The organism is Allobosea sp. 10L417 (assembly GCF_056395485.1).
Genome location: NZ_JBFTJP010000005.1, coordinates 112,262 through 166,976 on the forward strand (window position 1 = coordinate 112,262; position 54,715 = coordinate 166,976).

The following is a 54,715-nucleotide window of genomic DNA, read 5'->3' on the forward strand; positions in this document are numbered from 1 at the left end:
TCCGTGGGACCGGTAGGCGCCAAACGCGTACATTTTTCCGATTGAAATGTTGAGGGCGCGCGCTGCGATGAGGCGCCGGCTGAGGGCTAAACGCTACACCGCTCCCAGCCGGCACATTCTCGCGGAATGCGGAATTATCCTGCCCGCATTTAGGTAAATAAAGCGATAAGCGGCGCGGATCAGGCCGAAGCCTTAGCGCGGCCACGCTTAGCCGGGGCAGGCGCCGGTACGGCCTTACGTCGCCGCTGGCCTAGGCCCATGGTCTTCGCCAGGTTCGATCGTGCCTCAGCATAAGCGGGCGCGACCATCGGGTAATCGTTCGGAAGGCCCCATTTCGCACGGTACTGTTCCGGCGACATATCGTACGCGGTGCGTAGATGACGCTTCAACGACTTGAACTTCTTCCCGTCTTCCAAGCAAATGAGGAAATCTGGTGTTATCGATTTCTTGATCGACACCGCCGGGACAGCCTTTTCCTCAACGGCAGGCACCGGTTCTTTACCAAGACCCGTCAACGCAGCGTGCGTGCTAGCAATTAATGCCGGCAATTCGGATGGCGGCACGCTGTTGTGCGACACGAAAGCAGATACGATGTCTGCGACCAAGTCGACAATGGCCTCGTTATTTTCTGACATTTTTAGAACTCGCGAAATTTTGGATCAGACTCGCCACTTCATCGGCGCATCAAAGCAGCAAAGCAAGCTATTTCTATGGCAGTAGAAGCTGAAAACTCCTCGGCTTCGCAGGATTACGAGACGGAGCATGGGTAGCACAGGCCAAAAATCCGCCGCATCAATTGCTCGCCTCAAGAGGCGCCTCGCCAAAGTTCCAATCGAAGTCAGATCGGCCGCCGCAGCGCAAGCCCTTATCGAGGGCAACAACCTCGTCGTGGCTCTGCGAGGCAGCTCCCCGAAGGACGATGGCACGCTGCGAGACAGCATCCGTCTGGAGCAAGGGAAGTACGGCGATAAATTCTACGTCAAAGCCGGCGGCCCGCAGACGACGAAGCCTGTGCGCGAAGGCGCATCGGCAACTTACGACTACGTTTTTGCCAGCGAATACGGCACGGCAAACCAGCCGGCCCGCGCTTGGTTTTTTCCTACCTATCGGGTGCGCCGGAAGGCGATCCGCAAACGCATTGAAGACGCAGCGCGCGCAGCGGCTGCCAAATTATCGGATTGATACTAATGACCGAGAAGACAACCTCCGCACTCATTCGCCTGTTCTTCGGAGACGGTGATCACGACTTTTGTATGCAGTTCGATCAGATCGTCGAACTGGAGGATAAGCTCAATCAAGGCCCGATGCGGACTTTGCTGAACTTCCAGTCCGGTGACTGGAGCCCGGAATCGGTTTTCCAAATTATCCGGCTGGGACTGATCGGCGGCGGAAAGACACCGCAGGAAGCCTTTACGCTTGCAACGCGATACTGCCGTGACCGCCCGATTGGGGAGACCGCCCCCACGGCCGCCTCTGTGTTGTCCGCTGGCCTGATGGGCGTCCCGATGGTGGACCTGCTGGAAAAGGCCGAAGTCATTGGCTAATCCCGGCGAAGGACTTCAGATTGCCGTTGGCGCGAACATCAAGGCGCTCGAACGCCAGATGAAGGCTGCCGGCGCGGTTGCTGAGAAAGCCGCTAGCGACATTGAAGCTCGCTTCAACAGGCTGAACCCCTCGATTAGCACCAGTGCGCTTACGGGCGCGCTGAAGGGCCTCGGCGCCGCTGTTGCAGGCGTTGGGCTCGAGCGGATCGCCCGGGGCGTGCTGGACGCCAATCGAGAGATTGCGAGCTTCGCGACGACAAGCCGACAGGCCGGCCTCGAACTTCAGCGCTTCCAAGAGCTTCGTTATGCCGCCGGCAACAAGGGCATCTCCGGCAAGGAATTTGATGGCGGCCTCACCGGTCTCGCGAAGGCGCTGAACGATGCGCGGACCGAGGAGACGGAGCTTTCGAAGCTGTTCGACGCGAACGGATTGAAGCTAAAGGATCGAAACGGCACCGTCATCAGCACCAATGAGGCCCTGGCCACCGCTGCGGACCTGATTAGCCGCGCCGCCACGGAAGCCGACAAGGTCGCAATCGCCGAGAAGTTCGGAATCCCGAAGGATTTCTTGCCGCTGCTGGAAGGTGGCGCAGCAGCGCTCGACCAACTCGCTAAGAACGCGCGCGAAGCTGGTGCTGTTCTTTCGGACGATGTCATTGCCAAATCCAAGCAGTTTGATGAGGCATGGACCGGCGCTTGGAATTCGTTCATCGGCGCGGCGAAGGCTGCGACCGTCAATGCCGCCACCAGCCTCGCCGACCTGATCAAACAGGCGCAGGAATTCAACCTGCAGATGGAGCGTGCCCGATCGGGCGGCGCCAAGCTTGGCAAAATGATTGGCGATCTGGCGGCGGGTGGCCAGCCTATAACGGCGCCAATACCACCGGCCCGTGAAGGCGTGCCGTGGTCCGCCCCTCTCCCGCCCAGCCGCCCCGGGCGCGGCTACATCGGATCCGACGTCACGAAGATCCCCGATAAATCCTCCAGCGGTGGTGGTGGCGGCAAATCGGAAGCGGAGCAGCGGCAAGAGCAGGTCGACAACTATATCAAGAGCCTCGAGCGCGTTAACCGCGTCCTCGAAGCCGAGCAGGCGACGCTGGGCAAGTCGAAAGCCGAACGTGCCGCAGCTATTGAGCTTGCTCGCATTGGAGCAGTCGAAGACGACGGGCAGCGTCAGAAAATCGAGCAAATCGTCAAGGCCAATGAGGCGCTGCGCGAGTCCATCGATAAGGTCAAGAAAGCTCAGAAGGACGCCAACGAAGCGCAGCGCTTCTTCGGAGATGCACTAACGGACAGCCTCGGCGACCTAATCGTAGATGGCGAGAAGGCGACCGACGTACTCCGCAATTTAGTGAAGCAACTTGCGCGCGCCGCCCTGCAAGCCGCCATCATGGGCAACGGCCCGTTGGGCGGCTTCTTCGGCACGTCGGGTACGAATGGTGCGCCAGGCGGCTTGTTCGGGATGGCGGCGGGCCTGTTCAAGGGCTTCGACGGCGGTGGCTACACAGGCGCCGGCGGCACGTACGAGCCGAAGGGCGTTGTCCATGGCGGTGAGTACGTGTTCTCGAAAAGGGCGGTCCAAAAGATCGGGCTCGGCAATCTCGAGGCGATGCATCGCGGGTTCGCAAGCGGTGGCTTCGTGGGCGTGCCGAGGAGCCTGCCGTCAGTTCCGGCGGGGTTGGGTGCCGGCGGCAGCGGCAAGCCTCAGGTGGCGGTGAACATCACCAACCAATCGGGCGCCCAGGTTGAGACCCGCCAAGAATCGAACGGCGACATTTCGGTGCTGATCAGCGCTGTTGAGGCGCGCATTGCAGACAACATGCTGCGGGGCCGCGGCCCGATGTCAGCGGCAAATAATGCGCTGCGCACCAATAGGCACATGAGAGGCTAGCCGAAACCCAGCCCGGCTGCGGCTGCGCGGCCGGGGAACTTTCGCGCCTGATCCGCGTTAATATAGCGAGACCCAAAAAAAACTGGCCGCTAGCGCCCGCTGGCGGCCTTTTCTCTGGAAACCGGCTGCGGATGTGCGGTCAGGCCTGCTAGAATGGAAATTCCTCGGCTTCGGCGTCGATATTGAAGTTCTCGGAGAACTTCCCTTCCGAAGTGGCGGCAAGCACATTGATGACGCCCTTCAACGGGTATTTTTCGAGAATTTCGTCGCCGTCGAACTTGCTCCAGACACGTTTCTTCCCGTTTACCTTTAGCTGAGCCCAGCCGCCGGGCAGCAATTTGCTTACCGGTGGCCTTATGAAGTGCCTTTTTCTGTATTTGGGAACGTCTGACGAGGTTGAAGGACAAACCTCATCACCTTGTCGGAATTCCCACCCTGGCCCGGTATAAATATAAATCGCACCAATCTCAGGCGAAGAGATAATCGTCGTGTTATGTAGGTCAAAAACAGCGTCTATAACCGCATGCGCGTAGTAATCGCTCTTTGAAAGATAAATGAATGGATCTTTCATGGTTATATTAACTGCTTTTGACTTCCTATTTTTTGATTCTTCTTTTAGCCACCCGACTTCCGATTGAAGCAGCTTTTTTAGCTTCTGGATAGAATTTCCGTAAACCAGATGCCGATGTTGCTTTAGATCAAATGGTATGTCGGACGCATCCTGCGTCAGCAAAGTGCAAAGTTTATCCTTTGCATGCGCGTAGCCAACTTCATAAAATACATTAGGATTCTGACCCGTCATGTCGGCGATAATGAAATCAGCTGCGTCTATTTGACGATAAATGCGATCAAGCATGCCTTCTGAGTAGAATTGCTCGTCTACACGTTGGGCCACTACTCCTTGCTCTGATGCCGCAGCCTGGATGCCCAACTTGTAGATATCGTCGAACGCGGAATCGAAAGGCATCAGGACAAATGCAAAAGGCTTCTCCGCGCTCATCAACTGCATCCCACCGTGGCGATTCTCGACACTAAGGCAGGCACGCGCGGAGCACCATTCCGACCCCGCGTCCCGGATGATCTGTTGCGCGTATCCACAATCAGCTTGACCCCGCACCGGCTCTTGTTCCTATTTTGTTCTAATCATAGGAATGGAGGCCGCCATGGTGAGCAGGTCAGTTCGCTCATTGCATCCCCACACAGCCGCGGAGATGCGCCAGGAAACGCTCGCATTCCAAAACAAGGTCCGCAGCTGGTGCTCGTCTATCCCCCTCGACACGCCCTCCATGGTCGCCATGGAGACGCTCAACGACGTCGCCGGCCTAACCGCGCGATGCCTGCAGACCGTCATCGACGGCAAGAGGCAGAGCACGGGTCGCGCCGGGATTGATGATTTCGAGTGAGCCAGAAAAATCGATGGAACCTGCGGGAGAGACGCGCGTTAGCGCCTCCAAAATGGAGGCGGAAATGTGGCGCGTTTCGTTTCTAGCGGCGTTGTTCTCGGTGGCGGGGATCACTTCGGTCGTGGCTTCTCCGTCGATTCCGACCACGTGGTTTGGCGACGCAATCTGGCTCGTCATCGCAGGGTCGTCCGCTCTTGCCGTAATGGCGTTTGAGGGCGAAAACGGGTGACCATCCATGACCCCGCAAGATTCAATTGCGGTCACGACCAGAGTGGGACCGGAAGGGCATTTTCGCGTCGATATTCCGTTGGATCCCGCCACATTGAACGAGCAGCTATTCGAAGTCGGCACCTGGCTAGTCGAATGGAAAATCCCGCACCAAGCGCGGATCACGATGGACCCGCCGTCTCGCCGCGTCCGGATCAGCTTTCAGGACGAGCGTCACGCCCGGGCCTTTCAAGCCCAGTTTGGCGGCGAGCGGCATGATTGGTAGCGAGGCGCGGGGGCGGTAAGCGCGGATGTACCGCGACCGGGCCGGTCTATTTAGGCTTGAGGCCCTTCCGGATTTCCTCAATAGCCCACGCCTTCACCTGCTTTTTGGTTCCGGTGACCTTCTTGCCGTCATCCGTGTTCTCGACCGTCACCATCTTGGCTAGCGCCTTCCGCGTAGGCGAAGCCTTGCTTTTGATTACGAGCTTTGCCATTTACCGCCTCCCACTCGCCGCAGCGTCACCTACCTGTCTGGGCGTGGTCAAGGGGGGGCTGCCGCAGCAACTGCGCAACTACTCCGCCCGCTTACGCGCTATTGCGGCCAAGGTGCCGAGAGTAACCGCGAAAAGGAAGGTGTAGAGTCCCTGATCAATCGCCTGCCCAGTCGTCTTACTGCCGATATAGGCGGCGCGCGCTGCTTCACGAGCCTCCAAAGGCTCGATCGATGCGACATATATGCCAATGCCCGCGCGCCATAGTCCAAAAATCAGGGCCAGAACTGCGGTTACATGGGCCAATTTGACGAACATTGAGCGTCCCCTTCCGTTGACGTGCCTCCCATACGCGCCGCAGTGCGGTCAAGGGGTGGGTTTGCGGCGGCCCTTGCCTCGCGCTCGCCCGATCACTGCAGGTTCGTCCGTGAGCGCTCCACGGCGCTCGGCCTTTTGCTGCGTAGTCGCGCCCGAGCCGCTTAGAGCCTCGTCCACGGCATTCGCGGCCTGTGATCTCACCTTCGCCGCACTGGCCTGCATTTCCGCCTCTGTTGCGGCTTGGCGCGCAGGTAGGCGGAGCGCTACCCCGGCGCCGCTGGCGGTGTCGCCGTTATCCACGAACTGAACGCCCGCCGCTTCAAGGGTGCGCCGAAGCGCCGTCGCGGTCGTCAGGCGCGGATCGGTGACGCCGCGCTCAATGTTCTTGATGGATTGCGCCGCGACGCCTGACGCCTCGGCCAGTTGATTCTGTGACCAGTTGAGGAGCGCGCGCGCCGCGCGTATCTGCTGGGGTGTTAACATACCCAATTAGTGCGACATCATGGCGCGCAGGTCAATATGTATGATCCAAATGCTCATAATTGTGCTTGACGGTGATCCGCGCCTCGGCTTTTAATGTGACCCGTTAGATCACTTTAGGCGCCCGAAGGAGCATGCAAATTGGCTAGCATTGGTGGAAGCTACAACCCCGACGCCGAACCGAGCAGCGGCTATACGCCGCTTCCGGCCGGGGAATACCAGATGGAGATCGTCGAGTCGGAATATGTCGCGACTGCCAAGGGCACCGGCATGGTGTTGAAAACGAAGTGCCAGATCGTCGGCGGCGACTTCGATCAGCGCCCGTTCTACATCAACTACGACCTCGAGAATGATAACCCAGACGCGGAGAAAATCGGCCAGCGCGAATTTGCCAGGCTCCGCCGGGCCGTTGGAGTGCTCGCTCCCGAGAACAGCGCGGAACTGCACTGGAAGCCGTTCCGGGTGAAGCTCCATGCCGACGGGCCGGTGCAATACCTGTTTGACGAGCCCGCTGATCTGCGGAGGGCCGCCTGAGAATCGCCGCCTGCGACGCGATGGGAATCGCAGCAGCAGCGCCGGGATTCCCGTCGTCAGACGCTTTCGATCACTCGTCCGGCAAAAGTCATATAGTCCGCGCCGACCGACGTGATCCTTATATGGCACCGTCCCCCCTCGTCTGTCTCGAGCAGTAGATCGCCCTGAAGGTCTGCGAGCGCCAATACGCTGGGGTCGCAGAGCAGCTTACCCGATCTCTCATTCGACATGTCGCACACGATCTCGGCACGTTGTCCTGTCTTCGTGATCAAGCGAGCCATGGGTTCGATCCTTCTGCGCGAGGGCGGCGATACTGCTGGCGCTCGGAATGACGGACTGCCGGCCCATCAAATCTTTGCCTGCAAGCGAGGCCGGATCCTTGATATGGGTAATCGTCTGCAAATCGCTAGGGGTAGCTTGATATTAATAAGTCACAGTCGGAGAAAACTGAATGTTACCCAAATGATATCAGCGCTTTGAAGACTTTTTTATTAAGCTGAAAATTTGATAATTACAGACTTACTTGGCGTGCGATGCTTGCCTCACGTCTTGTTTTGGCCGGTTCGACCAGGATCGAACGGGCCAAGCGCGCGACCGGAGTGCTTAGTCCGCAGGACAGCGCCGAGCTGCATTGGAAGCCGGTCCAGTTCCCGTTCAGCATTGAGCGTGTGGAACTCCTGAGGGCTGCCTAGACGCCGGGCTGCGGGGCATGGGGGGCATGCGCAGCCCGGCGTCCGCCGCCCCAGGTCTCGACTGCAGCAGCGCCTCACTTTCGATTCGCGATTCGGGCTGAATTGCGGCGCCACAGAATCGTAGACGGCAACGCGACTGCCGACATTCTCGGCATTTCCGGCAGGGAGATCATAGGGAAAGCGTTATGGACTGAAATTCCCGATTTGGGAATTCGCCATTCATTTCAACGCTTTAAGGAGTTTTCGTGGCTCCCGGAGCAGGATTCGAACCTGCGACCAATCGATTAACAGTCGATTGCTCTACCGCTGAGCTATCCGGGAACAACGTGGCGGGGTCATAGCGGGGCGCCCCCGGCAGCGCAAGCCCCTTGCGAGCCAACGAAGCAGATTTGTCATCAACGCTGTGGACGGTGCGATGCCGGCTTGCGGCGAACTGCGGCTTGTGGTTATAGCGCTTTCGCTGAAGCGGCAGACGCCGCTTTCGCCGGAAGGCCTCGTGGCGGAGTGGTTACGCAGAGGACTGCAAATCCTTGCACCCCGGTTCGATTCCGGGCGAGGCCTCCAACAGATTTTCAAGCGCTGGTTTCCTTGCGCTTTTCCCCGATTTGTCCCGGTTTTCGACCACCCCGCTTTCCGGCGGGACAATTTTGTCCGCGCTTTTGCCCGTGGAGAGCGTGATTCTCGCCGCGCCGAATCCGGCCAGGCGGCGGCGGCTCGTCTTCTTCGCGTAGAGCGCCGCCTGCTTCGGTGATTTGCCTTCAACATCGCCGAGAACGCTATTGGGCCGATTGCCTGGCCAAATATCCGATGCCTCGTGCGGACTGCGACAGCAGTCGCCACTTGCTTATCGCCATGTCGCGAACTGTCATATATCTGGGTCGCAGGGTCGGTTCTCAGTTTTAGGACCGCCAGAAAAGCTCGCCATGACACTCGCGAAGTCGCTCACCAACCAACTTCACAAGTCGCTCGATCCTTGGCTGTCGGTAACGCGAAAAACACGGCTGCGCGATTTCGGCCTTAAGCCTGATCAAATCCTGCCGATCGCGCATCTGGAGCCCGAAGCGCCGCAACGCTGCGTGCACCCCTTGTGCAGCCATATTATTTCCGATGCGCGTCGCTTCCATGAGCGAAACGCGCCTCGGTCGGGCCTTCGGCGTTGGACCGTTCCTACCGCCATGCTGTTGGACCTGGATCGTTTTCCGACATCGGACTCGTATATCCGTGCCGTTGCGAAGCGCTCCCACGGCAACGTCGTGCGTGCGAGCAAGAAGGCCGCCCGCCTGGGCGTCAGCTGCGCACCCATTCAAGCGGAGAGCTATGCCGCCAGCATCGCAGCTATCGCCGCCTCCAAACGCTTCCGTTCCGGGGGGCCGGTGCTGTCCGCATGGTTTGGCGTCGGGCCAAATCTCGTCGATACGCTTGCCCCACCCTCCGCGCCGGCCTGCTCCTCGCATTGGACACTGACATGGGGGGCCTTCATTCAGGAAGAAGGCGGCGAACGGCTCGTTGCATACATTTCGCTGAGGCGCGTCGGCAATATGTGCCGCACACACGAAATCATGGGGCATGGCGACTATCTCAAAACGGGCGCCGTGAAGCTCCTTTTCCTTGAGGTGGCCCGCTGGCTCACGGATCGACAGGACCCTCAAGTCCAAGGCCTTCGCTGGCTCATGTACGGCACCATGGAGCATGGCGGGGCTGGCCTGCACGAATGGAAGCGGTTGCTCTGTTTCGAGCCCGCCAACCTGAAATTTGTGCCAGGCTAACCGTTGTATAGCCGCCTGCCGCGTTTGTGCCGGCATGACTGGCGTGCGCGCGATGTTGCGCCCCGCGGGTGAGGAATGATGGCCCAACACGCCCTGCACTGGTTCAGGAACGATCTGCGACTGGCTGACAACCCTGCCCTCGCCGCCGCGGCGCAGGCCGGGCCGGTCCTCTGCCTCTATATTCTCGACACCAGCCCCGATCGTCGCCCGCTCGGCGCAGCCTCGCGCTGGTGGCTGTCGCGCTCGCTCGACACGCTCGGCAATGCGCTGGCGCAGAAAGGCAGCGAGCTCGTGCTGATGCAAGGCGATCCGGCTGCGCTGATTCCACGCGTCGCGGCAGCGGCCGGGATCAGGCTGGTCACGTGGAATCGCCGCTACGAGGCAGAGGCGATCGCGCTCGATCGCCAGCTCAAGGAAGAACTGTCGCGGTGCGGAATCAGCGTCCATAGCTTCAACAGCCATCTCCTGAACGAGCCCTGGCAGGTCACAACCACGACCGGGCAGCCGATGAAGGTGTTCACGCCGTATTGGCGCGCCGCCCGGCAGAAGGGCGAGCCGCTGGCTCCGATTCCTGCGCCAGCGCGAATCGAGGCGCTTGCCCTGCCCGATTCGGTCGAGCCTCTCAGCATTGCGCTGCCGAATCTCGGGCTCGAGCCCCGGAAGCCCGACTGGGCCGCGGGCATGCGGGCGGAATGGACGCCGGGAGAAGACGGCGCCTCGGCCCGCCTCAACGATTTTCTCGCCGGCGGACTGGCGGGTTATGCCGAAGGCCGCGACCGGCCACGCCGCGAATCGACGTCGCGGCTTTCACCGCATCTACGCTTCGGCGAGATCGGTCCATGCCAGATCTGGCATGCGCTCCGTCATGCCCGCGCCACCGGCGAGGCGGCGGGATCGGAACGCGATGCGGAAAAGTTCCTGTCCGAGATCGGCTGGCGGGAATTCTCCTACCATCTGCTCTTCCACAATCCCGAGCTGGCGACACGCAACTACGATGAGCGCTTCGACTGTTTTCCCTGGCAACCCGCCAGGGAAGCGCTGAGCCGCTGGCAGCGTGGACAGACCGGCATCCCGCTGGTCGACGCCGGCATGCGCGAGCTCTGGACGACAGGCTGGATGCACAACCGCGTCCGGATGGTCACGGCGTCCTTCCTGATCAAGCATCTGCTGCAGGACTGGCGCGCCGGCGAAGCCTGGTTCTGGGACACGCTCGTCGATGCCGACCCCGCCAACAACGCTGCCAGCTGGCAATGGGTGGCGGGATCGGGCGCCGACGCCTCGCCCTATTTCCGCATCTTCAATCCGGTCACGCAGGGCGCGACCCATGACCCCGCCGGCGGCTATGTGCGCAAATGGGTGCCGGAGCTGGCCGGGCTCGCGGATGACGACATCCACGAGCCGTGGAAGGCGTCCGAGATGGCGTTGCGCGCGGCGGGAGTGCGAATCGGCGAGACCTATCCGGCCCCGCTCGTCGACCTCGCCTTCGGGCGCCAGCGCGCGCTCGATGCCTTCGCCAAGATCCGCAACCGTTGAAGCAACGCTCAGTCAGGCCGCTCGGCAAAGCGGGACATCAGCGCGAAATAGATCGGATAAGGCAATAGCCGCGCCGCCTTCAGGATCCACGCGAGGCGACGCGGGAAGGTGATTTCGAAGCCGCCGCGCTCGAAGCCGTCGACGATTCGACGGGCGCCATCCTCCACCGTCAGCAGGAACGGCATCGGGAATCGCCGGCCCTGCGTCATCGGCGTGTCGACGAAACCGGGATTGACCAGTTGCAGGCGAATGCCGGCTGCCTTGCAATCGAAGCGCAGCGCCTCGCAGAAATAGATCGCGCCCGCCTTGGCGGCACCATAGGCGGCAGCACCGGGAAGGCCACGGTACCCGACCAGCGACGCGTTGACCGCGATCTGGCCGCGCCCGCGGGCAGCCATGCGCGGCTCCACGGCGAAGAGGCTTTTCACGACACCGAGCAGATTGACCGCGACAACCCTTTCGACCGTCTCGGTATTGATCCTGCCGCCTTGCCCCGACGCGATGCCGGCATTCAGGAACGCCAGCGCGATCGGTCCGTGAATGCTCTCGATGGCCTCCGTCACTCCCCGCATCGCCTGTGCGTCGGTCACGTCGCCGGCATGGGCTACGATCCGGCCCGGCAGGCCTTCAGCCTCGCGCGCCACCGCTTCGAGGGCATCGGTCCTGCGCGCGGTGATCGCGACCGTCCAGCCGCGCCGCGCCAACTCGAGCGCGACCGCCGCGCCGATGCCGGAGCTGGCACCGGTGATCCAGGCGACGCCGTCCTGCGGGGTCATGCGGGGCAAGGCCATCGGCGGCTCCGGTTTGATCGGAACAGCCATCTAGGCATCGAAACGCGATGCCGGAAGCCATGCGGTCCAAATCATCCCCGTTATCCCGCCAAGGCTGTGGCACAGTCGCAGCAATCGGTGCAGTCTGCGCGGCGAAGGCGCCTTGCGCGCGACCCACGAGATTGACGAGATCATGCCGACCGAACTGCTGTTTCGCCAGGATGCCTATCTGCAGGAGACGCCTGCGACCGTCCAAACCGTCAACGAGCGCGGCGGCGTCATCCTCGACCGTACGGTGTTCTACGCGACCGGGGGCGGCCAGCCCGGCGATGTCGGGCATCTCCGCCTGACGGACGGCGGCATCGTCGCCATCGGCACCACGATCTACGATCCCGAGGACAAGAGCCGCGTCATCCATGTTGCCGCTGAGGGACAGGCGCTGCCGGCGCCGGGCGATGCCGTCACGGCAGTGCTCGACTGGGAGCGCCGCTTCAAGCGCATGCGCGTGCACACCGCGCTCCATCTGCTCAGCGTCGTGCTGCCCTTCCCCGTCACGGGGGGATCGATCGGCGATGGCGACGGGCGGCTCGATTTCGACATCCCGGAAGGCGGACTGGACAAGGCCGAAATCACCGAAAAGCTCCAGGCCTTGGTCGCGCGCCATGCCGACGTGACCGAACGCTGGATCACCGACGAGGAGCTCGACGCCAATCCGGGCCTGGTCAAGACGATGTCGGTCAAGCCGCCGCGCGGCTCGGGCCGCGTCCGGCTCGTGGCTATCGGCGATATCGATCTGCAGCCCTGCGGCGGAACCCATGTCCGCAACACGGCGGAGATCGGCCTCGTCAGCGTCACCGATATCGAGAAGAAGGGCAAACAGAACCGGCGCGTGCGCATCGCGCTGGCCTGAGATTGGCTTTCGACGGACCGTCACGGTCATTTCGAGGCCGCGCCGATCCGGAATCCATCGCGTTCCATGATGGATTCCGGGGCAAGCCCGGAATGACGGAGCGGATCCGATCATCAGATAAGACTTTGCCCAGAGGATACGCCTATGGCCCGTGAAGACGTTTTCGTTTCAACCGAGTGGCTCGCCGAGCGCCTGAACGCGCCCGATATCGTCGTCGTCGATGCCTCCTGGTATCTGCCGGCGCAGAAGCGCGACGGAGCGGCCGAATATGCCCAGCGCCGCATTCCCGGCGCGGTCCATTTCGATATCGAGAAGATCAAGGACAGCCGCTCGTCCCTGCCCCACATGCTGCCATCCGCCCCCGAATTCGCGGCGGCCGTCGGCGCGCTTGGCATCGGCGACGGCATGCGCATCGTCGTCTATGACGGGCTCGGCTTCTTCTCGGCGCCGCGCGTGCGCTGGACCTTCAAGGTGTTCGGCGCACGAGACGTCGTTATCCTTGACGGCGGCTTCCCGAAATGGCTCGCCGAGGGCCGTCCCGTCGAGGAAGACAGTCCGCAGCCGCGCCAACCCCGCAGCTTCACCGCCCGGCTCGACAACGGCGCCGTCGCGAATGCCGAGGACGTGGCGCGGGCCACGGCCTCGCAGGCGATCCAAGTGGTCGATGCGCGCGCGGCCGACCGCTTCCGCGGCGAAGCGGCGGAGCCGCGTCCCGGTCTCCTCTCCGGCCATATTCCCGGCTCGCTCAACCTTCCGTCATCCCAACTCACCTCCGATGGCAGGCTGAAGTCTCCCGAGGAGATCACGGAATTGTTCCGGGATGCCGGCGTCGATCTCGACAAGCCCTCGATCATGACCTGCGGTTCGGGCGTCTCGGCCGTGATTCTGTCGACGGCGCTCGAGACCGTCGGCAAGCCGGCCAAGGCGATCTATGACGGCTCATGGTCCGAATGGGGCATGGGCCAGCGGCCTGTGGCGACCGGGCCAGCGAAGAAGGACTGATCGGGAGACTGCCATGGACCACGACCACGATCATTCGCACGACCACCCGCACGATCACAGCCATGACGGCGAGCCGCGCTGGAAACATGATGGCGTGCGCGTCATCTCCGGCGACAAGCTCGATCCCAACACGGCGCAGACGCCGGGCATGTTCCGGCAGGCGGCGATCAACCATGCCCGTGTCGGTGCGCAGAAGATCTGGGCCGGCACGGTTGCGATCGAGCCCAACGCCAAGACCGGCGTGCATCACCATGGCGAGCTCGAAAGCGTGATCTATGTGGTGAGCGGCAAGGCCCGCATGCGCTGGGGCGAGCGGCTTGAATTCGTCGCCGAGGCCGGGCCGGGCGACTTCATCTATGTGCCGCCCTTCGTGCCGCATCAGGAGATCAACGCCGATCCCGACAACCCACTGCAATGCGTGCTGGTGCGCTCGGACAACGAGGCGGTGGTGGTCAACATCACCGATGTCGACCCGGTCGAAAAGCCGGAAGAGGTCTATTGGGTCGACCCCATCCACAAGCACCCGCACGGCTGAGCGGGACTGCAGAAACGCCGTCGTTTTGCTCGGGCTTGCCCCGAGCATCTCCTGCCAGGGTTCTCGGGTCTGCGCTTCGCTCCGCCCTAGAACGACGGCGTTCTCAACGGGGCAACCTCAACCCGTCTCGAAATCGCCGGGCTGCGGCGGCGCGATCGGCGTGAACAGCGTGCGGTCCGGCTTGATGTCGAGGAGCGGCGTCTCGTCGAGGCAGTCGAGCCCGCGCACCAGCAACACCCGCCCTTCCCGCGCCACCAGCGTCGCGATCGAGGTGCCGATCGGATTGGGCCTCACCGGCGTGCGCAAGGCAAACGTGCCGTGGGTCTTGCCGTTGTTGGCTGGGCTCTGGCGGACGAGGTCCCGGCGCGACTGGTGCAGCCAGTAGAGCACCTCGAGCCGTTCGAAGCGCTCGACGCCATCCAGGGCCTCGTCCCAGGGCGGGAAGAGTTCGATGCGGCAGATCGGCCCGTCCGCCCTGCCCTGGCGCGGACAGGTCAGTCGCGAGGTCCAGGGCGTGCGGATCGTACCGATGAAGACGAGGCCGGCATCGGTCGCCTGCGGCGGCGCGACGGCGACCTCCTTCTCGCGGATTTCGTTCTCGCGGACCATGGCGGCAGACCTCCTCAGTCGATCGCGATCATCACGTCGGAAGCCTTCACCACGGCATAGGCCTCCTTGCCGATGGTGAGCCCGAGATCGTCCACCGCCGCGTTGGTGATCGAGGACGTCACGATCGCGCCGCCGATATCGATGCGGACATGGGCCGTCGTCGCGCCCTTGGTGATCTCGACGATCCTGCCCTTGAGCTGATTGCGCGCGCTGATCTTCATGGCTCGTCCTTTCGTTGCGACAACCCGACTGCGACGGCGCCTTGACTTGGCTCGGGGGGCGCGGCAACCATCGTTATATCCATCGATATACAACGATAAATTCGAGCGAGGAACAGCATGTTGAAGCGTCGCACCCTGCTGGGCATGGGCCTTGCCCTTGCCGTGAGTTTCCCCCCGGCGTTCAACGCCGCTCAGGCGCAGACGAAGGACCTCGTCATCTTCGCCGCTGCCAGCATGAAAAATGCGCTCGACGAGGCCGCCGCCAACTGGGTTAGGGAGAGCGGCAAGCCCGCGCCGAAGATCTCCTACGCCGCCAGCAACACACTCGCGAAGCAGCTGGAGAACGGCGCCCCGGCGGATCTCTTCGTCTCGGCCGATCTCGACTGGATGGACTATGCGGCCAGCAAGGGCCTGATCAAGCCGGACACCCGCGTCAGCCTGCTCGGCAACCGCATCGTGCTCGTTACCAGCAAGGATTCGACCGCCAAGCTCGACCTCAAGCCCGGCGTCGATGTTTCTGCGGCGGTCGGCTCCGGCCGCCTCGCCATGGGCAATGTCGATTCCGTCCCGGCCGGCAAATACGGCAAGGCTGCGCTGGAAAAACTCGGCGCCTGGGACAAGGTGAAGGACAAGATCGCGCAAGCCGACAATGTCCGCGCCGCTCTGCTGCTGGTCTCGCGCGGCGAGGCCCCGCTCGGCATCGTCTATGCGACCGACGCGGCCGCCGACCCGCAGGTCAAGGTCGTCGCAACCTTCCCCGAGGATTCGCATCCGCCGATCGTCTATCCCGTCGCCATCACCAAGGATTCGGCCAATCCCGATGCGCAGGCCTTCCTGACTTATCTGCGCAGCCCCGCTGCCAAGCCTGTCTTCGAGAAGCAGGGCTTCACGGTTCTCAACAAGCCCGCCACCTCTTCGTGACCGACTGGCTTTCGCCCGAAGAATGGACGGCGGTGAGGCTCAGCCTCATCGTCGCCAGCACGGCCATGCTCGCGAGCCTGCCGCTCGGGCTTGGCGTTGCGCTTCTGCTGGCGCGCGGGCGCTTCTGGGGCAAGTCTCTGCTCGACGCCATCGTCCACATGCCGCTGATCCTTCCGCCGGTGGTGACGGGCTACCTGCTGCTCATCGGCTTCGGCCGGCGCGGGCCGATCGGGCAGTTCCTCTATGACTGGTTCGGGATCGTTTTCTCGTTCCGCTGGACGGGTGCGGCGCTGGCCTGCGGCGTGATGGGCTTTCCGCTGATGGTCCGCGCCATCCGTCTCTCGATCGAAGCCGTCGACCGCAAGCTGGAAGCCGCCGCCGGGACGCTGGGCGCCAGCCCGCTCTGGGTCTTCCTCGTTGTCACCCTGCCGCTCTGCCTGCCCGGCATCATCGCCGGCATGATTCTCTGCTTCGCCAAGGCGATGGGCGAATTCGGCGCGACGATCACCTTCGTCTCAAACATCCCCGGCGAGACGCAGACCCTGCCCTCCGCGATCTACACCTTCACGCAGGTTCCGGGCGGCGACGCCGGCGCGATGCGGCTGACGCTGATCTCGATCGTGATCTCGGTCGCGGCGCTCTTCCTCTCCGAATTGATGGCGCGCATCGTCGGTCGCCGGATCGACATCGAATGAAGCCCGCCCTCGATATCGCGGTCCGGCACCGGCTCGGCGACTTCAAGCTCGATGCCTCCTTCACCTCCGACGGGCGCCTGACCGCGCTGTTCGGCAGTTCGGGCTCGGGCAAGACCTCGCTCGTCAATGTCATCGGCGGGCTAATCCGCCCGGATTCCGGCTATGTCCGAGTCGATGGCGAGACGCTGGTCGACACCGAACGTGGCATCTTCCTGCCGAAGCACCGCCGGCGCATCGGCTATGTCTTTCAGGAGGCCCGGCTTTTCCCCCATCTCACCGTGCGCCAGAACCTGCTGTTCGGGCACTGGTTCGTGCCGCGCGGACAGCGCAAGCCGGCCGAACTCGACAAGGTGCTCGAGTTGCTCGGCATCGGCCATCTGTTGCTGCGGCGGCCGGGCACCCTCTCGGGTGGCGAGAAGCAGCGGGTCGCCATCGGCCGCGCCCTGCTGGCGCAGCCCCGCCTTTTGCTGATGGACGAGCCGCTGGCCGCGCTCGACGAAGCGCGCAAGGCCGAGATCCTCCCGCATATCGAGCGGCTGCGCGACGAGGTCGGCATACCCATCGTCTATGTCTCGCACGCGCTGGCGGAGGTCGCGCGCCTCGCCACCACCGTCGCCGTGGTCGAGAACGGGCGCATCGCCGCTTGCGGTCCGACAGTCGAGATCCTCGCCCGCCCCGATCTGGCGGCGCGGCCGGGGGCGCCGGAGGCGAGCACCTTGCTCTCGGCTGAGGTCGCCGGCTTCGAGGAAGCTTTCGGGCTGGCGCGGCTCACGACTCCGGCCGGGCCGCTGGCGATCGCGCGCGGCACGCTTCAGCAAGGCCAGCGCATCAAGATCCGCATCCTGGCGAGCGACGTCATGCTCAGCCTCGGCCGCCCCGGAGACATCAGCGCGCTCAACGTGCTGTCCGGCACAATCTCCGAGATCGGGGAGCGGAGCGGTTTCGGCGGCAGCACCGTGCATCTGCTCATCGCCTGCGGCGAGGCGAAGCTGGCGGCGCGTCTGACGGCGAAATCCGTTGCCTTGCTCGGGTTGGCGCCCGGAAAGCCGGTCCATGCGGTGATCAAGAGCGTCTCGGTCGAGATGCCTTGATCCGGACGGTCAGGGCGTCATTCTCGGGCGAAGCGAAGCGCAGACCCGAGAATCTTAGGCAGGATGAGATGAAAAGAGCCTCTTTCGGCATGAGATGCTCGGGTCAAGCCCGAGCATGACGGCCAAACCGGTGATCGGAGAATTCGAAGCCCATTACACCCCTTGACCTTCCCACCATGGGAAGCCCTATATCGCTCGTCATCACCCTAAAGGAGACGGCGATGACGGTCATCGACAGGAGCAGGAACGACCTCGAAACCCTTGATGTGGGCGTCGAGGGCATGACCTGCGCGAGCTGCGTCGCCCATGTGGAGCGCGCCATCGCAGCGGTGCCGGGGGTCGATGCGGTCTCGGTCAATCTCGCGACCGAACGGGCACATGTCACTTTTGCCAAGGGCGGCACCGATCTCGGGCAGATCGAGACCGCGATCCGGCACACCGGCTACACGCCGGTCGAGACGATGATCGAGCTGTCAGTCTCGGGAATGACCTGCGCGTCCTGCGTCGGCCATTTCGAGAAGGCTTTGCGCGCCGTGCCGGGCGTGGTCGAGGCCACCGTCAACCTCGCCACCGAGCGCGCCAGCGTGAAGACGCTCGCCGGCGACGAGATCGTCCCGGCCCTCGTCAAGGCCGTGGCCGGCGCCGGCTACAAGGCGAGCCCGACGGTCGCGGCCGATGGCGACGCGGCCTCGCGCCAGCAGGCCGCCCGGGACGAGGAGCAAGGCAAGTTGCTGCGCTCGGTCATCCTCGCCGGGCTGCTGACCTTGCCGCTGCTCGTCGTCGAGATGGGCGGGCACATGGTCCCTGCGCTGCACCACTGGCTCGCCGGCACCTTCGGCGAATGGAACGTGCGCGTATTCTCCTTCGCGCTCGCGACCATCGTGCAGTTTGGCCCGGGCCTCGTCTTCCTGCGCAAGGGTTTCCCGGCGCTGCTGCGGCTCGCGCCCGACATGAATTCGCTCGTCATGCTCGGCACCGGCGCGGCCTATCTCTACTCGACGGTCGCGACCTTCCTGCCGAATCTGCTCCCGGCGGGAACGGAGGGCACCTATTTCGAATCCGGCGCCGTCATCGTGACGCTGATCCTGCTCGGCCGCTGGTTCGAGGCTCGCGCCAAGGGGCGGACCAGCGCCGCCATCCGCAGCCTGATCGCGCTCCAGCCCAAGACCGCCCGCGTGTTGCGTGACGGCGCCGAGAGCGATGTGCCCGTCGAGAGCGTCCGCCCCGGCGATGTCGTCATCCTCCGGCCGGGCGAGCGGGTTCCGGTCGATGGCGAGGTCACGGCCGGCACCTCCTTCGTCGACGAATCCATGATCACCGGCGAGCCCGCCCCCGTGCGCAAGCAGGCCGGCAGCGTCGTCACCGGCGGTACGATCAACGGCTCGGGCGCGCTGCGCTTCACCGCTCGGAAGGTCGGCTCCGACACGCTGCTGGCCCAGATCGTGCGGACCGTCCAGGCCGCGCAGGGCGCCAAGCTGCCGATCCAGGCGCTGGTCGACCGGGTCACGCTCTGGTTCGTCCCGGTGGTGATCGCGCTGGCGCTGGCGACCTTCCTGGTCTGGCTGACATTCGGCCCGAGCCCGGCGCTCTCGCATGCGCTGGTCAATGCCGTCGCGCTGCTGATCATCGCCTGCCCGTGCGCCATGGGCCTGGCCACCCCGACTTCGATCATGGTCGGCACCGGCCGCGGCGCCGAGCTCGGCATCCTGTTCCGGCAGGGCGACGCCCTGCAGGCGCTGAAGGACGTCCAGATCGTCGCGCTCGACAAGACGGGCACGCTGACCAAGGGCAAGCCCGAGCTCACCGACATGGAGCCGGCGTCGGGCTTCAGCGCAGACGAGGTCCTGCGCCTCGTCGCCTCGGCCGAGAACCGCTCGGAGCACCCGTTGGCGCAAGCGCTGGTCGCGGCGGCCAAAGCGCGCGGGCTCGCGCTCGCCGAGCCCGTCGATTTCACCAGCGATCCCGGCCGCGGCGTCACAGCGACGGTCGAGGATCGCAAGGTCGCGATCGGCGGGCACCGGCTGATGGAAGAGGCGAAGCTCGACATCTCGCCCTTCGCGGCCCGCGCCAAGGCGCTGGCGGAAGCGGGCAAGACGCCGCTCTATGCCGCGATCGACGGCCGGATCGCCGCCGTCATCGCCATCGCCGATGCTGTGAAGGAGACCACGCCCGCCGCCATCGCCGCCTTGCACAAGCTCGGCCTCAGGGTCGCGATGGTGACCGGCGACGACCGGCGCACGGCAGAAGCCGTCGCGCGTCAGCTCGGCATCGACGAAGTCCGGGCCGAGGTGCTGCCGACCGACAAGGCCGAGGTGGTGAAGGCGCTGCAGCAGCGCGGCGCCAAGGTCGCCTTCGTGGGCGACGGCATCAACGACGCCCCTGCCCTCGCCCAGGCCGATGTCGGCATCGCCATCGGCACCGGCACGGACATCGCCATCGAGAGCGCCGATGTGGTGCTGATGTCGGGCGACGTGATGGGCGTGCCGCGCGCCATCGCCCTGTCGCAGGCGGTGATCGCCAATATCCGCCAGAATCTGGCCTGGGCCTTCGGCTACAACGCGCTGCTGATCCCGGTCGCGGCGGGCGTGCTCTATCCGGCCTTCGGCATCCTGCTCTCGCCGGTCTTCGCCGGGCTCGCCATGGCGCTGTCGAGCGTCAGCGTCGTCAGCAATGCACTGCGGTTGAAGCGCTTCCAAGTTCCGGTTTCGCATGTACAGGAGACCTGAGATGAATATCGGCGAAGCCGCGACCCGCTCCGGCGTCAGCGCCAAGATGATCCGCTATTACGAGAGCATCGGCCTGATCACACCGCCGGCCCGAACAGCCGCGCAATACCGGGTCTATGCCGATGAAGACGTCCATACGTTGCGCTTCGTGCGCCGCTCGCGCGATCTCGGCTTCTCGCTGGAGGAGACGCGCGAACTGCTCGCGCTCTGGCGCGACAAGAGCCGGGCCAGCGCCGATGTGAAGAACCTCGCCATGGCGCATGTGCGCGAGCTCGAGGAAAAGGCGGCAGAACTCAAGGCCATGGCCGACACGCTGCGGCACCTTGCGACGCATTGCCATGGCGACCACCGGCCGGATTGCCCGATCCTCGCCGATTTCGCCGCCACCTCGCCGGTGCAGGGCAAAGCCTGAGACGCTCTTCCGCCATGCGCTGAATGTCTGGACGGCGCCGGCCGAGATTGCTCATATGCCGCTGCCCACCAGAGGCGGGTCCGGCCCGGCTGCATCGGCCCCGTCGGGGAATCCGCCTCTCAACGAAAGACGGGGAGCGCCCAGGCGTTCTCCAGGCGGAACGACAATGGACAATCGAAACGATCTCTGGCGGCATGTCGATGCGAACAAGGAGCGACTGATCGCGCTGAGCGACCGGGTCTGGGGCATGCCGGAGGTGTGCTACACCGAGAAGCGCTCGGTCGCCGAGCATATCGCCGAGCTGAAGCACCAGGGCTTCAAGATCACCGAGAATGTCGCGGATATCCCGACCGCCGTGATCGGCGAGGCCGGCGAAGGCGGCCCGGTCATCGCCTTCCTCGGCGAATACGACGCCCTGCCCGGCCTCTCGCAGGAAGCTGGCCTCGCCGAGCACAAGGAAATCGAGACCAACGGCCATGGCCATGGCTGCGGTCACAACCTGCTCGGCTCCGCCGCGATGCTCGCTGCCGTCGCGATGAAGGACTGGCTGGCCGAGAACAAGATTCCCGGCCGCGTGCGCTATTATGGCTGCCCGGCCGAGGAAGGTGGCGCCGCCAAGGCCTTCATGGTCCGCGCCGGCGCCTTCGACGACGCCGATGTCGCCATCAGCTGGCACCCGTCGAGCTTCTGGGAGGTCGCCCCGGCTCTGGCGCTGGCCAATACCCGCGCCGATTTCGTCTTCACCGGCCGCGCCTCGCACGCGGCGGCGGCGCCCCATCTCGGCCGCTCGGCGCTCGACGCCGTCGAATTGATGAATGTCGGCGTGAACTATATGCGCGAGCACATGCCGTCCGATGCGCGCGTCCACTACGCGCTGCTCGACACTGGCGGCATCGCGCCGAACGTCGTGCAGGCCCATGCGCGCGTCCGCTACTCGATCCGTGCGCGTGACCTGCGCGGCATGTTGGAACTCGTGCAGCGCGTGAAGAAGATCGCGGAAGGCGCTGCGTTGATGACGGAAACCAAGATGGAGATGCGGATCGTCAGCGCCGTCTCCGACCTCGTCGCCAACACGCCGCTCGAAGAAGCCATGCACAAGGTGATGGAGGATCTCGGCGCGCCGCATTTCGACGACGCCGACAAGGCCTATGCCGAGAAGATTCGCGGCACGCTCTCGCCGCAGGAGATCGCCTCGATCTGGCGCACCGTCGGCATGCCGGATAGCGGCGCGCCGCTCGCCGACTTCCTCGTGCCGCGCGATGCCAAGCGCAACCCGGCCATCGGCTCGACCGATATCGGCGATGTGAGCTGGGCGGTGCCGACCGTGCAGGCCCATGCGCCGACCGTCGCGATGGGCACGCCGTTCCACACTTGGCAGGTGGTGGCGCAGGGCAAGTCGCCGGCCGCGCACAAGGCGATGGTCCATGTCGCCAAGGCGATGGCTGCGACCGGCGCCGCCGTGCTCAGCGACCCCGCCCTGATGGAAGCCGCCAAGGCCGATCACAAGGCGCGCCTCGGCAAGGAAGGCTACACCTCGCCGCTGCCGCCCGAGGTCAAGCCGCCGCTGACGATGTCGCTGGGCTGATAGCGACGGGCTTGCCGTCATTCTCGGGCGCCGCGCAGCGGTGACCCGAGAATCTCGCACCGATGGATGCGCCCTTCCTTCATGAGATGCTCGGGTCAAGCCCGAGCATGACGGCTGTGCTAGCCTGCGCGATTGAATGAATACATATGATCCGGGACAATGACCCCTGCCGGCCAGCCGGCAGAATCGCCGCCCGGAGCCAGCATGGATCGCACAGAGGAATCGGAAGACGGGCTCGGCCGGCATCATCGCTCGGCCAGTGGTCAGGCTGATTCCGCCACTCCCGAACCGGTCGATCTCGCCGGCTATGTGCTGGACGAGCAGTTCGGCTTCCTGCTGCGGCAGATGCAGCAGCGCTATGTCGCGATGTTCCTCGAGATGATGGGCCAGGATGGGCCAACGCCACCGCAATTCGCGGTATTGTGCCGCCTCGCCGCCGATGGACGCATCTCCCAGAATCAGCTCGGCCGCATGACGGCGATGGACCCCGCGACCATCCGGGGCGTGGTGACGCGCCTTGCCGAGCGCGGGCTGGTTGAGCGCCTGCACGATCCCGACGACAAGCGGCGCGTGCTGGTGCAGCTCGGCCAGCGCGGCCGCGAGCTGCTGCCGGAATATGTCGGGCGCGCCAAGGCGATCACCATCGCGGCGCTGGACCCGATGGCGGAGCAGGAGGTCGAGCCGCTGCTCGACGTGATGCGGCGCCTGCTCGCCGGCTTCAAACCGCCAGATACTGGCTCCGCGCCGCCTCGTCGGTCTTGAGATCGGCCATCGTATCGTCGAAGCGGATCAGCCCCTTCTCGATGATGACGGCGCGGTCGGCGATGCTGCCGGCGAAATGCAGGTTCTGCTCGGAAAGCAAGACCGAAAGCCCCTCGCCTTTCAGCACGCGAATGGTCTCCGCCATCGCCTCAACGATGACCGGCGCCAACCCCTCCGAGGGTTCGTCGAGCAGGAGCAAGCGCGGATTGCCCATCAGCGTGCGGGCGATGGTCAGCATCTGCCGCTCGCCGCCGGACATCGCGCCGCCCGGCCGATCGCGCATGCGGCCGAGATTCGGGAAGAGGTTGAAAAGCCGCTCCGGCGTCCAGTGCGGCGCACCCGCCCGCGCCGGCTGGCGGCCGACTTCGAGATTCTCCATCACCGTCAGCTCGGAGAAGACGCGCCGGTCTTCCGGCACATAGCCGACGCCGAGCCGGGCGATGGCGAAGGGCTCGCGCCCGGCGATCTCCTTGCCTTCGAAGCGGATCGAACCCTGCGGCTGCGGCACCAGCCCCATCACCGTCTTCATCGTCGTCGACTTGCCGGCGCCGTTGCGCCCCATCAGCGCGACGACCTCGCCCTGTCCCACCGAAAAGCCGACGCCGTGCAGGATCTTGGCGCGGCCATACCAGGCCTCGACGCCGGCGAGTTCGAGGAGCGCCGCCATTAGTGGCCTCCCGAAGTCGCGCCGGAGCCGAGATAGACGGCGCGCACTTGGCGGTCATTGCGGACCTCGGCGCTGGTCCCGGCTGCGATCAGCCGGCCGCGGTCGAGCACCAGCACGCGGTCGGCATGGGCGAAGACGACATCCATGTCGTGCTCTGTGAACAGCACGGCGATGCCGCGCTCCCTGGCGATGCGGGCGGTGAGCGCCATCAGCGCGATGCGCTCCTGCGGCGCCATGCCGGCGGTCGGCTCGTCCATCAGCAGGAGTTTTGGCGCATTGGCGAGCGCGACCGCAAGCTCGACGCGCTTCAGGTCGCCATAGGCCAGCACGCCGCAGGCGCGCTCCGCCTGCTTGATCATGCCGACCTGATCAAGCAGCGCGTCCGCCGCCTCACTGTGGCGCCCGTTGGCGCGGCCGAAGAGTCGCCAGCTTTCGCCGGCATGTGAAATCAGCGCCATCTGGACGTTCTCGCGCACTGTCATCGAGGCGAAGGTCGCGGTGATCTGGAAGGTGCGGCCGACGCCGAGGCGCCAGATCTTGCGCGGCTCAAGCCCGGTGATCGGCTGGCCAGCGAGAAGGACCTCGCCGCGGTCGGGCTTGAGCTGCCCGTTCAGCATGTTGAAGCAGGTCGTCTTGCCGGCGCCGTTGGGGCCGATCAGCGCGACCAGCCGCCCGGCCGCGACCGAGAAGGACACCCCATCGACTGCTTTCACCCCGCCGAAGGATCGGGCGAGGTCGCGTGCTTCCAGCACGGGGGCCATGGGTGCGGTCATGCCGCCACGGTCGCTTGCGCCGCGCTGTCCCGCCTAGCGCGCCAGAACAGCCAGGTGCCCACCAAGCCGCGCGGGAACAGGACCACCAGCAGCACGATCGACAGCCCGAGGCCGAAGCGCCAATAGGCGGTCACCTTCGCGAGCTGTTCGTTCAGCCCCATATAGGCGAAGGCGCCGACGACCGGCCCGGCAACCGTCTGCACGCCGCCGAGCAACACCATCAGCAGCGCGTCGACCGAGCGCGGGATCGCCATATAGGTCGGGAAGACCGAGCCCTTAGAGAAGGCGAAGAGCCCGCCGGCGATGCCAGCCGCGATCGCGGCGATGACGAAGGCGGCCCATTGCAAGCGCCCGACATCAAGGCCGATCGCCTCCGCCCGCAAGGGGCTGTCGCGGCCGGCGCGCAGGGCGTAGCCGAAGGGTGCGAAGATGATGAGGCGCAGGGTCAGGATCACAAGCACGGCGGTGGTCAGTGCGAGATAGTAGAACGCGGTCTTCGAGACTGCCCACGCCGAGGGCCAAACGCCGAGAATGCCGTTATCGCCGCCGGTCAGATCCGCCCATTGGAAGGCTGTCGCCCAGGCGATCTGGGCGAAGGCCAGCGTCAGCATGGCCAAGTAGACGCCCGAGAGCCGCACGCAGAACCAGCCGAAGATCGCCCCGGCGACGCCGGCCATCACGGGCGCGAAGACGAGCGCAGACTCCATCGATGCGCCCAGCCATTTTACCGCCAGCGCCGCGCCATAGGCCCCGAGGCCGAAATAGGCGGCATGGCCGAATGAGATGATGCCGCCCGGCCCCATCAGCAGATGCAGCGAGGCGGCGAAGACCGCGAAGATCACCAGATCGGTCAGCGTCAGGACGAAATGATCGGGCACGACGAGCGGCGCGATGACCAGCAGGGCAAGCGCGACAGTGCCAAACAGCTTGGCCGCGCCATCGGCCGGGCGCAGCAGGAAGAGCTGGCCGGCATGGCCGCGCGGCTCGGCGCCGGCTTTGCCGAGCAAGCCGTGGGGCCTGGCGATCAGCACCACCGCCATCACCAGGAAGACCAGCACCAGCGTGATCTTGGGGAGAATCAGGATGCCGTAGGCGTGGAGCACGCCGATCAGCACGGCGGCGAGATAGGCTCCGGTCACGCTGCCGAGCCCGCCGACAACCACGACGACGAAGGCCTCCGCGATCATCGACAGATCCATATGCAGGTTGATCGCCTCGCGCGGGAGCTGGAGGGCGCCGCCAAGCCCCGCCAGCGCGGCGCCAAAGGCAAAGACCGAGGTGAAGAGCAGGCGCTGGTTGACGCCGAGCGCGCTGACCATCTCGCGATCTTCAGTCGCGGCCCGGATCAGCACGCCCCAGCGTGTGCGATGGAACAGCAGCCAGATCAAGCCGAGCACGACCGGGCCGACCGCGATCAGAAGCAGATCGTAGCTCGGGAAACGGTTGTCGAACAGGATGACGAAACTGCGGAAACCCGGTGCGCGCGGGCCGAGTTTGTCCTCGGGGCCCCATGTCGCCAGCGCGATGTCCTGCAGCATCAGCACGACGCCGAAGGTCGCGAGCAGTTGGAACAGCTCGGGCGCCTGATAGATCCGCCTGAGGATCGTGACCTCGATCAGCACGCCGACGACGCCGGTGAGCAGCACGGCCAGGATCACGCCGCCCCAGAAGCCCAAGGGATCAGCCGGGCCGAACCAAGTCACCAGCGTCCAGGCGAGATATCCGCCCAGCATGTAGAGCGAGCCATGGGCGAAGTTCACGATGCGCGTGACGCCGAAGATGATCGACAGCCCGCACGCCACCAGGAAGAGCGACGACGCCGAAGCCAGGCCGTTCAGGGTCTGGGTGAGGACGAGATCCAGCATGTCGTCTCGGGCAAAGCTATAGGTCTCAGACGGTGGGGATCTTAGCGGTGGTGGCATCCGGTGATGCCGGCGCTTCGCTCCGTCATTCTCGGGCGAAGCGCAGCGTAGACCCGAGAATCGTCCGCCGAAAGAGGCTCGGGAGCCTCATGCGTCAAGAGATGCTCGGGTCAAGCCCGAGCATGACGCGCTGATTTTCAACGCCCTCAGACCGCCGGCCGCAGCTTGCGGACCTCGTCGTCGCTCGGCAGGTACTTGGCGCCGTCGCGATAGCTCCAGTCGACCATCACGCCCTTGCCGTTCCGGAGCGCGCTCTTGCCGACATAGGCGCCGAGCGTCGATTGGTGGTCGATCTTGCGGAACTCGATCGGGCCGAAGGCCGAGGTCATCTTCAGCCCCTCGAAGGCGTCGACGAGCTTCTCGTTGTCCGTCGAGCCGGCCTTCGCCAGCGCCGCAGCGATGGCCTGCACCGTCTCGTAGCCGACGACCGATCCCAGGCGGGGATAGTCGTTGTACTTCGCCTTGTAGGCGTCGCGGAACTTGACGTGCTCCGGCGTCTGCAGGTCGGCATGGGGATAGCCGGTGATGATCCAGCCTTCCGGCGTCTCGGCGCCGAGCGTGTCGAGATATTCGGGCTCGCCGGTCAGCATCGAGACGACCTGGCGCCCCTCGAACAGGCCGCGCGTATTGCCGGCGCGGACGAAATTGGCGAGGTCGACCGCGAAGGTGACGTTGAAGATCGCCTCGGGCTTCGCGGCTTCCAGCGCCTGGACGGTGGCGCCGGCATCGATCCGGCCGAGCGCCGGAAACTGCTCGGCGACGAAGGTCACGTCGGGGCGCGCCTTGAGGAGCAGCTCCTTGAACCATTTCACGGCCGACTGGCCGTATTCGTAGTTGGGAGCGACGATCGCCCATTTCTTCGCCGGGAGCTTCGCCGCCTCCTCCACCAGCATCGCCGCCTGCATGTAGGTCGAGGGTCGCAAGCGGAAGGTGTAGCGGTTGCCCTTCGACCAGACGAGCGCGTCGGCCAGCGGTTCGGAGGCGACGTAGAGCCGCTTGTTCTGGTTGGCGTAGTCGGCGAGCGCCAGGCCGACATTGGAGAGGAAGCCGCCGGCGATGATGTCGACCTTCTCGGCCGTGGCAAGGTCGGCGGCGTGGCGCACCGCATCCTCGGGCTTGCCGGCATCGTCGCGGAAGACGGTCTCGAGCTTGCGGCCGAGCACGCCGCCCGCGGCGTTGATCTGCTCCTGCGCCAGTTCCCAGGCCTGCCGATAGGGTTTCAGGAAGGCCGGCTGGGCGGTATAGGAGTTGATCTCGCCGATGCGGATCGGCCCGGCCCCCTGGGCGCGCACCAAGCCGGGAGCCCCGACGGCGGCGACGCCGGCGATGAAACTGCGACGATCGATCTGCATCAGGCTATCCTCGCCCGCTTCGGCCGCGTTGCGCGCCGATACCACCCGCCACGCGATGCGGCAGGAGCGGATTCATTTGTATGCATATGAAAATCGATACCGGCCGATTGTCAACAGCGTCTCGGCAATGCAGCAGAAGCAGGACTGCCGAGAAACTCATCGCCGCCGCCGCAAATTTCAAGAAAACTTTTTGATATCAAGAGATTAATGGCCGCTGAAAAATAAGTCAGTGCTGCTGTCCTTTTCCTCTTGCGGGAGCGAGGTGACGCTCCTATCTAGTGCGCAGCGCAGCAGAGATGTTGCGTCGCCCTCCTTGGGCGTTTCCTCCCTAGACTTGGGCTGCGCTTTCGGGCGTGGCCCTTTTTTCTTGTCTGGAAGGTGGTTAGCTCACCACCAATTGCGGCCGTAATACCAACCGGGCGGTGCATCGTATCGGTCGAAGCGGGCACGCCGATCCGCGGCGCGATTGAGATCGAGCTGGAGCAGGCAGTTCGCAAAGCCTTCGCTCGATGTGCGGAAGCCGAATGAGTGGCAGCGCGCCTCGTCTGCCGCGCGCAGCTCGGCTTCCGTTACGCAGCCGCTGCAGGCGACCGCCAGAAGAGCGCCGGCTGCGAGCTTTCCGATATCCATGGCGCGTCTCCTTTGCGCACTGGCTGCGAACGCGACGACGCGCAAATGGCGTCCGGGTTCCCCATCTACCTCAGCGCGAGAACCGGACGGGCACCGCAAGCGCGATCGCGCTGCCACCGATCCCGTCCGGCGGCGCCGGCACGGGGCTCGCCCGCCTGATCATTGCGACCGCCTCCTCGTCCAGAGCCGCATCACCAGAGCCACGGACCAGCCGCGCCGACAGGACCCGGCCGCCCCGGTCAATGCTGAACGCGACCTGCACGGTACCGGGACTGGCGCCGTTCGGGAAGCGCTTGAAGCGGTTGAGATGGGCGATCAACGAGCCCCGCCAGCTGGCATTGGCGGCCGGCGCAGCGGTCGAGGCACCCGAGGCAGGCGCCGCGGCCTGCAGGGCGGCCTGCGCCTGTGCGATCGGCGCCGTGGTCTGCTCCGCCTTCGGCTTGTCCGGGTTCACCGGCTTGCGCCGCTCGACCACTTTCGGCTTGGGCTTGGGCTTGGGCTTCGGCTTCACCTCCGGCAGCTTCGGCTGCTCCTTCGGCGGTGGCGTCAGCACGGCGGCAGCGTCAGGCAGCGGCGGCAGTTCTGGAATCTTGATCTCGGGTTCCGGAATCGCGACCGGCTCGGGCTCCGGCGGCGGCGGCTCTGGCTCCTTGGGCTGCTCGACAGGCTCTGGCGTCGGCGGCTCAGGCTCGGGCTGCGCCTCGACCATCTCCGGCCCCGGCGCGATATCCTGCTGTGCCGAAGCGGGCGCGACGGCGAGCGGCGCAAGCTCGATCATGACGGCGGCAGGAGGCGAGCCCATCGCAGCCTCGGCGCGCTGCCAGTTCGCCGCGACCCAGCCAGCCGTACCATGGGCACTCGCGACGACGAGCGCCGCCACGCTCCAGCGCAGCGCGGCCGGGGCAAAGCGCGACAGGGAGCGGCGTTCCAGGCTCATGGCTTGGCCCCCGATGGGGCGGCGCCCTGTCCGGTATCCTCGAGGCCGACGAGAGCGATCTTGAGATAGCCGGCGTTACGCAGCAGGTTCATCACCTCCATCAGCTCACGATAGGCGACGGTGCCGTCGGCGCGGAGAAATACGCGCTGCTCGCGGTCCCGGTTCGTGCGCTGGTCGAGCGCGGCCTGCAGCGCCTCGCGGGACAAGGAGTCGTTCCCCAACGCCAGCGAGAGATCGCCCTTGACGGTGAGGAAGACGGGCGTGTCCGGCCGGGGCTGCGGCTGCGCATTCGACACCGGCAGATCGACAGCGACGTCGACGGTCGAGAGCGGTGCTGCGACCATGAAGATGATCAGCAGAACCAGGATCACGTCGATGAAGGGCGTGACGTTGATGTCACTGACTTCGTTGAGATCGCCGTCCTGTGGGTCCTTGAGGGAAATGGCCATGGCTCACTCCACCGGCACGAGCGCGGATGCGGCTGCCGCCGCCGAGGAGGAGGCCGAACGGGGAGTGGCCACGACGGCGCGATGGCGCCGCTCGAGATCGCGCGAGAGATGACGCAGGATCTCGCCGGAAGCATCCGAAAGCGTGGCGCGATAGCCGGTGATCGCACGGGCGAAAACGTTGTAGATGATGACGGCGGGGATCGCCGCGACGAGGCCGATCGCGGTCGCCAGCAGCGCCTCGGCGATGCCGGGCGCCACCACGGCGAGATTGGTCGTCTTCGCCTGGCTGATGCCGATGAACGCGTTCATGATGCCCCAGACCGTGCCGAACAGGCCGACGAAAGGTGCCGTCGAGCCGATGGTCGCGAGCAGTCCTGTTCCGCGCGCCATGGAGCGGCCGGCACGGGCCTCGATCCGCGACAGGGCGATGGCGACGCGCTCCTTGGTGCCGTCCTCACCGAGATCGGCCGAGCGCCGGGTCTCGGAGAGCGCGGCCGTGAGGAGTTCGCCGACGGCGCCGCGCAGCTTGCCGCTCTTCGAAGCTGCAGCGCTGGCCGCAGCGCCGAGACTGTCCGCCGCCTCGATACGGCGCAGTGCCCGGCCGGCCGCGGCCTTCGCGCCGGCGAGTTCCATCGCCTTCGCGAGCCAGATCGTCCAGGTGACCAGCGAGGCGAAGGCGAGGCCGAGCATCACGGCCTTCACGACGATGTCGGCAGCCATGAACATGCCCCAGGGCGACAGGTCGTGCGGCAGCACCGCTGCCACAGCCGGCGCGGCAGTGGGCGCCGATGGAGCCTCCGTCGTCAGCGGCGGATGCGCGGTGCTTGGCGGATTGATGCCGAACTGAGGCGGAACCGCGGGCAGCGGATTGGTCGGGGTGGCCGACTGGACCTGAGCAGCAGGAGCCTCCTGAGCGTGGACGGCAAGCCCGGACAGCGCCGAGAGACCCGCTGCGACGAGAGCCAGACGAAACGCACGCATCATAACCAAGTCCAGTCTTCGCTGGAGGTAAGCTTACCCAGCTGCTGCCGGCTCGGAGTCTTCCGGTTTGCGCTCTCTGCACACGGCCATTGGCTTCGTGCCAAGAGATCATTCCGAATACTTAGACTCCACCGCTTCCTCATTAGAAAAATTACAAAAAAGACCTGCAGAACTCATTCTGCATATGCGATACGCCTGTTCGAATAGGCTGCGGATGTCAAGGCTGACCAGCTTAGAGCTGTGTCTGTGCGCAGTCGTCTTTCCGGCGCCCAAACCGGCCCGGACGTTTCCGCATATCCGTTCTTCGATGGATGCGAGGCCGGGCGCCGGCTTGCGCTTCAGGAATTCGTCGGCCGGTCGATCTCGGCCTGAAGCGCGGCAAGGTGTTCGCTTGCGGCTGCGGTAGCGGCCTGCTCGACGGCCCGGAAGCGCGTGATCAGGGCCTGACCGAGATCGGTCACGCGGGCTCCGCCGCCATTGCGGCCGCCGGTCTGGCGCTCGACGACAGGCTTGCCAAACAGGGTATTCAGCTCCTCGACCAGTTCCCAGGCCCGCCGATAGGACATCGCCATCGCCCTGCCCGCAGCCGAGATAGAGCCCTGCGCCGCGATCTGCTCGAGCAGCTCGATCTTGCCGGGGCCTATCCGCCCCTCGGGATCGAGCTGGATGCGCAGGCTAAGCGAGGGCACCGCTCGGCTCAGGAAGCTTTGGCGAGACGGGCGCCCTCGCCGCAGGCGGCAAGATAGATCGCGGCGATGCGCTCGATCCCGGCCTGATCGGCGGCGTCGAAACGCGCGACCGAGGGGCTGTCGAGATCGATGACGCCGATGACGCCGTCACGGCCGATCAGCGGGACGACAAGCTCCGAGCGGGAGGCCGAATCGCAGGCGATATGGCCGGGAAAAGCATGGACATCCTCGACGAGAACCGAGGCACGGCGCTCGACTGCGGCTCCGCAGACGCCCTTCCCGACGGGAATACGCACGCAGGCCGGCTTGCCCTGGAAGGGCCCGAGTACGAGTTCCCCGTTCCGCATCAGATAGAAACCGGCCCAGTTCAGCTCCGGCATCATCTGGTAGAGCAGCGCCGAGGTGTTGGCCGCGTTGGCGATCGGGTCGCTCTCCCCGGTGAGCAGGGCTTCGAGCTGCGTCGTCAGCTCGTCATAGAATGCGGCCTTGTCGGTCGTGTCGATGCGCTGTGCCTCGAACATGGTCCTGCGTCTCGCTGAAGGGCTTTGAAGTCCGATGGCTGTCCTACCACCATCGACAGGCCGGCGCCAAAGCCCTTTCCGAAGGAGCGCGCGTCATGGCAATCCTCCCCCGCGCCATCTGAAAGGGAATCGACCTTTGATCGGGACGACCCGGCGGCTGCGCATTGCGACCGCCCTGCTGACGCGGGACCATATCCTGCCGTTCTGGCAATCCATGGCCTCGGAGGCCCTGAATGACCACTGACCTCAATGCCGCCACCAGCCTGCGCCGCGCCGATGGCAGCGCGGGAGATGCCGATTACGGCCGGATCGGCCAGGGCTATGCCTCCTATCGGCAACCGGAGCCGGCTATCGCCGCGCTGATCGAGAGCGCGCTCGGCCCGGCCGGTCGCATCCTCAATGTCGGGGCCGGCGCAGGCTCCTATGAGCCGCGCAACCGCGACGTCACGGCGGTCGAGCCTTCCGCCTCGATGCGGGCGCAGCGGCCGGCCGATATTGCCGTGGCGATCGATGCGACAGCCGCGAATCTGCCCTTTCCCGACAAAGCCTTCGACGCGAGCATGGCGACCTTCACCGTGCATCAATGGCAGGATCTCGATGCCGGCCTGCGCGAGATGCGCCGCGTGACCCGCGGCCCCGTCGTCATCCTCTCCTGCGACCCGGAGCTGGTCGAGGCTTTCTGGCTCAACCACTATGCCCCCAAGGTTCTGGCGACGGAGGCGCGGCGCTATCCCTCGCTCGGCCATATCGGCAAGGTCCTGGGCGGCGATGTCGAGATCGTCGCGGTGCCGATCCCCCTCGCCTGCCGCGACGGCTTCAACGAGGCCTATTACGGCCGGCCGGAACTCTTCCTGGAGCCGGGCGCTCGTTCGGCCTGCTCAGCCTGGAGCTTCGTCAGCGAAGCCGAGAGCGCCGCCTCGATTGCCCATCTGCAGGGCGACCTCGAATCCGGAGCCTGGGATTCGTGCTACGGCTTCCTGCGCAGCCAGCCGAGCTTCGAAGGTTCGCTGCGCCTCGTCGTCGCGCGGCCGTGACTCAGCGACTTTCTGGCGGGGTGCAGGCGTTTCCGCGATCCATCGCTCCCGAGGCGAAACTCGTCAGCCGCGGCCTGACGCGGCGCGTCGGCTTCGTCGTGCCGAATTTCCAGATGGTCCAGACACGGCTGCACGGCTCGGACATGGTCGCCCTGCTGCCTTCGCGCGTGCCGTCATCCTGCGGGGCTGGTTTCGTTTCCGTCGCCGCTGCGGTGCTGGGCTTCTCGCTCCATTTCGGCACCGGCGACGTCGCACTGCGGCATGCCGCGGCGATCCTGACCAAGATGTTCCGGTAACGACATGGTTTGAAAGCGGCCCTGCAAGGTGCCGAAGATGTTGGCCCCGCTCTTCGGACGCCCTACATTGCCATTTCCGAAGCCAGTCTGGAGCGTATCCCATGGAACGACGTTCATTTCTGCTCGGATTGCTTGCCCTTGCAACGGGCTCCGCCCTGGCCCTGCCGGCCCGCGAGGCCGAAGCGGCGCCGCGGCAGCCGACGCCATCGCCGGATCAGGAACTCAGGCTGCCGGACGGGACACCGATCGACTGGTCCCAGAATCGCAGGGGCCACCCCGTCCACCGCCGGCATCACTATCGGCACTGGCACCGCCATTATCGCCGCCGTCGGCGGGTTTGCCGGACCCATTGGGATCGGTGGGGAAGGCCTGTTCGCCGGTGCCACTGGGTCTCGTTCTAGAGCGTTTCGAGCCTAGCGGGTATCGCTTCGCGTAAAGAAAATGCCGTAAAACAAAGAACTAGAGCATTTCCGCGTATCGAGGACGTGCGGCGATGCTCTAGCATTGTTTCTGCGGGCGGCCAGAGCGAAGGTCGTCCCGCCATCGATCGCGACTTGGGGGAAACATGCAGACGCTCGATCATGTGATTGTCTGGATCATCATCGGGGTGATCGGCGGCGGCCTCGCCGGCCTCACGATCAAATGGGACAAGCGCGGCTTCGGCCTCCTGCGGAATCTCGCCGTGGGTCTGGCGGGCGCCGTGGTCGGCGGCCTCCTCTTCCGCTGGTTTCAGATCCTGCCGGGTCTCGACAACATCGCGATTTCGCTCAGGGATGTGATCGCCGCCTTCGTCGGGTCCCTGATCGTGCTCGTCGCCCTCTGGAGCTGGAAGCGCTTCGAAGGGCCTTCGGCCTGAGGCCGAGGCGCCGGCAACCCTTCAGAACCGCCAGATCAGCGGTACGTAAAAGACCGCCATTACGAAGAACCAGAGCATCAGCGGTGTGCCGAGCTTCCAGTAGCTGTTGAAGCTGTAGCCGCCCGGCCCCATGACCATCATGTTGGTCGCCGTCGCGATCGGCGTCAGGAACGAGGCCGAGCCGGCGACGCACAGGCTCATCAGCACCGGCCGCGGCGATACGCCCATGCCGGCGGCGGCGGCCATTGCGATCGGAATGACCAGCATCGTCGTCGCGGTGTTGCTCATGACCTGGCCGAGGCTCGCCGTCAGCACGAAGAGACCGGCGAGGAAGACGATAGGCCCTGCCCCGCCCGTCAGAGCCACGAGATGGTCGGCCACGACCTTGGCCGCGCCCGACTGCACCATCGCTGTGGAGAGCGGCATCATCGCCGCGATCAGGATCACCGTCGTCCAGTTGATCGCACGGTAAGCCTGCTCGACGGTCATGATGCCGGCGGCGATAAGGGCCCCGGCACCGAGCAGCCCGGCGACGGCCGGCGGCAGGATACCCGTCGCGAGCGCGGCGACGAGGCAGGTCAACACCGCCAGCGCCACTCCGGCGCCCGCGCCCATCGGCACGGCCTGGCGCCGGACGAGGTCGGGCGAGTTGACGACGAGCACGTCGGGATCGTCGAGCTGGAGATCGAGCGCTTCCCAACTGCCTTCGAGCAGCAGCGTATCGCCGGCCAAGAGAGCATCGCCCGGCTCCAGATCGACCCCCGCGCGCTGGACGGCCAGCACGACGAGATCGCCACTATCCGTCACCATTCCTGGAAAGAGCGCACGGCCGATCAGTGCCGAGCGCGGCGGAATCACCACCTCCGCCAGCCCCGAGCGGCGGCTGAACAAGCCTTTCTGAGCAGGGTCGTCGCGCAGGGCGAGATGCTTGTCGGCTGCCAGCGTCGCGACGGCCTCCGCATCGCCGCGCACGAGGAGATAGTCCCCCTCGGAAATGGCCGGCGCCCGCAACGGTATGCCGGAAGCTCCCGCCTGCACGGCCATCAGGCTGAGCCGCCCGTCCGCGTTGAGATCGACCTCGAGCGGGCTGACACCGATATAGGAGGAGGTCGAGCGCACGCGCAGCCTGAAAATCCCGTCGCTTAACCCATAATGCTCAACGAGAGTCTGAGCGTGCCGGCTAAAATCGGCCGGCAGCCGCGCGCTGCTCTGCTGCGGCAGCAGGCGCTTGCCCAGCAGCAGGATGATCGCCATCGTGCCCGCCAGCAGCGGCAGGCCGACGAGCGCGAACTCGGCAAAAGCGAATCCCTGCAGGCCGGCATCCTCCAGCGCCTCGGACACCAGGATGTTCTTGGGCGCTCCGGTCAGCAGCAGGTTGGAGCCGGCATGGGAGGCGAAGGCGAGCGGCATCAGGAGCTGGGCCGGCGACTGGCGCAGCCGCACCGCGGCCATGACCGCCACCGGCATGAGGGCTGCGACCGAGCCGCTGCCGCTGATGAGCGCGCTGAGACAGCCGGCCGCGACCATGATGATGATCAGCAGACGCGTCTGCCCATCGCTGCCAGCCTTGGCGATCAGATATTGCCCCGCCCAGGCGGTCACGCCGGTCTTGTCCAGCGCCGCGCTGATGATGAAGAGGCTGGCGACGAAGAGTGCGGCGCGGTCGCCGAAGCCGGCGAAAGCCTGCTCGAGCGTCACCACGCCCGTGGCCCAGAGCGCCAGCGCCGCCCCGATCGCGACCACGACGACCGGAAGCCTGTTCCAGGTGAACAGCACGATCGCAGCCACGGTGACGACGGCGGTACTTTCGATCGGTGTCACGCGGCGGTCTCCTGCAGGCCTTCGTCAGGTCCTGAGCATCAAAGCGCCGCCGAGCAGGATGGCAAGGGCGATCAGCCCCAACCCGGCTGCGGGCCAGCGCCGGAGATGCACATCGATTTCTCCGATGCGGTTCGAGATGCCACGAACCAACGGGCCGCCCTTTTGCGCGAGGACGACGATGTCTCCCTCCGGAATCCTGCCCAGGCGTTGCGGCCAGCGGTCGACGAAGAGCATCACCGCCGCGCCCAGCAGCATCGGCCAGCTCACCTTCCAGAGCGCCTCGGGCTCGAGCAGGCTGGCGATGGGTTCGCCGGACACGGCCGGATAGAGCGACCAGGGGATGACGAGCGAGGCGGCCAGCACGACGAGCCAGGGCAGGAGCTGCCCGAGCGGCGGCGATCCGACAGGGTTGTCGAGCGTGTCGCGGCGGAGGATCAGCAGGAAATGCACCATCAGCGCGGTGCTGCCCGCGGCGGCGAGCGTCATCGCGCCGGCGAGCCAGCCATAGCCGAGCATCGGCTTGGTCGCGAGCTTGGCCAGCGCCCCGCTGGTCAGCGGCAGGCCGCCGAGGCTCAGCGCCAGCACGGCCGTCAGCAGCAGAACAGGCGTCAGCCGACGCCCGCCGGTTGCGGCGAGGATGCCGATGCCGAGAAAGAGCGCGCCCTTCACCAGTGTGTGGTGGACGGCGTAGTAGGCCGTCAGATGGGTGGCGGCCGGGTCGGCCGTGTCGAGGCCGATGCCGAGCAGCACGGCGAGCAGCCCCATCTGGCTCACGGTGGAATAGGCCAGCACCGTCTTGGCGCGCCGCTGGGTGATGCCGAGCATGGCACCGTAATAGGCTGTGACGAGGCCCGCGCCGATCAGGACGGCACCCGCGAACGGCATCCCGGCCTCGAAGGGCAGGAAGCGGATCAGCCCGATCACGCCGGCCTTGACCACGACGCCGCTCAGCACCGCCGAGGCCGGGGTCGGCGCCGCCGGATGCGCCAGCGGTAGCCAGACATGCAGCGGCACCAGCCCCATCTTCAGCGCGAAGCCGAGGACGAACAGCGCGACGATGCCGTCCCGCATCGGATTGGCCGAGAGATCGGCGACGACGCTGCGGATCTGCGGGTTGGCGTCGGGATGGCCTGCCGCCAGCATCACCAGCGCGATCAGCAGGAACGCCTCCGCCAGCAGCGCCAGCACGACATAGATGACGCCGGCCCGGTGTGCGGCAGCGCTCTGCTCATGGATGATCAGGCCATAGGCCGCGAGGCTCGCCAGCGTGAACAGCAGATAGAAGTTCACGACATCGCCGACGATGAACAGGCCGAGGCTGCCTGCGAGCGTCAACAGCCACCAGATCGCGAAGCGCGGCGCAGCCCGATCTCGTGCCATCTGCGAGGCGGCGTAGGCACCGGCCGCGCTCCAGAGCAGCGCTGCTCCCCCGAGCAGGATCGCGCCGGGCTGGTCGAGCACGAGCGTCAGCCGGAACGGCGCCGGGAAAAAGGCGAAGCGGCCTTCAGGCACGAAGATGGCCCCCGCAAGCGCGGGGAGCGGGGCAATCACGAGCACGGCCAGCACCCTCGCCCGGAACCAGGCCGACAGGCAGCACGCGGCAAGCAGGAGCGGCACGAGCAGGGCCGAAGCTAGGAGGAGACCGGCGGCAGTCATGGCGCCAACGCCGTGGCGAGGCCGTCGCGGCCGATCTGCAGGAAGCCGAAGGGGCGCAGCGGCACGAATCCGAGCAGAACGGCGGCCACGGCCAGTGTCAGCGCCGCGATTTCGAGCCGGCGCGGCACTTTGCGTCGCGGCGCGACGGGAACGGCGGGGACGGCGAGTGCCTTGTCGATCACGCGGAAGACGTAGCCGCCAGCGAGAAGCCCGCCGGCCAGAATGGTCGCGGCCAGCCAGGGATTGCCCTGAATGACCGCCGCCGTCAGCAACAGGCATTTGGCGACGAAGCCGCCGCTTGGCGGAATGCCCATCAGCGACAGCCCGGCGAGGCCGAAGGCCGCCGCGCTGAGCGGCAGCACGCGGCCGAAGCCGCCGAGATCCGCAATGCGGTCATGGCCGTAGGCCTCGGCGATGACGCCGGCCGCAAGGAACATCGCCGCCTTCGCCAGCGCGTGAGAGATGAGCTGGAGCGCGCCGCCGGTCCAGGCGATCGTTCCCCAGGGCGGCAGCTCGGCGCTGCCGGCCGCCAGTGGAAAGACGATGAAGAGATAGCCGATCTGCGCGACCGTCGAATAGGCGATCATCAGCTTGAGCCGGGCCTGCCGGAGCGCCATGACGCTGCAGAACAGAATCGAGGCCGCGCCAAGGACGGCCAGCATCTGGCCGGCGATCGCGGCCGATTGCGGCGGGGCCACATCGAGCACCAGCCGCAGGATCAGGAAGATCGGGGCCTTGATCACCAGCGCCGAGAGCACGGCGCTCGCCGGCGCGGGCGCCCCGGCATGGGCCGGCGGCAGCCACAGATGCAGCGGGAACAGCGCCGCCTTGGCCAGGAGGCCGACGATCATCAGCGCCAGTGCCGCCGCGAGCGCCGGATCCTGCCGGCTCAGGCGCGAGAGCGCGAGCAGGTCGAGCGTGCCGTACTGGCCGTAGATCAGCCCGGTCCCGAGCAGGTAGAGCAGCGAGCCGATCAGCGCGAACAAGAGGTAGCGCAGCGCGGCTTTGACGGTTTCGGCCCGGCCGTCGAGGCAGACGAGCGGCACCGCTGCGAAGGTCAGCAGTTCCAGCGCGACGTAGAGGTTGAACAGGTCCTCGCCGACGAAGACGGCGTTCAATGCACTCCAGAGCGCGAGCAGCATCAGCCAGAACGTCGTCTGCGCACGCCCGTCGTCTGCGCCCTCATGAAGCTTGTGCTGGGTTCGTGCGAAAAGGCCGACCGTGACGACGACCAGCGCCGTCATGACGAGCATGGCGCCCGAAAGCCCATCGGCCCGCAGTGCGATGCCGAGCGGCGGCTGCCAGGAGCCGACGACATAGGACAGGGCCGCGCCGCTCGATGCCAGCTCGACGGCGATCGCAATGGCAAGGGCGAGCCCGGCCGCAAACGTCGTCATTGCGATCCGCGCCGCGCTGCGCGGCCCGCAGGCGAGGATGGCGAGCACGGCACAGACCGGCAGGATCACGGCCAGGACCAGCAGGAAGCCACCCGGCGAAGTGGTGTGGACGAGCGGCATCATGACCCGCTCCGCCGTTGGGCCGGCGCAGAGGCATCTGCCTGATCGCCCACATTCAGCTCGGAGAGGCGCTTCAGCAGGGCAACGGCCAGAGCACTCGCCGAAAAGGCGACGACGATCCCGGTGATGACCAGAGCCTGCGGCACCGGGTCCGCTTCGAAGCCGGCGGCGGCGCCCCGCCGCGCGACGGCGCCGAAGACGAGGAAGATGCCCGCGCCGAGAATGTTGCAGCCTACGATCCGCCGCAGCAGGACGGGGCTCGTGACGATGGCGAAGAGCCCGATGCCGACGAGCGCAGCGCCGCACAGGCCGAACAGAATGCCGGGCTGCAGCGCCGCCGTCATCGTGTGGGCGCCTTTCGGGCCGGGCCGGCCACCAGCATGGCGAGCGCCGCGGCGACGGACAGAGTGAGGGCAGCCTCGATCGCGACGATCAGCGGCTTGGCGAGCCCTTTCGGATAGGCGAGGAAGCCGTCGGCAACAGCGAAGCCGAGAAAGGCGATCGCCAGGAACAGGGCCGGGCCGCCCGTGAGCGCAAGCCGAAGCAGCGGGCGCGCCGTATCGGGCGGTGGACGGAGACCCGCCATCATCACCAGCAGCCACATCGCGGCAAGGACTGTGCCGGCCTGGAAGGTGCCGCCCGGCGCGTCGGCCCCGACCCAGAACATGTAGACGCCGATCACGATTCCGAAGGGTGGCAGGATGCGCGCGAGATAGGCCAGCGGCCCCGGAACGGCGGTGGGCTTAACCTCGGGTGCGCCACCCCAGACACCGTCAGGCGCCAGGGACCAGACCCCGATCAGCGCGAGCAGCACCACGACCTTCTCCAGCAGGGTGTCGAGCGCGCGATAGGCCAACAATACGGCGGTGACGGGGTTGCCCAGCCCCGTCGTCCCCAGCGCCTCCGAAGCGGCCGGCGCCAGCGTCGGAGCGGGCGCCGACAGGGTCAGCACGGCAAAGGCGAGCCCCGCGGAGATCGCGGCGCAGCCCACGGCCACGGCGAGCTTGCCGGCGCGCGTCATCGCCTCCTCATGCTTGCCGCGGCCGCGCAGCGCCGCTTCCGCTCGCAGCAGCAGGATGCCAGTCCCGCCCCCCCCGATGGCGATTTCCGTCAGCGCGACGTCCGGCGCCGCGAGCCGGACCCAAACCAACCCGAGCAGGAGCCCGAAGGCGAGGAAGGCGATGATCGCGCTGCGTTCATCCGGCTGCGCGACCACATAGACCGCAAGTCCCAGCAGCCAGGCGACGAGCGCGAGATCGAGCAGGAGCGTCATGGCTCGGCCCGGTCGCGGTGGAGGGCGCGCGCGAGCAGCTGGCTCGCCGTCGCGGCCGAAAGCTGAGCGAGCAGCCAGACGCAGATCAGCTTCAGCGCGCCCGTGACGCTCGCCGCCTGTGGCAGGAGACCGAGAACGATCAAGCCGAGCCCCAGATTGTCCGCCTTGCTGATGGCGTGCAGCCGGCTCAACGTATCGGGGAAGCGCAGCAAGCCGAGCGTGCCGGCGAGAAAGAGCAGCGCTCCCGCCATCACGAGAACGACGGTGACGATGTCGGCGAGGCCGCTCACGGCCGCTCCTTCGACGAATCCCCACCGGCGCCCGGCCCGTCGGCGCCAAGCACGAAGGCGACGCAGGAGAACGCCGCGAACAGCGCGAGCAACAGCGCGACATCGCTCGTCGCCGCCGATCCGGAAGCAGTTCCCAGCAGCAGGAGGGCCGCCGCTCCGCCGGTCCCCAGCAACTGTACGGCCATCATGCGCTCGGGAACGATGCCGGAACGCAGCACGCGGAACAGCGCTATCGCCGTCACGGCCAGGATGAAGAGCGCGGCCCCGGTGAGGAAATCAGCCATCGTGCCGCCCCGGTCCGAGGATGCGCAGGAATGCCGCCTCGTCATCGGCGACCTGCTCGGCCACGGCCTCGCGCAGATCGAGGCAGTGGATCAGCAACGTCCCGTCGGGCTCGGCGGAAACGGGCAGCTTGCCCGGTTGCAGGCTCATCACGGCGCAGGCCGAGTCGAGCGCAAGGCCGGCTGGAATCAAGAAGAGACAGGTCGCAAAACCGGGCTGCAGGTCGGGCTCGCGTGCAAAGGCGCGCCGCGCCACGTCGAGACCTGCAACGACGGATTGCGGGAGAAAGCGAGCCAGAAAACCAACGAGGCCAATCCATGAGAGCTTCCCGCCGGGCGGCCAGAGAGCCGTGCTGGCCCAGACTCCGCAGGCGCTGGCGACCAGCCCGACCGGCAAATCCTCGAGCGCCGGTCCCATCAGGATCACCCAAAGCAGCAGCAGCCCGAGCCCTCGGGCGAAGAGCGCCGAGAGGGGCGCGTCGTCGGCTGCGGCCGCCGCCTTCATTCCATCCGCCCGTCTCTGGTGGGTGCCCTGCCGGGCCGTGAGACCAAGGTAGCTTCCACCTCCGCGGGCAACATCAGCCCGACGTCTCACTCCTGTGCGCCGCGTCCCATTCTCGCCCGCGCTGCTGGCAGTGGCCCGCCCGATATGAGCAGGATGCGTTCGGTGCCGCACTCCGGGGATCGCATGAATCGGCCAAGGCTTTCGCCAATCACAGCTCTCGGCTCCGCCGGGGTGCCGTGTCCATGATCATCGAACCGCGCAACGGCGACGCCGAGGACGATGCCAGCAGCACCAAGAAGCACTCGCTGATTGCGATCGCCGGCAGTCTGCTCGGCGAGATCAGCCTGCCCAAGCTCGCGCTCGCCTGGGTTCTGGGCGCCTTGCTGCCGAGCCTCCTTCTGGGCGCAGCTCCGCTGGTCATGACGGCGTGGGTCGCATCGGTATCGGGCCGCGTGGTGGCGCTGGCCGGGATCAGCTCCCTCGTTTTGCTCGCATTTGTCGGAATTGTCGGCTGGTATGGCTTCCGGCCACTGTTCCGCATGGCAGAGAAGAGCTTCTGGTCGTTGAACGCTCTGGTGGTCCAGCCGGGCTACGCGGTCTGCCGCGAAGGGCTGCAGCATCTTGCGGAGAGTTTCAGTTCCGTCGGAACCGATCCCGATAAGCGCGCACGATTGCGGGCAGGCAGCGCGATCGGGGCAGGCTTGCTGGGTTGTGCCGTCGCCGGGGTCGTCTTCTGGCTCGTCTGGCCGGCGACGCGCTGGTCCGGCGGCTTTGCCGATTTCGCCGATCCGCTGCGGCTCGTCGTTCCAGCGCTGGCCAATGCGGTTGCGTTGATGTCGCTCTATCTGGCTGCGGCGTCTCTGCTCTGGGGCCTGGCCGACGGGCTGATGGACCAGCCGCGCGATCTCGATGGCTTCGACACCGCGGCCGCATCGGCGCGGCGATGGCGCGTCGCCCATCTGTCCGACGTCCATGTCGTCGGCGAGCGCTACGGCTTCCGGATCGAAAGCGGGCGCGCGGGTCCGCGCGGCAATGAACGCTTCCTGCAGGTGCTCGACAGGCTGGCGGCGATCCACGCGAGCGAGCCGCTCGACCTGCTGCTCATCACCGGGGACATGACCGATGCCGGGCGCTCGGCCGAGTGGGGCGAATTCCTCGACGCGATGGAACGCCATCCCGCCCTCGCCGGTCGCTGCCTGATCCTGCCGGGCAACCACGACGTCAACATCGTCGACCGCGCCAATCCCGCCCGGCTCGAGCTGCCGGGCAGCCCGGGCAAACACCTGCGCCAGATGCGGACCCTTTCCGCCATGGCGGCCCTGCAGGGCGAGCGCGTGCAGGTCTTCGACCAGCGCCGGACGAGGCTCGCGGGCAGCCTCAGCGCGGCGCTTGAACCGCATCGCGAGAAGATCGCCGCCTTCGCCGACACCGGCGGCCTGCGCCGAGCGGCGGGGCTCGAAGCGGTCTGGGCGGATGCCTTTCCGATGGTGCTGCCGCCGGCGGAACCGGAAGGGCTCGGCGTCATCCTGCTCAACTCGAATGCCGAGGCGCATTTCTCCTTCACCAACGCACTTGGGCTCGTCGCCGAGGAGGACATGCAGGCCACTCTCGCCGCGGCCCGCGCCTTCCCGCAGGCGCGGTGGATTTTGGCGCTCCATCACCACCCGATCGAATATCCGAAACCGGCGAAAGCCTTTTCGGAGCGGATCGGAACCGCGCTGATCAACGGCAGCCGCCTCTTGCGGCTGCTGCGGCCCGTCGCCGCCCGCATGGTCGCGATGCACGGCCACCGCCATATCGACTGGATCGGGCGCTGCGGCGCGCTGAAGATCGTCTCCGCGCCCTCCCCGGTCATGGAAGCGACGAATGCGGAGCCAACCTGCTTCTACATTCACACGCTGGCGGCAGCGCCCGAGGGGATCGCGCTGCTCGAACCGCAGCGCATCCTGATCGCGCCGGCACCGCCCGCCATTACGGCGTGACGGGCGCGCCTTCGGGGACCTTATCTTCCTTCTGCGGCGAGCCGAAGATTTCGGCGAGCCACAGGCTCGACGGATGCAGGGCGCAGAAGGTGAGGAAGGCGATGGTGATGGGCACGCCGATGAATGCGCCGAAGACACCCCATAGATAGCTCCAGAAGAACACCGAGAACAGCACCGTCGCCGGCGAGATCGAGAGCGCACTGCCGGCCACGCGCGGCTCGACATAGCTGCCGACGACGAACTGGATCAGGTTGAGGCAGGCGAAGACCGCGACCACCGCCTGCCAGGAGCCGAACTGCGTCATCGCGAACAGCGTCGGGAAGACGGTGGCGACGAGAGGCCCGAGGAACGGGATGTAGTTGAGCGAGAAGGCGATGAAGCCCCATTCCTCGGCCAGTTGCAGCCCGACGGCTCTGGCGAAGAGCCAGACCAGGACGCCGGTGATCACGCTCATCAGCGTTCGCACCAGCATGTAGCGCCTGATTTTGGCCGCCGTCATCATGCTGCCTTGCAGCAGCAAGGACCCGGCGGCGCGGTTGCGCATGCCCTTGAGCTTGCGGCCGAAATCGTCGACCTCCAGCAGCCCGAGAAAGACGTAGACGAGAACAACGAGCCAGAAGCTCATGGTGCTGTTCAGGCGGCCGGTCACGGTCTGCGCGGTGCGCAGCATCCAGCCGACACTGAACGCCTCCGACCAGGCTCCCGCGACCGCTATGCCGTGTCCTTCGAGCCAGAGCGTGATCTGGTCGTAGAAAGCCTGGAAGCGGGCGGCGTCGCTGACGATCCAGCGCCCGACACGTCCGAACGCGGACACCACCAGCGACCCGACATAGACGAACGCGACGGTCATGACGATTACGCTGACCGCGAGCGCGAGCAGCCGCGGCAGAAAGCCCTGAAGCATCTTCTGCAGGGGCCAGACCAGCGCGATGATGAACAGCGCAAAGGCGACCGGCGCGAAGACCGAACTCGCGATCGACAGCGCCGCAACGACGAGGATCGTCGCGACGACGACCTGGGCCGCCTGATAGATGCCGCCACTCGTCATAGGCCCGCCCAATTCCGCATCCGGAGCGTCGCCGACACGGCTCGATTTCAAAGACACCCGTCAAACCCCCTTGGTGAACTCGGCGAGATCGAGCGTCGAGCGCTTTCCGATCTCGTCGCGATGCGTCCGGTAGAACATCTCGGCCGAGCGCCTGCCCTCGTCATGCAGCATCGTCAGGAACTCCCACTCGGCATTGAGTTTGGAAGAGTAGCCGAGCTCCGTCATCGCGTCGCTGGCGATGCGGTGGATGCGCATGCGCGCCCAGCGGGCGCCCTCGCCCGAGCCGGAGACTGCCTCACGCTGCAGGAGAGCCATCATGCGCAGCTCCTTCAGCAGAACCGCGTTGAAGGAGACCTCGTTGAGGCGGTTCAGAATGTCGCGCGCCGTCCGCGGTGTGCCCGGCCGCTCGACCGGATTGATCTGGACGAGGATCGTGTCGCTCGCGTTGCTCTCCTCGATCAACGGGGTCATGGTCGGGTTGCCGGAGTAGCCGCCGTCCCAATAGCTGTCGCCGTCGATCTCGACGGCTTGAAACAAGGTCGGCAGGCAGGCCGAGGCGAGCAGCACCTCGGGGGTGATTTCGGCGTTGCGGAAAACGCGGTTGCGGCCGGTCCGGACATTCGTCGCGCTGATGAACAGCTTGATCGGGCATTTCGCGAGCGCCTCGAAGTCGATCACCTCGGCGAGGATGTCCGTCAGCGGGTTGGTGCCCATCGGGTTGAGGCTATAGGGCGAGACGACGCGGGACATCATGTCCATCGCCACGAACAGCGGCGAGGTGTCGAGCGTCCAGCGCCCGAGCAGGACATCGAGCGGCGAACGCTGGAACGGGCTGAAGCGCGCAGCGTCCGAGACCTTCCGCCAGAATTCGTTCAGGGCCTCGCGCGCGCCGGCCCGCCCGCCCGTGACATAACCGGAGGCGAGGACCGCGGCGTTCATGGCGCCGGCCGAGGTGCCCGAAATAGCCTCGATCGTCAGCCAGTCTTCCTCGAGGATCCGGTTCAGCACGCCCCAGGTGTAGGCGCCATGTGCGCCGCCGCCCTGCAAGGCGAGATCGATGTTGAGCGGCTCGCGCGACGCTGCACTGCCGCGCTCATCGCTGGCGCTGCTGGAAGTGGAAGGTGCCTTGCTCACGATTTCACCCTTGTTGATAGAACCGGCCGCCTCACGACGACTTCACCAGCCCGGAGAAGCCCGCGACGGCGAGCAGGCTCAAGGCCCAGCCGACGACCGACTGGAAATAGAAATAGTTGATGGCGGCCCGCCCCCCCGGCTTGGTCGGATTCGGCCGCCAGAAGGTACGCTGCCCCATGTCGAGCACAGGAAGCAGCGTGTCGAGCGAATACATCCAGGGGCTGAAGGCGGGGTAGCTCGAGGCCTCCCAGCGCTGCCGGAAGCAGGCGAGCTGGTTCTGGCCGGGCGCCGCCAGCCCTTGCGAGGGGCCGGTGGCGACCAGCGGCCGCTGCTCGCCCCGCTCGATGCCGCACAAGGTCCATTCGGGCGCGCGCAGCACCACGGCGCTGTTGGGCATCAGCGCGCCCTGGCGCTCGGCATAAGCGAAGATCGCGACGCCCCCGAGCCAGAAGAACGCCAGCCAGACGAGCGCGAAAAGCGGCCTGCGGCCATATCCGAGCGTGATCCCCAGAATGCCGTCGGCGACGAAGAGAATTGCCCGCCAGACCGGGTGCTCCGTCCGGGCGCGGCGCGCCCTGCGCTGCAGGCGCTCCTTGATGACGAGGACGGAGCTGGCATCCTCGCCATGGCCCATCTCGCGAAAGACGGCGGCGAGCTGCTCATAGGGCTGCGGCCAGAAATCCTCGCCCCAGCGCTTGGGCGTTTGACGCGCCAGCCAGTCCAGACGGCTCTCGGCATCGACCGGCCCGTCGATGAAGGCGCCATAGCGGCAGCGGTTGAGGAGCAGGTCGCCGGCCCTCGGCCAGCTCGCTGCCTCGTCATGGATCGTGCCGATCGAGGCGCCGGTGAGTGCGAGCGTGCCGTCCAGCCTTGCCTCGCGCCGCAGGAAAAACGCGCCCTTGACCACGACCCGGCTCGCTTCGATGGCCGTCTGCCCGGCATTTTCCACGGTCGTGCCGGAGCAATCGAGATCGCCGGCGATGGCCGAGCCGGTCAGCCGTACCTCCCCCGTGATTCGGGTGCCGCGCAGGACGACGCTGCCGTGGCAGGCGATCTCACCGGCGTCGAGCGCCATCCGATCGAAAGCGGGGATGCTCGCACCGGCCGCATCCAGATCGGCGGCCAGCACGGCGCCGGACAGGTTGATCCCGCCGCGCAACGTCGCCCCGCGCAGGAGCACGTTGCGAGCCTCCAGGCTGCGGCCCAGCAGCGCATAGTCTCCGCGGTTGCGGATCGCCGCACCATCGCATTGCAGGTTCCCGCCGAGCCGCGCCTGGTCGAGATTGACCGCCCCCTCGACCTCCGCGCCCCGCAGATAGACCCCGCCGCGCGCCTCCAATCGCTCGCCCTGCAGGCCGGGAAGCCGCGAGCCATCGAGGAACAGCCGGTTGATGATCGCCGCGCGCAGGATCGGCGTCGCCTCGAAATGGCAGTCGTTCAGGCCGATATCGCGAAAGACGCGGCAGGCTTCGAGATCGAGGACCTCCGTGATCCAGGCGCCCCGGATCAGGACGCCCTTCTCATGCGGGCGGAAGCCCGGCTCGCCGCCCAGGATCAGGAAGCGCAGGAAGGGGGCGCGAACCGACCGGGTCGGATCCGCCTGCGTGGGCAGGATGCCATCCCCCAGCCTGTCGAAATTGCCGGACTGGAGCCTGGCGACGATCTCCTCCTCTGCCGGAAGCAGAGGCCGGAAATCGTCGAGACGCGCGGTCGACGCCGCCCAGACGGCAGCCTCCGCTCCCAGGCTCCAGTCCAAGGTCACGTCGCGGCCGCTTGCGTGTCCGCCACGAACGAGAGGGCTTCGCGCAGCTGGGCTTCCTTTGTTTCATCGAAGGAGGTGCTGATCAGCGTGCCGCCGGTTCCCTTGAGATCGGCCAGAACCTTGTCGGTGGTCATCTTGCGGATGAGCAGGAAGAGACCGGCGGTATTCGGCTGGAGCGCGGAGGCGGCATCCTTCATGAACTGGTCGTTGATGCCGATGTCGCTGAACTTGCCGCCCAGCGCACCCGAGGCGGCGCCGATCGCGGTGCCGATGAGCGGCGACAGGAAGATGAAGCCGATCAGCGTGCCCCAGAGCGCGCCCGAAGCTGCGCCCGTGGCGGTCAGGTTGATCATCTGGTTCAGCTTGACGTGGCCCTTGTCGTCCTTGACCACGACGACGGCGTCGCCGAGCTCGATCAGGTATTCGCGCTGAAGCGAGAGGACCTTCTGACGGACCTCCTCGGCCTTCTGTTCGGTCGGAAAGGCGATGAAGACGAGATCGCTCATGAGTGTAGCTCCGGGTTCGGGCGGGGGGGAAAGATTGACTGGCCGGGTACCGCCCGTGCCCTGCCGATCAGGAATTCGGCCAGCAGCGGGACAGGACGTCCCGTAGCGCCGCGGATGCGGCCGGCGGTCGAAGCGGTTCCGGAGATGTCCAGATGCGCCCAGGGATAGGCGGTGGCGAAACGGGCCAGATCGGAGGCGGCGGCGATGGCGTCGGGCGGTCCGTCGGCCGGGTCCGCCTCACCGGCCGCAGAGGACGCCGGATCGTCATCCCATAGGGGCAGCCGCCAGACGCGATCGCCAGACCGTCCACCGCATTTCATCAGTTCCGATGCAAGAGCTTCGTCATTGGCGAACAGGCCGCTGGCATGACTGCCCAAGGCGACGACGCAGGCGCGCGTCAGCGCTGCGACATCGATGACGCAGCTCGGCGAGAACTGCGCGGCGTAGCCAAGCACGTCGCCCAGCAGCGAGGACTCATGTGCCTGCCGGCGCCGGACTGCTTTCGGCGCGGCTGGGCGCCATCCGCCTTGACGCGGTGTCCAACCCTGGCTGGCGACGATGAGCCCCACGACATTCAGAGCGAGGCCGAGCCGTTCCACCGTCCGCATCGCGCCCAGCACGCTGGCGATCCCGCGCATGTCGCGGATCGGGGCGCGATGCAGGCGCTGCTCATGCTCGGGCAGCGCGTCCAGCGCCGCCACGCCGTTACCGATCAGGACAATCGGCCGGCCCGTCGCCATGCGCCGGTCACTTCTCAGGACGATGAGTTTGCAGTCGCCAGCGGCGATCTGTTCTCCGGCGAGAAACGCCGCCAGCCCGTGTTCCTCGAATTCGCGCCGCCCGAGCACGTCGACGCTGAAGCCGAACTGGTTCGCCATCGCCTCGGCCGTTCGCGCGATGAAAGTCGGCGTGCACAAATCCGGCGGCAGGTTTCCGAGCTCCTTGGCGAAGGAGACGCCCTCTCCGATGGCCACGCCCTGCCGAAGCGCCGTGACCAGCTCCGAGGTCAGGGTTTGCGGCACCAGCAGCATGATGTTGCGCCGCTCCTCCCGAATGGGCACGTCAGGCAAGCCGAAATCATAGCGGCCATCGGCGAGGATGCRCCCCGCCTGCTGCATCCGCCAGCTGAGCGTCCGGCGCGGGACCTCGTTCTCCGCCAGCGTCACGACCACCTCCGTAGCGGGGTCGCCATTGAGGGCTTTGGCCACGACGGAGAGTGCCTGGCGATAGGCCCTGTCCGAAAAAGTCTCCGCACGTCCGAGGCCGACCAGCAGCAGTCGTTTCGCCGCGACGCCCGGCAACGGCCCGACCATATGCACGGCGCCAACGGCGTCTCCGAGACCGGCCCGGCCGAGGATGCCGGCGAGCCGGCCGGAGCAGCGATCGTTCACGGCCCGAGCCGACCCCGTCAGCGGGCCATCGCCGAAGACGCCGAGGACGAGCAACTCGGCCCCGAGCTTTTCCGCTTCTCCGACTGCCGGAATGATCTCCATGGATGCCCTCTGCCGGGGAAACATCGTGTCGGTGGCCACATTTCGAAACGCTTTGACCTGGTATCGCGCCAGCTCCTGCCGCCGCGTCACGGTCGCTGCGGCGAAGCAGCGGCCTCCTGGCGCGAGCCGGATCGCTGCTCGGGCAACAGCCTGACGCGCTGACCGGGATGCAGCGCCTGGATACCGGCCGAGACGATCGTTTCACCCGGCTCCAGCCCCTGTGACAGGATGACCTTGCCCGGATCGAAGCGCAGCACATCGACGCTGCGCAGGGAGACGGTCGACTTGACGGGATCGACGATCCACACGGCGGGCGAGCGGCCCTGCTGGGTCAGCGCGCTCGCGGGGATCGAGACGATTGCGGCGGTGGTGAGCTCGACCGTGCCGACGACGGTGGAGCCGAGCCGCATCGCCTCGGGCGGATTCTGCAAGCCGACCCTGATGGCGAAGGTCCGCGTCACCGGATCGGCCTGCGGGGCGACCTCGCGCACTGCGCCATAGGCCGTCACCGTCGGCGCATCGGCCAGCGCGACGCGGATCCGAGCGTCGCTGAGATGGGTATCGAGCACTGCGGCCGGCACGTTGAAGACCGCATCACGGCTGTCGTCGCGGGCGATCTGGACGACGACCTGACCGGGCTGCACGACCTCCCCGGGCTCGATCTGCCGCGCCGTCACCACGCCGTCGACATTGGTGCGCAATTCGGTGAAGCCGAGCCGGTCCCGCGCCAGCTCGAGCTGCGCCTCCGCATTCTCCAGCCGGGCCTGCGCGGTTTCCTGGGCGCGCTGCGCCTGGTCGAAACGCGGCCTCGTGGTGAAGCCCTGCGCCATCAGGCGCTCCTGGCGCTCGAAGGTGTTGCGCGCCGTGTCGACCTCGCCGCGGGCAGCTTCCAGCGCCGCCTTGGCTGCCGCCAGCGCATTCTGTTCGAGGGCCGGTTCGAGCCTTGCGATGACCTGCCCCGCCTTCACCCGGTCGCCGACATTCACCGGGCGTTCGAGGACGCGCCCGCCGATGCGGAAGGCGAGCCCGACATCCTTCTTCGCCTGGATCTCACCGCTGAGCTGGATGTCGTCGGAGAACTGCCCGGCCTCGACCGTGACGACCCCGACAGGCCTCCCCTCCGCCTGCGGCGCCTTCTCGCTGCTGCAGGAAACGAGAACCGTTCCCAGCAACGCGGCGGCGGCGACCCGTCCCAACCCGTTCATCGGCATCCGCCTCGTCGCGATCGCGCTCATGACAGGGAGCCTCCCGCACCGGCCGTCCGCCCCGCCCTGCCGCCCGCGCTCGCTGCGCCGAAGACGGTGACGTAGAGGACAGGCAGAAGAACGAGGGTCAGCACGGTCGCGACCAGCAGGCCGCCCATGATCGCGAAGGCCATCGGCCCCCAGAACACGGTCGGCGCGATCGGGATCATGCCGAGCACGGTCGAGATGGCCGTCAGCATGATCGGGCGGAAGCGCGTGCCGGCGGCGTCGATGGCGGCTTCGACCACGCCCTTGCCGGCTGCACGCTCGTCCTCGATCTGTCCGACCAGGATCACCGCGTTCTTGGTGATGATGCCGATCAAAGCGAGGATGCCGAGCAGCGCGACGAAGCCGAGCGGCTTGCCGGAAAGCAGCAGCGCTCCGACGACGCCGATCAGTCCGAGCGGCGCGATGCTGAGCACGATGGCGAAGAGCCTGAAGCTCCTGAGCTGCGCCATCAGCACCGTGAACATGATCAGCAGCATCACGGGGATCACGGCGATGACCGATGCCTGCGACTTGGCGCTCTCCTCGACCGTGCCGCCGACGGTGATGTCGTAGCCGGCCGGCAGCGTCTTCCGGAGCGCGTCAACCAAGGGCTGCAGTGCGCCGACGACGGCATCCGGCAAGGTGCCGGGCGGCACATCGGCCGAGACCGTCAGGTTCGGCACCCGGTCGCGACGCCAGATCAGCGGCGCGTCGAGCCCGTAGCTGAAGCTCACGAACTGCGAGACCGGCACCGAGCGGCCGCTCGGCAGCGCGACCTGCATGCTGCGCAGCGTGTCGAGCGAGGCGCGCTCGGCGTCCTGGGCCCGCACGACGACGTCGACGAGGTAGATGGAGTCGCGCACCTGGGTGACGACCGTGCCGGAGACTACGGTGTTGACGATCGCGGCGACTGCGGCGGAGCTGAGGCCGAGCCGGCGCGCCTCGTCCTGGTCGACGCGCAGCCGCAGCTCGCGGGCGGGCTCGATCCAGTCGAAATTGATCTGGAGCGCCTTGGGATTCGACGCGACGACCTGCGCGAGTTGCATCGCGATGGTGCGGACCTCGGCGATGTCGGGGCCGCTGACGCGGTACTGGACCGGCCAGCCGACCGGTGGGCCGAGCTCGAGCGGCGAGACGCGCCCGACCACATTGGGGAAGTCCTTCGCGAGGAGCGCCTCGAGCTTCTTCTGCAGCCGCTCGCGTGCCGCAACATCCTTGGCGACGATCACGGCCTGGCTGAAGAAGTCGTTGGGAAGCTGCGCATTCAGTGGCAGGTAGAAGCGGATCGCGCCGCGGCCGACATAGGTGCTCCAGCGCTCGACATCGGGATCACCCTTCAGCGAGGCCTCGAAGCGCTCGACGAGGTTCTCGCTCGCATAGATCGAGGCGTTCTGCGGCAGGGTGAGGTCGACGAGCAGCTCGGGCCGGTCCGAGGCCGGGAAGAATTGCCGCGGCACGAGCGCCAGCGCCAGGATCGACGCCACGAACAGGCCGAGCGTCACTGCGATCGTCACCCAGCGCAACTTGATCGCGCCGGAGAGCAGGGAGCGGAAGCCGCGTTCGACCCGCCCTGGCTCCTTGCCCTGGGCCGAAGCGTCAGGTGCCTTCAGCATGGCGACGCCGAGCACCGGAGCGAAGAGGACGGCCACGAACCAGGATACGACGAGCGCGATCGTCACCACCGCGAAGAGCGAGAAGGTGTATTCGCCGGCCGAGCTCGCCGCGAAGCCGATCGGCACGAAGCCGGCGATGGTCACCAGCGTGCCGGCCAGCATCGCAGTGGCGTATTTGTCGAAGGCGAAGGTCGCCGCCTTCATCTTCGCGTCGCCTGCGGCCAGCCGCGTGACCATGGCATCGGTCGTGGTCATGGCGTCGTCGACCAATAGCGCGAGCGCAATGATGAGCGCGCCGAGCGAGATGCGCTGCATGTCGATGCCGGCGACCAGCATGCAGGCGAAGACGATGGCGAGCGTCAGCGGGATCGCGAGCGCGACGACGAGGCCCGGCCGCACGCCAAGGCTAATGAAGCTGATGAAGAGGATGATGCCGACCGCCTGCCAGAGCGAGGTCATGAAGTCGTTGATCGCGTGCGAGACCGTTACGGCCTGGTCGGCGACGAGATAAGGCTCGATGCCCAGCGGCAGGCCGGCGGTGATCCCTGCCATCGCCTTCTTGATGTTGCTGCCGAGCGCCAGGATGTCGCCGCCCTCGCGCATGGCGATGCCCAGCCCGATCGCATCGCGCCCGTTGACGCGGAACATCGGCGCCGGCGGATCGACCTGCCCGCGCCTGATCGTCGCGATGTCGGCGAGGCGTACCATCCGGTCGCCGGCCGGGAAGTTGATGCCGAGCAGATCGGCCTCGGACTGGAAGGCGCCGGACACCCGTACCGAGAACGTCTCGTCCTGCGTCTGCACCTCGCCCGCCGGCCGGACCACGTTCTGCGCCTGGAGCGCCGCAAGCAGCGCGGAACGATCAAGGCCGAGATTGGCGAGCTCTCTCACCGAGAATTCGATGAAGATGCGTTCGTCCTGCGCGCCGATGATCTCGATCTTCGAGACATCGGGCACGAGCAGGAGGCGCGACCGGATGGTCTCGACATGGTCGCGCAGCTCGCGGCTGGAGAAGCCGTCCGAGGTGAAGCCGTAGATGATGCCGAACGTGTCGCCGAAGCGGTCGTTGAAGAACGGCCCGAGCGTGCCGGCCGGCAGCGTGTGCCGCATATCGGCGATGAGATTGCGCACTCTGTACCAGGTGTCCTGGACCAGGCGGCCGGGCACTTCACCCTTGAGGTTGACGAAGATCGTCGTCACGCCAGGCTTGGTGTAGCTGCGCACGCTGTCGAGGCCGGGCGTCTCCTCGAGCTGCCGCTCGAGGCGCTCGGTGACCTGGCTCAGCGTGTCTTCCATGCTGGCGCCGGGCCAAACCGCCGAAACCACCATCGTCTTGATGACGAAAGCCGGGTCCTCGTTGCGGCCGAGGCGGATAAAAGCGAAGATTCCGGCCGCGACCGCCACGATCATGAGATAGATCACGACCGAGCGGCTCTTCAGCGCCCATTCCGAGAGGTTGAAGCTCATCGCGGCTCCGCTCCGATCAGGCGTACGCGCTGGCCTTCACGCAGAAGCCCCGCACCGGCGGTGACGACGATGTCGCCGATGTCCAAGCCCTTGGCGATCCTGGCCGCCGCCGGGTCCGCGCTCGCGACGTCGAGCTTCCGCAGCGAGACCGTCAGATTCTTGGGGTCGACCACCCATGCCCCTGTCGCCTGATGACGCTGCATCAGGGCCGTCGCGGGGATGGTGATGGCGCCGCTCGCGCCGGCGCGGATCGAGCCCGAGACGGCAGCGCCGAGCCGGAAGGCCGGCGTGGGGTCGGTGAGGCCGACCCTGATCCGGAAGGTCCGAGTCACCGGGTCCGCCTGCGGCGCGATCTCACGTACGCGGCCGGTCGCCTCCGCTCCCGCCTCCCCGGTCAGCGCAAGCCGCACCGGCATGCCGGGCGTGAGCTGACGCACCAGATCGGCCGGGATCTCGAAGACCGCGTCGCGGCCCTCTCGCCGCGCGAGCTGGACGATCATCCGGCCGGCCGTGACGACCTCGGAAGGCTCGGCACCGACGCGCGTCACGATGCCCGGCGCGTCAGCCGTCAACGTCGTGAAGCCGACGACGTCCTCGGCGGAGCGAACACGCGCCTGGGCGGCGTCGACCTGCGCGCGGGCCGCCGTGAGCGCCTGCTGGGCGGCCTCGAAATCGGCCTGCGTGGTGATGTGGCGATCGAGCAGATGGCTCTGCCGCTGGAACTGGTTCTCTGCCTTGCGCAGATCGCCCTGCGCGGCCGTGAGCGCAGCCTGGGCCGAACGGAGATCGTTGAGCTCGTTCTCGGAGTCGAGCCGCGCGACGATCTCTCCCTCCTTCACGCTCGCGCCGACGCCGACAAGGCGCTCAGCCAGCCGTCCGCCGATGCGGAACGCCAGCGAGGCCTGATCCTGCGCTTCGATATGGCCG

General features: G+C 66.3%; 57 protein-coding genes and 2 tRNA genes (1 of these 59 only partly in view). 22 read left to right on the top strand and 37 right to left on the bottom strand.

Translation table 11 applies throughout. The features are described 5' to 3' along the window. Positions 1-179: 179 nt before the first annotated feature. Entirely contained in the window at positions 180-635 is a 456-nt protein-coding gene (locus AC1DE3_RS14625) for a Ros/MucR family transcriptional regulator (RefSeq protein WP_476852488.1), read from the bottom strand. Between the two features lie 127 nt (positions 636-762). On the opposite strand from AC1DE3_RS14625, the gene AC1DE3_RS14630 reads away from it, so the two are divergent. Genes AC1DE3_RS14630 through AC1DE3_RS14640 form a run of 3 tightly spaced genes read left to right on the top strand, consistent with a single transcriptional unit; the run spans position 763 to position 3,435 of the window. After that, positions 763-1,182 (top strand): HK97-gp10 family putative phage morphogenesis protein, encoded by a 420-nt coding sequence (locus AC1DE3_RS14630; protein ID WP_476852489.1) that lies wholly within the window; start codon positions 763-765, stop codon positions 1,180-1,182. Positions 1,183-1,187: 5 nt separating this feature from the next. After that, positions 1,188-1,544 (top strand): gene transfer agent family protein, encoded by a 357-nt coding sequence (locus AC1DE3_RS14635; protein WP_476852490.1) that lies wholly within the window; start codon positions 1,188-1,190, stop codon positions 1,542-1,544. Continuing rightward, positions 1,537-3,435, top strand: coding sequence for a tropomyosin (locus AC1DE3_RS14640; RefSeq protein ID WP_476852491.1), 1,899 nt, complete (start codon positions 1,537-1,539; stop codon positions 3,433-3,435). Before AC1DE3_RS14635 ends, AC1DE3_RS14640 begins: the two co-directional genes overlap by 8 nt. 148 nt (positions 3,436-3,583) lie before the next feature. Here the strand turns inward: AC1DE3_RS14640 and AC1DE3_RS14645 are convergent, their stop codons facing one another. Both AC1DE3_RS14645 and AC1DE3_RS14650 read right to left on the bottom strand, forming a co-directional pair. Further along, positions 3,584-4,435, bottom strand: coding sequence for a hypothetical protein (locus AC1DE3_RS14645; RefSeq protein ID WP_476852492.1), 852 nt, complete (start codon positions 4,433-4,435; stop codon positions 3,584-3,586). Between the two features lie 322 nt (positions 4,436-4,757). Beyond that, complete coding sequence (locus AC1DE3_RS14650; protein WP_476852493.1) at positions 4,758-5,015, bottom strand: hypothetical protein; 258 nt, start codon at positions 5,013-5,015, stop codon at positions 4,758-4,760. 58 nt (positions 5,016-5,073) lie between these two features. On the opposite strand from AC1DE3_RS14650, the gene AC1DE3_RS14655 reads away from it, so the two are divergent. After that, the gene (locus AC1DE3_RS14655; RefSeq protein ID WP_476852494.1) at positions 5,074-5,331 is read left to right on the top strand and encodes a hypothetical protein; all 258 of its coding nucleotides are present in this window, start codon (positions 5,074-5,076) and stop codon (positions 5,329-5,331) included. A gap of 46 nt (positions 5,332-5,377) precedes the next feature. On the opposite strand, the gene AC1DE3_RS14660 is transcribed toward AC1DE3_RS14655, so the two are convergent. From AC1DE3_RS14660 to AC1DE3_RS14670, 3 genes are all read right to left on the bottom strand, one after another. Next, positions 5,378-5,542, bottom strand: coding sequence for a hypothetical protein (locus AC1DE3_RS14660; protein WP_476852495.1), 165 nt, complete (start codon positions 5,540-5,542; stop codon positions 5,378-5,380). 78 nt (positions 5,543-5,620) lie between these two features. Beyond that, a complete protein-coding gene (locus tag AC1DE3_RS14665) occupies positions 5,621-5,857 on the bottom strand; it encodes a hypothetical protein (RefSeq protein WP_476852496.1) in 237 nt (78 codons plus the stop codon). Positions 5,858-5,905: 48 nt separating this feature from the next. Then, entirely contained in the window at positions 5,906-6,340 is a 435-nt protein-coding gene (locus AC1DE3_RS14670) for a helix-turn-helix transcriptional regulator (RefSeq protein ID WP_476852497.1), read from the bottom strand. Positions 6,341-6,478: 138 nt separating this feature from the next. Between AC1DE3_RS14670 and AC1DE3_RS14675 the strand changes: the two genes are divergently transcribed. Beyond that, on the top strand, positions 6,479-6,871 hold the full coding sequence (locus tag AC1DE3_RS14675; protein ID WP_476852498.1) for a DUF669 domain-containing protein: 393 nt from the start codon (positions 6,479-6,481) through the stop codon (positions 6,869-6,871). Between the two features lie 56 nt (positions 6,872-6,927). Here the strand turns inward: AC1DE3_RS14675 and AC1DE3_RS14680 are convergent, their stop codons facing one another. Further along, on the bottom strand, positions 6,928-7,152 hold the full coding sequence (locus AC1DE3_RS14680) for a hypothetical protein (protein ID WP_476778323.1): 225 nt from the start codon (positions 7,150-7,152) through the stop codon (positions 6,928-6,930). A 657-nt stretch (positions 7,153-7,809) separates the two neighbouring features. Further along, a tRNA-Asn gene (locus AC1DE3_RS14685) sits at positions 7,810-7,884 on the bottom strand. A 169-nt stretch (positions 7,885-8,053) separates the two neighbouring features. Here AC1DE3_RS14685 and AC1DE3_RS14690 point away from each other — a divergent pair. From AC1DE3_RS14690 to AC1DE3_RS14700, 3 genes are all read left to right on the top strand, one after another. Continuing rightward, positions 8,054-8,127: transfer RNA gene (locus AC1DE3_RS14690), tRNA-Cys, on the top strand. Between the two features lie 359 nt (positions 8,128-8,486). Next, positions 8,487-9,329, top strand: a complete 843-nt coding sequence (locus AC1DE3_RS14695; RefSeq protein WP_476852499.1) for a hypothetical protein — start codon at positions 8,487-8,489, stop codon at positions 9,327-9,329. A 78-nt stretch (positions 9,330-9,407) separates the two neighbouring features. Beyond that, positions 9,408-10,862 (top strand): cryptochrome/photolyase family protein, encoded by a 1,455-nt coding sequence (locus AC1DE3_RS14700; RefSeq protein ID WP_476778360.1) that lies wholly within the window; start codon positions 9,408-9,410, stop codon positions 10,860-10,862. An 8-nt stretch (positions 10,863-10,870) separates the two neighbouring features. Here AC1DE3_RS14700 and AC1DE3_RS14705 read toward each other — a convergent pair whose 3' ends face one another. After that, a complete protein-coding gene (locus AC1DE3_RS14705; RefSeq protein ID WP_476778361.1) occupies positions 10,871-11,653 on the bottom strand; it encodes an SDR family NAD(P)-dependent oxidoreductase in 783 nt (260 codons plus the stop codon). Positions 11,654-11,825: 172 nt separating this feature from the next. On the opposite strand from AC1DE3_RS14705, the gene AC1DE3_RS14710 reads away from it, so the two are divergent. The 3 genes from AC1DE3_RS14710 (at position 11,826) to AC1DE3_RS14720 (ending at position 14,079) form a co-directional block, all read left to right on the top strand. Then, on the top strand, positions 11,826-12,542 hold the full coding sequence (locus AC1DE3_RS14710) for an alanyl-tRNA editing protein (protein WP_476778766.1): 717 nt from the start codon (positions 11,826-11,828) through the stop codon (positions 12,540-12,542). Between the two features lie 144 nt (positions 12,543-12,686). Further along, positions 12,687-13,544 (top strand): 3-mercaptopyruvate sulfurtransferase, encoded by an 858-nt coding sequence (sseA, locus tag AC1DE3_RS14715; protein ID WP_441513270.1) that lies wholly within the window; start codon positions 12,687-12,689, stop codon positions 13,542-13,544. Positions 13,545-13,557: 13 nt separating this feature from the next. Beyond that, positions 13,558-14,079 (top strand): cupin domain-containing protein, encoded by a 522-nt coding sequence (locus tag AC1DE3_RS14720; protein WP_476778362.1) that lies wholly within the window; start codon positions 13,558-13,560, stop codon positions 14,077-14,079. A 117-nt stretch (positions 14,080-14,196) separates the two neighbouring features. On the opposite strand, the gene tsaA is transcribed toward AC1DE3_RS14720, so the two are convergent. Both tsaA and AC1DE3_RS14730 read right to left on the bottom strand, forming a co-directional pair. Then, positions 14,197-14,688, bottom strand: a complete 492-nt coding sequence (gene tsaA / locus AC1DE3_RS14725; protein WP_476778363.1) for a tRNA (N6-threonylcarbamoyladenosine(37)-N6)-methyltransferase TrmO — start codon at positions 14,686-14,688, stop codon at positions 14,197-14,199. Positions 14,689-14,702: 14 nt separating this feature from the next. Further along, complete coding sequence (locus tag AC1DE3_RS14730) at positions 14,703-14,909, bottom strand: TOBE domain-containing protein (protein ID WP_441513267.1); 207 nt, start codon at positions 14,907-14,909, stop codon at positions 14,703-14,705. A 117-nt stretch (positions 14,910-15,026) separates the two neighbouring features. Between AC1DE3_RS14730 and modA the strand changes: the two genes are divergently transcribed. The 7 genes from modA (at position 15,027) to AC1DE3_RS14765 (ending at position 23,101) form a co-directional block, all read left to right on the top strand. Continuing rightward, positions 15,027-15,830: a molybdate ABC transporter substrate-binding protein gene (gene modA, locus AC1DE3_RS14735; protein WP_476778364.1), complete on the top strand. Its 804-nt coding sequence runs from the start codon at positions 15,027-15,029 to the stop codon at positions 15,828-15,830. Continuing rightward, positions 15,827-16,525, top strand: a complete 699-nt coding sequence (modB, locus tag AC1DE3_RS14740) for a molybdate ABC transporter permease subunit (RefSeq protein ID WP_476778365.1) — start codon at positions 15,827-15,829, stop codon at positions 16,523-16,525. Before modA ends, modB begins: the two co-directional genes overlap by 4 nt. After that, a complete protein-coding gene (gene modC, locus AC1DE3_RS14745; RefSeq protein ID WP_476778366.1) occupies positions 16,522-17,616 on the top strand; it encodes a molybdenum ABC transporter ATP-binding protein in 1,095 nt (364 codons plus the stop codon). The genes modB and modC overlap by 4 nt, the downstream gene beginning before the upstream one ends. A gap of 221 nt (positions 17,617-17,837) precedes the next feature. Next, positions 17,838-20,342: a heavy metal translocating P-type ATPase gene (locus AC1DE3_RS14750; protein WP_476852500.1), complete on the top strand. Its 2,505-nt coding sequence runs from the start codon at positions 17,838-17,840 to the stop codon at positions 20,340-20,342. 1 nt (position 20,343) lies between these two features. After that, positions 20,344-20,754, top strand: coding sequence for a Cu(I)-responsive transcriptional regulator (gene cueR, locus AC1DE3_RS14755; RefSeq protein WP_476778368.1), 411 nt, complete (start codon positions 20,344-20,346; stop codon positions 20,752-20,754). A gap of 166 nt (positions 20,755-20,920) precedes the next feature. Beyond that, entirely contained in the window at positions 20,921-22,339 is a 1,419-nt protein-coding gene (locus AC1DE3_RS14760; protein WP_476778369.1) for a M20 family metallopeptidase, read from the top strand. Between the two features lie 204 nt (positions 22,340-22,543). Next, positions 22,544-23,101 carry a MarR family winged helix-turn-helix transcriptional regulator gene (locus AC1DE3_RS14765; protein ID WP_476778370.1) on the top strand — a complete coding sequence of 186 codons (558 nt, stop codon included), beginning with the start codon at positions 22,544-22,546 and terminating at the stop codon, positions 23,099-23,101. Here AC1DE3_RS14765 and AC1DE3_RS14770 read toward each other — a convergent pair. The 10 genes from AC1DE3_RS14770 to AC1DE3_RS14815 form a co-directional block, all read right to left on the bottom strand. Next, positions 23,058-23,768, bottom strand: a complete 711-nt coding sequence (locus AC1DE3_RS14770; protein ID WP_476852501.1) for an ABC transporter ATP-binding protein — start codon at positions 23,766-23,768, stop codon at positions 23,058-23,060. The two genes, AC1DE3_RS14765 and AC1DE3_RS14770, sit on opposite strands and share 44 nt — an antisense overlap. Continuing rightward, the gene (locus tag AC1DE3_RS14775; RefSeq protein WP_476852502.1) at positions 23,768-24,541 is read right to left on the bottom strand and encodes an ABC transporter ATP-binding protein; all 774 of its coding nucleotides are present in this window, start codon (positions 24,539-24,541) and stop codon (positions 23,768-23,770) included. The genes AC1DE3_RS14770 and AC1DE3_RS14775 overlap by 1 nt, the downstream gene beginning before the upstream one ends. Continuing rightward, complete coding sequence (locus AC1DE3_RS14780) at positions 24,538-26,403, bottom strand: ABC transporter permease (protein ID WP_476852547.1); 1,866 nt, start codon at positions 26,401-26,403, stop codon at positions 24,538-24,540. The genes AC1DE3_RS14775 and AC1DE3_RS14780 overlap by 4 nt, the downstream gene beginning before the upstream one ends. Positions 26,404-26,609: 206 nt before the next feature. Then, complete coding sequence (locus AC1DE3_RS14785; RefSeq protein WP_441513257.1) at positions 26,610-27,815, bottom strand: ABC transporter substrate-binding protein; 1,206 nt, start codon at positions 27,813-27,815, stop codon at positions 26,610-26,612. Positions 27,816-28,202: 387 nt separating this feature from the next. Continuing rightward, positions 28,203-28,445, bottom strand: coding sequence for a hypothetical protein (locus AC1DE3_RS14790; protein WP_476778374.1), 243 nt, complete (start codon positions 28,443-28,445; stop codon positions 28,203-28,205). Between the two features lie 70 nt (positions 28,446-28,515). Further along, complete coding sequence (locus AC1DE3_RS14795; protein WP_476778375.1) at positions 28,516-29,382, bottom strand: energy transducer TonB family protein; 867 nt, start codon at positions 29,380-29,382, stop codon at positions 28,516-28,518. Continuing rightward, the gene (gene exbD, locus AC1DE3_RS14800) at positions 29,379-29,831 is read right to left on the bottom strand and encodes a TonB system transport protein ExbD (RefSeq protein WP_476778376.1); all 453 of its coding nucleotides are present in this window, start codon (positions 29,829-29,831) and stop codon (positions 29,379-29,381) included. The genes AC1DE3_RS14795 and exbD overlap by 4 nt, the downstream gene beginning before the upstream one ends. Positions 29,832-29,834: 3 nt before the next feature. Then, complete coding sequence (gene exbB / locus AC1DE3_RS14805; RefSeq protein WP_476778377.1) at positions 29,835-30,815, bottom strand: tonB-system energizer ExbB; 981 nt, start codon at positions 30,813-30,815, stop codon at positions 29,835-29,837. Positions 30,816-31,150: 335 nt separating this feature from the next. Continuing rightward, complete coding sequence (locus tag AC1DE3_RS14810) at positions 31,151-31,501, bottom strand: winged helix-turn-helix domain-containing protein (protein WP_476778378.1); 351 nt, start codon at positions 31,499-31,501, stop codon at positions 31,151-31,153. 8 nt (positions 31,502-31,509) lie between these two features. Next, complete coding sequence (locus AC1DE3_RS14815) at positions 31,510-32,022, bottom strand: GAF domain-containing protein (RefSeq protein WP_441513251.1); 513 nt, start codon at positions 32,020-32,022, stop codon at positions 31,510-31,512. 233 nt (positions 32,023-32,255) lie between these two features. On the opposite strand from AC1DE3_RS14815, the gene AC1DE3_RS14820 reads away from it, so the two are divergent. The 3 genes from AC1DE3_RS14820 to AC1DE3_RS14830 all read left to right on the top strand — a co-directional run bounded on the left by AC1DE3_RS14820 (position 32,256) and on the right by AC1DE3_RS14830 (position 34,208). Next, positions 32,256-33,056 carry a class I SAM-dependent methyltransferase gene (locus tag AC1DE3_RS14820; protein ID WP_476778379.1) on the top strand — a complete coding sequence of 267 codons (801 nt, stop codon included), beginning with the start codon at positions 32,256-32,258 and terminating at the stop codon, positions 33,054-33,056. Continuing rightward, positions 33,053-33,352, top strand: a complete 300-nt coding sequence (locus AC1DE3_RS14825) for a hypothetical protein (RefSeq protein ID WP_476778380.1) — start codon at positions 33,053-33,055, stop codon at positions 33,350-33,352. Before AC1DE3_RS14820 ends, AC1DE3_RS14825 begins: the two co-directional genes overlap by 4 nt. A gap of 565 nt (positions 33,353-33,917) precedes the next feature. Beyond that, positions 33,918-34,208, top strand: a complete 291-nt coding sequence (locus tag AC1DE3_RS14830) for a GlsB/YeaQ/YmgE family stress response membrane protein (protein ID WP_476778381.1) — start codon at positions 33,918-33,920, stop codon at positions 34,206-34,208. Positions 34,209-34,229: 21 nt separating this feature from the next. Here AC1DE3_RS14830 and AC1DE3_RS14835 read toward each other — a convergent pair whose 3' ends face one another. Genes AC1DE3_RS14835 through AC1DE3_RS14870 form a run of 8 tightly spaced genes read right to left on the bottom strand, consistent with a single transcriptional unit; the run spans position 34,230 to position 41,551 of the window. Then, positions 34,230-36,029: an SLC13 family permease gene (locus tag AC1DE3_RS14835; RefSeq protein ID WP_476778382.1), complete on the bottom strand. Its 1,800-nt coding sequence runs from the start codon at positions 36,027-36,029 to the stop codon at positions 34,230-34,232. Positions 36,030-36,053: 24 nt separating this feature from the next. After that, positions 36,054-37,685, bottom strand: a complete 1,632-nt coding sequence (locus AC1DE3_RS14840; RefSeq protein ID WP_476852503.1) for a complex I subunit 5 family protein — start codon at positions 37,683-37,685, stop codon at positions 36,054-36,056. Beyond that, positions 37,682-39,205, bottom strand: coding sequence for a complex I subunit 5 family protein (locus tag AC1DE3_RS14845; RefSeq protein ID WP_476778384.1), 1,524 nt, complete (start codon positions 39,203-39,205; stop codon positions 37,682-37,684). The genes AC1DE3_RS14840 and AC1DE3_RS14845 overlap by 4 nt, the downstream gene beginning before the upstream one ends. After that, positions 39,202-39,546 carry an NADH-quinone oxidoreductase subunit K gene (locus tag AC1DE3_RS14850; RefSeq protein WP_476778385.1) on the bottom strand — a complete coding sequence of 115 codons (345 nt, stop codon included), beginning with the start codon at positions 39,544-39,546 and terminating at the stop codon, positions 39,202-39,204. The genes AC1DE3_RS14845 and AC1DE3_RS14850 overlap by 4 nt, the downstream gene beginning before the upstream one ends. Beyond that, positions 39,543-40,475 carry a hydrogenase subunit MbhD domain-containing protein gene (locus AC1DE3_RS14855; RefSeq protein ID WP_476778386.1) on the bottom strand — a complete coding sequence of 311 codons (933 nt, stop codon included), beginning with the start codon at positions 40,473-40,475 and terminating at the stop codon, positions 39,543-39,545. The genes AC1DE3_RS14850 and AC1DE3_RS14855 overlap by 4 nt, the downstream gene beginning before the upstream one ends. Beyond that, positions 40,472-40,765, bottom strand: a complete 294-nt coding sequence (locus AC1DE3_RS14860; protein ID WP_476778387.1) for a monovalent cation/H(+) antiporter subunit G — start codon at positions 40,763-40,765, stop codon at positions 40,472-40,474. The genes AC1DE3_RS14855 and AC1DE3_RS14860 overlap by 4 nt, the downstream gene beginning before the upstream one ends. Further along, positions 40,762-41,049 (bottom strand): monovalent cation/H+ antiporter complex subunit F, encoded by a 288-nt coding sequence (locus AC1DE3_RS14865; protein ID WP_476778388.1) that lies wholly within the window; start codon positions 41,047-41,049, stop codon positions 40,762-40,764. Before AC1DE3_RS14865 ends, AC1DE3_RS14860 begins: the two co-directional genes overlap by 4 nt. Then, on the bottom strand, positions 41,042-41,551 hold the full coding sequence (locus AC1DE3_RS14870; RefSeq protein ID WP_476778389.1) for a Na+/H+ antiporter subunit E: 510 nt from the start codon (positions 41,549-41,551) through the stop codon (positions 41,042-41,044). Before AC1DE3_RS14870 ends, AC1DE3_RS14865 begins: the two co-directional genes overlap by 8 nt. A 242-nt stretch (positions 41,552-41,793) precedes the next feature. Between AC1DE3_RS14870 and AC1DE3_RS14875 the strand changes: the two genes are divergently transcribed. Beyond that, positions 41,794-43,533, top strand: coding sequence for a metallophosphoesterase family protein (locus AC1DE3_RS14875; protein ID WP_476778390.1), 1,740 nt, complete (start codon positions 41,794-41,796; stop codon positions 43,531-43,533). On the opposite strand, the gene AC1DE3_RS14880 is transcribed toward AC1DE3_RS14875, so the two are convergent. The 8 genes from AC1DE3_RS14880 to AC1DE3_RS14915 form a co-directional block, all read right to left on the bottom strand. Further along, the gene (locus tag AC1DE3_RS14880) at positions 43,523-44,581 is read right to left on the bottom strand and encodes an AI-2E family transporter (protein ID WP_476778391.1); all 1,059 of its coding nucleotides are present in this window, start codon (positions 44,579-44,581) and stop codon (positions 43,523-43,525) included. The genes AC1DE3_RS14875 and AC1DE3_RS14880 overlap by 11 nt on opposite strands. A gap of 60 nt (positions 44,582-44,641) precedes the next feature. Next, the gene (locus tag AC1DE3_RS14885) at positions 44,642-45,628 is read right to left on the bottom strand and encodes a patatin-like phospholipase family protein (protein WP_441513511.1); all 987 of its coding nucleotides are present in this window, start codon (positions 45,626-45,628) and stop codon (positions 44,642-44,644) included. A 118-nt stretch (positions 45,629-45,746) separates the two neighbouring features. Beyond that, positions 45,747-47,477 (bottom strand): hypothetical protein, encoded by a 1,731-nt coding sequence (locus tag AC1DE3_RS14890; protein WP_476778392.1) that lies wholly within the window; start codon positions 47,475-47,477, stop codon positions 45,747-45,749. Beyond that, positions 47,474-47,983 carry a DUF1269 domain-containing protein gene (locus tag AC1DE3_RS14895; RefSeq protein ID WP_476778393.1) on the bottom strand — a complete coding sequence of 170 codons (510 nt, stop codon included), beginning with the start codon at positions 47,981-47,983 and terminating at the stop codon, positions 47,474-47,476. Before AC1DE3_RS14895 ends, AC1DE3_RS14890 begins: the two co-directional genes overlap by 4 nt. Beyond that, entirely contained in the window at positions 47,980-49,476 is a 1,497-nt protein-coding gene (locus AC1DE3_RS14900) for a M17 family peptidase N-terminal domain-containing protein (RefSeq protein WP_476852504.1), read from the bottom strand. The genes AC1DE3_RS14895 and AC1DE3_RS14900 overlap by 4 nt, the downstream gene beginning before the upstream one ends. Before the next feature lie 86 nt (positions 49,477-49,562). Further along, a complete protein-coding gene (locus AC1DE3_RS14905) occupies positions 49,563-50,711 on the bottom strand; it encodes an efflux RND transporter periplasmic adaptor subunit (RefSeq protein ID WP_441513235.1) in 1,149 nt (382 codons plus the stop codon). After that, on the bottom strand, positions 50,708-53,788 hold the full coding sequence (locus AC1DE3_RS14910; RefSeq protein WP_476852505.1) for an efflux RND transporter permease subunit: 3,081 nt from the start codon (positions 53,786-53,788) through the stop codon (positions 50,708-50,710). The genes AC1DE3_RS14905 and AC1DE3_RS14910 overlap by 4 nt, the downstream gene beginning before the upstream one ends. After that, positions 53,785-54,715, bottom strand: partial view of an efflux RND transporter periplasmic adaptor subunit gene (locus AC1DE3_RS14915; RefSeq protein WP_476852506.1) — the 3' portion only. It continues 170 nt past the right edge of the window; 931 of the gene's 1,101 nt are visible here — the last part of the coding sequence; its start codon lies off the right edge, out of view — the gene reads right to left on this strand; its stop codon occupies positions 53,785-53,787. The genes AC1DE3_RS14910 and AC1DE3_RS14915 overlap by 4 nt, the downstream gene beginning before the upstream one ends.

Bases quoted from the DNA above. Each gene is read 5' to 3' on its own strand.
- AC1DE3_RS14625 (WP_476852488.1), bottom strand. From the start codon at position 635: ATGTCAGAAAATAACGAGGCCATTGTCGACTTGGTCGCAGACATCGTA.
- AC1DE3_RS14630 (WP_476852489.1), top strand. From the start codon at position 763: ATGGGTAGCACAGGCCAAAAATCCGCCGCATCAATTGCTCGCCTCAAG.
- AC1DE3_RS14635 (WP_476852490.1), top strand. From the start codon at position 1,188: ATGACCGAGAAGACAACCTCCGCACTCATTCGCCTGTTCTTCGGAGAC.
- AC1DE3_RS14645 (WP_476852492.1), bottom strand. From the start codon at position 4,435: ATGAGCGCGGAGAAGCCTTTTGCATTTGTCCTGATGCCTTTCGATTCC.
- AC1DE3_RS14650 (WP_476852493.1), bottom strand. From the start codon at position 5,015: ATGACGAGCCAGATTGCGTCGCCAAACCACGTGGTCGGAATCGACGGA.
- AC1DE3_RS14655 (WP_476852494.1), top strand. From the start codon at position 5,074: ATGACCCCGCAAGATTCAATTGCGGTCACGACCAGAGTGGGACCGGAA.
- AC1DE3_RS14660 (WP_476852495.1), bottom strand. From the start codon at position 5,542: ATGGCAAAGCTCGTAATCAAAAGCAAGGCTTCGCCTACGCGGAAGGCG.
- AC1DE3_RS14665 (WP_476852496.1), bottom strand. From the start codon at position 5,857: ATGTTCGTCAAATTGGCCCATGTAACCGCAGTTCTGGCCCTGATTTTT.
- AC1DE3_RS14670 (WP_476852497.1), bottom strand. From the start codon at position 6,340: ATGTTAACACCCCAGCAGATACGCGCGGCGCGCGCGCTCCTCAACTGG.
- AC1DE3_RS14680 (WP_476778323.1), bottom strand. From the start codon at position 7,152: ATGGCTCGCTTGATCACGAAGACAGGACAACGTGCCGAGATCGTGTGC.
- AC1DE3_RS14695 (WP_476852499.1), top strand. From the start codon at position 8,487: ATGACACTCGCGAAGTCGCTCACCAACCAACTTCACAAGTCGCTCGAT.
- AC1DE3_RS14700 (WP_476778360.1), top strand. From the start codon at position 9,408: ATGGCCCAACACGCCCTGCACTGGTTCAGGAACGATCTGCGACTGGCT.
- AC1DE3_RS14705 (WP_476778361.1), bottom strand. From the start codon at position 11,653: ATGGCCTTGCCCCGCATGACCCCGCAGGACGGCGTCGCCTGGATCACC.
- AC1DE3_RS14710 (WP_476778766.1), top strand. From the start codon at position 11,826: ATGCCGACCGAACTGCTGTTTCGCCAGGATGCCTATCTGCAGGAGACG.
- sseA (WP_441513270.1), top strand. From the start codon at position 12,687: ATGGCCCGTGAAGACGTTTTCGTTTCAACCGAGTGGCTCGCCGAGCGC.
- AC1DE3_RS14720 (WP_476778362.1), top strand. From the start codon at position 13,558: ATGGACCACGACCACGATCATTCGCACGACCACCCGCACGATCACAGC.
- tsaA (WP_476778363.1), bottom strand. From the start codon at position 14,688: ATGGTCCGCGAGAACGAAATCCGCGAGAAGGAGGTCGCCGTCGCGCCG.
- AC1DE3_RS14730 (WP_441513267.1), bottom strand. From the start codon at position 14,909: ATGAAGATCAGCGCGCGCAATCAGCTCAAGGGCAGGATCGTCGAGATC.
- modA (WP_476778364.1), top strand. From the start codon at position 15,027: ATGTTGAAGCGTCGCACCCTGCTGGGCATGGGCCTTGCCCTTGCCGTG.
- modC (WP_476778366.1), top strand. From the start codon at position 16,522: ATGAAGCCCGCCCTCGATATCGCGGTCCGGCACCGGCTCGGCGACTTC.
- AC1DE3_RS14750 (WP_476852500.1), top strand. From the start codon at position 17,838: ATGACGGTCATCGACAGGAGCAGGAACGACCTCGAAACCCTTGATGTG.
- cueR (WP_476778368.1), top strand. From the start codon at position 20,344: ATGAATATCGGCGAAGCCGCGACCCGCTCCGGCGTCAGCGCCAAGATG.
- AC1DE3_RS14760 (WP_476778369.1), top strand. From the start codon at position 20,921: ATGGACAATCGAAACGATCTCTGGCGGCATGTCGATGCGAACAAGGAG.
- AC1DE3_RS14765 (WP_476778370.1), top strand. From the start codon at position 22,544: ATGGATCGCACAGAGGAATCGGAAGACGGGCTCGGCCGGCATCATCGC.
- AC1DE3_RS14770 (WP_476852501.1), bottom strand. From the start codon at position 23,768: ATGGCGGCGCTCCTCGAACTCGCCGGCGTCGAGGCCTGGTATGGCCGC.
- AC1DE3_RS14775 (WP_476852502.1), bottom strand. From the start codon at position 24,541: ATGACCGCACCCATGGCCCCCGTGCTGGAAGCACGCGACCTCGCCCGA.
- AC1DE3_RS14785 (WP_441513257.1), bottom strand. From the start codon at position 27,815: ATGCAGATCGATCGTCGCAGTTTCATCGCCGGCGTCGCCGCCGTCGGG.
- AC1DE3_RS14790 (WP_476778374.1), bottom strand. From the start codon at position 28,445: ATGGATATCGGAAAGCTCGCAGCCGGCGCTCTTCTGGCGGTCGCCTGC.
- AC1DE3_RS14795 (WP_476778375.1), bottom strand. From the start codon at position 29,382: ATGAGCCTGGAACGCCGCTCCCTGTCGCGCTTTGCCCCGGCCGCGCTG.
- exbD (WP_476778376.1), bottom strand. From the start codon at position 29,831: ATGGCCATTTCCCTCAAGGACCCACAGGACGGCGATCTCAACGAAGTC.
- exbB (WP_476778377.1), bottom strand. From the start codon at position 30,815: ATGATGCGTGCGTTTCGTCTGGCTCTCGTCGCAGCGGGTCTCTCGGCG.
- AC1DE3_RS14815 (WP_441513251.1), bottom strand. From the start codon at position 32,022: ATGTTCGAGGCACAGCGCATCGACACGACCGACAAGGCCGCATTCTAT.
- AC1DE3_RS14820 (WP_476778379.1), top strand. From the start codon at position 32,256: ATGACCACTGACCTCAATGCCGCCACCAGCCTGCGCCGCGCCGATGGC.
- AC1DE3_RS14830 (WP_476778381.1), top strand. From the start codon at position 33,918: ATGCAGACGCTCGATCATGTGATTGTCTGGATCATCATCGGGGTGATC.
- AC1DE3_RS14840 (WP_476852503.1), bottom strand. From the start codon at position 37,685: ATGACTGCCGCCGGTCTCCTCCTAGCTTCGGCCCTGCTCGTGCCGCTC.
- AC1DE3_RS14845 (WP_476778384.1), bottom strand. From the start codon at position 39,205: ATGATGCCGCTCGTCCACACCACTTCGCCGGGTGGCTTCCTGCTGGTC.
- AC1DE3_RS14850 (WP_476778385.1), bottom strand. From the start codon at position 39,546: ATGACGGCGGCGCTGCAGCCCGGCATTCTGTTCGGCCTGTGCGGCGCT.
- AC1DE3_RS14855 (WP_476778386.1), bottom strand. From the start codon at position 40,475: ATGACGCTCCTGCTCGATCTCGCGCTCGTCGCCTGGCTGCTGGGACTT.
- AC1DE3_RS14865 (WP_476778388.1), bottom strand. From the start codon at position 41,049: ATGGCTGATTTCCTCACCGGGGCCGCGCTCTTCATCCTGGCCGTGACG.
- AC1DE3_RS14870 (WP_476778389.1), bottom strand. From the start codon at position 41,551: ATGAAGGCGGCGGCCGCAGCCGACGACGCGCCCCTCTCGGCGCTCTTC.
- AC1DE3_RS14875 (WP_476778390.1), top strand. From the start codon at position 41,794: ATGATCATCGAACCGCGCAACGGCGACGCCGAGGACGATGCCAGCAGC.
- AC1DE3_RS14880 (WP_476778391.1), bottom strand. From the start codon at position 44,581: ATGACGAGTGGCGGCATCTATCAGGCGGCCCAGGTCGTCGTCGCGACG.
- AC1DE3_RS14895 (WP_476778393.1), bottom strand. From the start codon at position 47,983: ATGAGCGATCTCGTCTTCATCGCCTTTCCGACCGAACAGAAGGCCGAG.
- AC1DE3_RS14905 (WP_441513235.1), bottom strand. From the start codon at position 50,711: ATGAGCGCGATCGCGACGAGGCGGATGCCGATGAACGGGTTGGGACGG.
- AC1DE3_RS14910 (WP_476852505.1), bottom strand. From the start codon at position 53,788: ATGAGCTTCAACCTCTCGGAATGGGCGCTGAAGAGCCGCTCGGTCGTG.